The organism is Kribbella sp. NPDC055110 (assembly GCF_053607525.1).
On sequence record NZ_JBSGTS010000030.1, the window covers coordinates 1 to 55,294 of the forward strand.

The following is a 55,294-nucleotide window of genomic DNA, read 5'->3' on the forward strand; positions in this document are numbered from 1 at the left end:
CGCCCTCATCGCCCTGGCCATGCTCACCCTCGGCGGCTACCGCCCACCCCTCCCCGGCCGAAACTGACCCACGGATCAGTCAGAAGAGCCGGATAACCGCTCTCTTGCGAGATCCGTGGGGGCATTGCCTGTCTGCGTCTCAGCGGGTGGATCGTGGCGGGTGCGAGGCGACGGCGGAGACCGTAGGAACTGATGTCTGGAGACAGGCACTGGTGGGCGGAGACAGGAAATTACGGGTTCCAGCATTCCACGGCCTGTCTCAAGTCCCCGGATGCAGTCACCATCGCCCATTCCGCGGACTGGAGAGCCGGGGAGATGTGGCTGGGTGGTGGGGTTGGCTAGTGGAGTTCGTGGTGGCCTTTGCCTTTGAGTTTTTTGCCGTGGCGTTTGGCTGAGGACTGGCCGCCGACGCCGCCGAACAGGGCCAGGCCCTTGATCACGACGACGGGTGCGTTCGGGTCCGGGTCGTCGCTGCCGCGGGCGCCGAAGCCGCCGAAGATGCCGACGCCCTCGTTGCGCACGGTCACGCCTTCCGGGACGGTGATGTCGATGCCGCCGAACACCGCGAACGCCCAGATCGTCACCTCGCGGCCCTCGAAGACCGCGTTGGTCATGTCGAGGTCGTGCCCGCCGAACACCGCGAACGCGTTGGTACGGCGCTTCACCCGCCAGCGCCCCTTCCGCTCGCCGCCGCCGAAGATCGCGACCATCGTGTCGAAGCTGTGCTCCGGGTCGGCCGGCTCCTCGATCGGCACCAGGCTGGTCGACGCGGCCGCGGCCGACTGTGCCACGGGCGTCGGCTGACCCGGTACGACGAGGTCGCGGGTGATCGGTTCGAGCTCGCCGAGGGTCTTCGCCTCCAGGGTCTGCTCGAGGCGCTCGGCGTGCTCCTCCTGCGTCAACCGGCCCGACATCAGGGCGTCCCGCAGTACGTCGACCACCTGGTCACGATCGATGTCGGACGCCCGCAGATGCGCGTGCGGATGCGGGCGGTCGGGCAGGTTCTCCATAAGACGGAACGATATATCGTCGCAGGCTCGGTGAGGACCCCGATCAGTCCCGGAACCGACCCTTACTGCACCTCCTCTTTGAGCACCCACCAACCACTTTCGGGCCGCCTAAACGGTTGATGAGTGCTCAAAGATGCTGAGGTGCGCGGCGGATGCGGAGGGCGAGGAGGAGTGCGGCGAGGGTGATCGCGGCGAACGTGATCGCCGTACCGGGGTAGCCCCCGAGGCCTAGGCCGAGGCCGCCGACTGCGGCGCCGAGGAACGTGCCAAGGCTCATGCCGGCCGCGTTGACACTGAGCGCGGAACCCCGGAGATCACCGCTGCGACGGACCAGCGAGGTGGTGACACAAGCCGCGACCGTTGCGTGGCTGGCGCCCATCAGCGCGGTGAGGAGCAGCGTGAGCGGAAGCGTCGGCGAGAAGTAGATCGTGGAGACCGCAAGCAGGGCAACGGTGATGCCGCCGACGAGCAGCCGTTCGGGAGTGACCCACGAACGATCGGCCGCGAGGTACCGGCCGGAGAGCAGGTTGCCGAGGAAGAACGACGCGCCGCTGAGCGACCAGACCAGCGCGAACCAGCCCGGTGCGAGGTCGAACTTCTCGTCGTAAAACGCCGCGAGGTAAGCGAGGTAGCCCATGAAGGCGGCAGTCCGCAGCATCGCGACAGCCAGCAGCGGCAGCGCGCCGCGGATCCGAGCCAGCGCGCGGTACGTCGCCAGGTAGCTCATCCGCTCCCTGCTGGTGATCGGCGCTTTCCGCCCGCGCCCGCGCCAGAAGAAGGCCGCTGCCAGGGCGAGCGATATCGCCGACGCCGCCAGCAGGTTGCCCCGCCAGCCCCAGATCAGTCCCGGCCCGGCGAGCACCGGAGCCGCCAGCATCGCCATCGCCGACGTCGTCGCGGACACCAGCGTCGCCGCGCGTCCCGCCGCTGCCGGCGACCTGAACCGGTCTGCCGCCGCGGCCCCGATCGACGGCGCCAGGATCGACGTCGACGCCCCGATCAGCAGACAGAAGGCAGCCAGCGCAAGCACGTTGCCCACGGCCCCCAACGCCGCCGAGATTGCTAGCAGTGCTAGCCCGCCCGCAGCGACCAGCTCCCGCGGTGCCCGGTCCATCAGCGGCGCCAGCACCACACCAACCGCTAGCGCTGCTAGCCCCCCGAGCCCTCGCAGGCCACCGATCTCCGCGACGCTCCCGCCGGCGGCCTCGGAGATCGGCACCAGGTACATCCCGAACACCGTGAACGGGATCAGGCTCACGGTCGACGCCAGCAGGAACGGCCACAGCCGCCGGGCCATCCGAAGATCGCCCGGCACTGCGGCCGCGGGTGCGGTGAGGTTCTGCTGCGTGGTCATGTATCCGTCCTGTAGCGATAGAGGCTGCTCGGGCGGGAGCTGAACTGGGAAAAGGGAAACGGTTCCGCGGACAGCGCGGTAACGCCGGCGCCGAGGAATGCACGGGCCACGGCACTGCCGGTCTGGGCGTAGATAGCGAGTGGTTTCGATTGCTCACGGCAACGATCGAGGAGTACGTCGAAGCTTCCGTTGGACAATGTCATACCGGTGGCGACAACCGCGTCGGCGGCGTCGATCACCTCGGTCATGTTGCGGGACACGGGCAGACCGGAGGCGGTCTCGCGGAGGTTGAAGTCGCACGGGAGACAGATTCCGCCGCGGTCCGTGATCGCGTCGACGAGTGGGTTCACGACACCGATCAGGGCGACTTTGGTGCCGTCGGCAACATCGAGCAGTCCGGCGACCGCTGCGTCACGGGCACGGGCGCGAACGTCCGGCGTACCGGCGGGAAGGACGACTTCCTCGGCGTACGGCGAGGAAGGGTGCGGCTCGACCGCGGCCAGGTACGCGTCGAGTGCGGCGATCCGGACGGGCAGCGGGTCGTTGGAGGAGAGTACGTCGGCGAGCGTGCGGCCGGAGGTGTCGGCGCAGTACGCCGGGTCGAGCGCGCCCGCCTCGAAGGAGGAGGCGCCGAACACCTCTCCTACTCGCAACAGCACGTAATAGTTCCGGTACGTGACGTCGGCGCCGGGTAGGCGCGTCGTGTGGTGCAGCCAGAACGCACTGGTGATGTCGTGGTCCGCCGGCGACGGACCACGTTTTCCGGCGAGTACGTCTGCGGTCAGATCAGCCACGTTGACGGTCATGGAGATCGGTCAGCCTTTCTGGGTTGTACTGCAGGGCGGTTCGGGCGGAGCGGTGCCCGCTCGCAGGGACACATTAATGCGACGGAGTCGCAGATGGAAACTCTTCGCGCCGGGCCTGCGCGGATTCCCTCCGGTCCCACGACATCGCCGACCACGGCACCGCGAGCTCGTCCAGCGAGTCGATCTCCCGCGGTCGCATCGACGCCATCGGCCGCGCCTCGGCATGCCGGGCGAACGCGGACTCGACGTACCGCGTCCCGGTGTCCGCGGCCAGGAAAACGTGTTTCCGCCCGCGGTCGCAGTGGTGTTCCCACAACGCCGTCAGGTACGCCGCCCCGGCGGACAGCCCCGCGAAAACGCCGGACGTGCGGAGCAGATCCACCGCCGCCGACATCGCATAGTCGAACGAGACCCAGTGCAACCGGTCGTACAGCTCGTGCCGCACGTTCCGGAACTCGATCGAGCTGCCGATCCCCGCGATGATCATTTCCGGATCCTGCGTATGCCCGGCCCCGAACGTGATACTCCCAAACGGCTGCACGCCGACCAGATTCACGTCCCGGCCGCGCTCCCGCAGGTACGCCGCGATCGCCCCGGTCGAAGCGCCCGTACCGACGCCGCCGACCAGACACAGCGGACCAGCCGGCACCAGCTCCGCCACGAGATCCGCGACCGCGCGGTACCCGAGATAGTGGATGTCGTCGTGGTACTGCTGCATCCAGTGGTACGTCGGGTTGTCGCGGAGGATCTCGCCGATCCGGCGGACCCGGAGGTTCTGGTCGAGCTGCAGGTTGTTCGACGACGGCACCTGCTCGACGGTCGCGCCGAGGATCTCGAGCTGGATCCTCAGCGTCCGGTCGACCGTGGTCGAGCCGACGATGTGGCACCGCATCCCATACCGGTGGCAGGCGAGCGCGAGGGCGTGCGCGTAGATCCCGCTCGAGCTGTCGATCAGCGTGTCACCGGGCCGGACCTGCCCGGTCTCCAGGAGCCGGCGGACGGCGCCGAGCGCGGAGTACACCTTCATGGTCTCGAACCGCAGGCAGATCAGATCGTCGCCGGTGCCGGAACTGACCCGGATCGGGTCCGGGTCCTTGATGGCCTCCGCCAGGTGGTCGTGCAGTCGCGTCATCGGCGCGGTTCGCTCCTTGGGTCGGTTGTCAGCACAGGCGGAGTCACTACAGGCGGAGTCATTGCGGGCGGGGTCTTTGCGGGCGGAGATTCGGGGTCGCCGATCCGGGCGGCCGCGACCAGCCGCTTGGTCAGCTCGTGGTGCGGGGCGGTCGTGATCGTCGCGGGCGGGCCCTGTTCGACCACCCGGCCGGCGTCGAGGACCAGGACCCGGTCCGCGACGGCCGCGACCAGGCGCAGGTCGTGACCGATCCAGATCAGCGCCGTACCGCGGTCCTTGAGTTCGGCCAGGAGGTCGAGGACGAGCGCCGTACCGTGGTCGTCGAGGGCGGTGGTGATCTCGTCACAGATCAGTACGTCGGGATTCGCTAGCACTGCTCGCGCGAGCGCGGAGCGTTGCAGCTCGCCGCCGGACAAGCGGCTGGGTGGACGAGCGGCCGTGATCGCGGCGACGCCGAGACGCGCGAGCGTGGCGACGGCTTCGGCGTGGGCCTGATCTGATGCGAGTCCGCGGAGGCGCTGCGCCGTACGTGCGACCTGCTGGTCGACGGGACGGCGTTCGTCGAAGGAGCCGCGGACCTCCTGCCAGACGTACTGGACGCGGCGGTGCTGGTCGCGGGTGCGCTTACGGAGCACCGGGAGCGGTTTGTCGTCGAGCAGGATGGTGCCCGTGTAGCGCTCGTGCAGGCCGGCCAGGCAGCGGGCCAGCGTGGTCTTGCCGCTGCCGGAGCGGCCGACGACCCCGAGGCAGGTGCCTGCGCGGACAGCGAGGTCGGCCTCGTGCAGGACGACAGCGCGGCCGCGAGGACGCACCGAGGCTGACAGATTCATTGCCGTTAGCAACGGTTGTCCGGCGGCGGAGGTTCCCACGATCTTCAGGTCAGGCGCGGGCGGGAGTACGTCGGTGGCGATCGCCTGACCGGCATCGAGGACGACGACGCGGGACGCGAGCGCGCGGACCAGGTCGAGATCGTGACTGAGCAGCAAGATGCCGAGACCGGTGGCGGCGAGCTCCCGGAGCTCGTGGACGAGTTGCAGCCGGGTGATCGAGTCGAGGCCGGTGCTCGGCTCGTCGAGTACGAGGACCTTCGGGCGGCAGGTGAGCGCCTGCGCGAGCACCACTCGTTGCCGCTGGCCACCGGAGAACTGATGCGGAAAACGTTTGAGGGTTGCGCGATCCCCGGGTAGTTGGGCTGCGCGGACCGCCTCGCGGGAATCTCCGTTGTGCAGCTTCGCCAGCTCCTGCAGCGTCGTGCCGATGCGCCTGGCCGGATTCAGCGCGCTGCCGGGATGCTGCGGCATGTAGGCGACGATGCGGCCGCGGACAGTCGGCGCGGCCGCCGTCACACCGTTGCCGTCGACAACCAGTTGGCCGGCGACCTCGACGTGTCCGGCGAGCTGTACGCCGTCACCGTGTTCTCCTAGCAGTGCTAGCGCCGACGTCGTCTTCCCCGACCCGGACGCGCCGACCAGAGCAGTCACCTCCCCCGCGACAACCTCGAAAGATACGTTGTCGACGAGCACCGCGTCCCGAGCGGTCGCAGACAGCCCAGCCACCCGCACGACCACCTCCGCTGCACCCGGCGCAGGCGGCTGAGCCGTCGTCGGCCCACCCGCTGCCGGGTCGTCGTCGCGCCTCATCTTGCGCTCGTCGCGAGGCGGCGGGAGTGGTGTACAAGGCGGTCGGCCAGGAGGTTGAAGCCCAGGGTGAATGACACGAGGAGGAGTGCGGGAGCTAGCACCGACCACGGTTGGAGGAGGAGGCCTTCGCGGTTGCGGGACACGCTGACTGCCCAGTCCGGCGCGGTCGGGCTCAGGCCGAGTCCGAGGAAGTTGACGGAGGCGACGAGGAACACCGCGAGCGTGATCCGGGTGCCGAGATCCGCTGCGACCGGGCCGAGGACCGAGCGTCCGACGTACCCGAGCTGGATCGTGAACCACGACTCCCGCTGCATCCGGAGCGCCTCGACGACCGGTCCACTCGCCGCGTCCAGGGCGGCCGCTCGCACGAGTCGTGCGACGGTCGGGACGTTCACCATCGCGACGGCGACCGTGATTGCCGCCGCGGATGCGCGCCAGCCGACGGCGACCACGCTGATCACGAGGAGGGACGGGAGCGGCAGCAGTACGTCGAGCGGTCGCATCATGCCTTCGTCCAGCCATCGATGCCGGGTCGACGCGCCCGTCAGCCCGATCAGTCCGCCCACCAGATACGCGATCACCACCGCCCCGATCGCCATCCCGAGCGCCGTCCGCCCACCTACCAGCAAGAGCCCCAGAACATCCCGGCCCAACCCATCCGTCCCCAACACGCCTTCGGACGAGTAGGGCAGGCCCGGCCGAGCGTCGTACGGCAGGAACGGGCCGACCACGGCGACGACGAGCGGCACCGCAACCAGCGCCACGGCTGCCACCCCACCTACCCGCGAGCCACCCGCCGCGGGGTCGCCGCCTTCGCGCGGGTTCATCGGAGGACTTCCGATCGCGGAACCAGCCGGTTGCAGACGAGGTCGGCCCCGAGGTTGATGAGGAGGGCGGCGACGGCCAGGACAAGCGTGAGGCCTTGAACCGTGGGGATGTCGCGGGTCTCCACGCCGTCCACGAGCGCGGTCGCGAAGCCGGGAATGGCGAAGATGGCTTCAACGACCAGGACACCACCCAGAAGCGTGTCGCCAGTACGGGCCAATTCCTGTACTCCGGGAACCGCCGCGTTCGGGAGGACGTGGCGGAGCAGGAGTTGCCGTCGTGGGACGCCGAGCCGACGGGCCTGCGTCACGTACTCGGCGTTCAGCGCAGCAACCGTCCCGGCCCGAACTTGACGCGACAGCAGGCAGACGGTCCGGCCGAAGAGTACAGCGATCGGGAGGATCAACAGGGTCGGTGAGGAAACGAGGTTTCCGCCCAGCCACGTCGCGGGCAACCAGCCGAGTTTCAGCGAGAACACCGCAACCAGGACCACCGCGATCACGAAGTCCGGGATCGCGGACAGCGCCAGCGTGATCGACGTGATCGTACGGTCGACGCGCCCGTTCTCACGGGTCCCCATCACGATGCCGAGGGCAACGGCCAGCGGTACGACGATCGCTAGCGTCGCTAGCGTGAGTACGAGCGTCGCGCCGATCGAGTGCCGCACGATGTCGACGACGGGTCCCCCGCTGATCAACGACGTACCCAGATCGCCTGTCAACACGTTGCCCAACCAGTGCACGAACCGTTCGACAGGAGGCTGGTCGAGGCCGAGCTCACTCCGAAGCGCAGCGACCTGCGACGGCGTCAACGTCTCTGTGAACCGCAGGTCTGCCGCGTCCCCGGGCAGCAACGACGTCAGGACGAATACGAGCACCGAGAGCACAGCCAGTTGGACGATCGCGAGCCCCGCCCGTTGGGCGGCGTACGACCGCATTCAGGCCAGCCACACCTTGTCGAACCGGCCCTGGTCCAACGTGTTCGGCGGCACCGCCTGTACTCCCTGCACCTTCGACGAAACCGCGATCAGGTAGTCCGGCAGCCCCCACGCGAGGATCCCGCCCTCGTCCCGAACGGTCCTCTGCAGTACGCCGTACTTCGCGGACCGCTCCTCCTCGGACGTCACCGCCCGCGCCGCCGCGAACGCGGTATCGAACGCCGGCCGCCGCCAGTGCGTCACGTTGAACGGCGAATGCGACAGCAACCGATCGGTGACGTATTGCGGAATCGGCATCGCCCCCGACCGATGGTTGCCGATAGCCCCTTTCGTCAACAGGTCCTTCGCGTAGGTCTGCGGGCTCGCGGTCGTCACCTTCAACCGAACCCCGGCCTCGGCGACCTGCTCTGCGAACAGCGTCGCCGCCTCGACGAAACCGGCCGACGCGTCCGCGGTGAAGATCTCCACCTCCTTGCCGGCCAGCCCGGCCTTCTTCAGCAGGCTCCGCGCCTGGTCGACGTCACGCTCCCGGGCCGGCAGATCGGCCGGATAGTACTGATACCCCTTGCCGAACAGGTCGTTCCCCACCTCACCCCGCCCGGCGAGTACGACGTCCACCAGCCGCTGCCGGTCCGCCACCAGCTTGAACGCGAGCCGTACGTCGGGATTGTCGAACGGCGGCCGGTCGACCTTCATCACGAACGCCTGCATCGTGCTGGCCTTCGCCGCCACGATCCGCACCGTCTTTCCGGCCTCCGCGGTCCGCGCGAACGTCGCGGTCATGTCGTTGGCGTACTCCGCCTGACCACCTTGTACGGCGTTCGCGCGCGCCTCGGAATCGGCCGACAGAACGTGCAATTCCTCGATCCGCGCGGGCCCGTCCCAGTAGTCGTCGTACCGCGAAGCGACCATCGAACGGCCGGCCTCGAACGACACGTACCGGAACGCGCCGGTGCCGACGGGTTTGGCCGGATCCTTGAACCCGTTCCGCACGATCTGCGTGCCGATTCCGGCGAGCAGCGCGGGGAATTCCGCGTTCGGCTGGGTCAGCACCAGCTCGACCGTCGCGGGGCCGATCGCCTTGCTGTGCTTGAGATCCAGCGTCGCGAGCGACGACTGCGCGACCCGCTCCGGTACGGCGGGATCCACGATCCGGGCGATGCTGTACAGCACATCCTCGGCGACCAGTTTCGCGCCGTCGTGGAAGGTCGCGTCGCGCAGGCTGAACCGCCAGGTGGTCGCCGTACCGTCGTGTTCCCATTTCGACGCGAGCCGCGGAACGGGCTTCAGATCCGGGCCGAGCTCCACCAGTTTCTCGTAGATCGCCTTGTGCCGCGCGATGTCCACGAACAGGCTCTGCACGTGCGGGTCGAGCACCTCCTTCGCCCCGCCGCCGGCGTACACGGCACGCAACCGCCCGCCCTGCGTGGGTTGCGCGGCTCCCCCGCCGTCCGCCCCACATCCGGTGATCGCCGCCAGCCCGGCAACCCCTGCCAGCCCCAAGAACCCACGCCTACCCAACGCCTCGGACACGCGCCACATCCTCACCTTAGTGAAAACGGTTGTCAAATCCAGCGCGCATCCGAACCCGACGCGATCATTCTTTCCGCAGCGCTCCCCTGCCCGCCCGCCGTAACGGCGTGTCACGGCCACACCGCACCCCCGCCACCGCACCTGGCCCGTCGAGGCTTCCTTCATCGCAGGGCACACACGCGGGGATATCCGACCGCGTTGTGCCTTCTCGGTTGGTATACGAAGGGATAACCCACAACACCAGGGGATATCCGCTGGATGTGCGGGTGTTGGGTTGCCGCCTGGATGATCAGGTTGGTGGCGGGGAGGGCGGGTGCCCGCCGGGATGGTGCGGCGAGTTACTGGGGAGGTGGACGACCGCCGGGGTGGTGCGGCGGGCGGGTGGGGGAACTACTCGTCGCAGTCCGGGGTGGCGCAGGTGGTGGGGAGGTTGGCGGCGATGCGGTTGAGGAGGGTGGTGAGCTGGGCCTGCTCGTCCGCGGTCAGGTGGTCGAAGAAGTAGCTGCGGACAGCGGCGACGTGGTCGGGGGCGGCGGAATCGATCGCTTTCCGGCCGAGTGCGGTGAGGCGAACCATCGAGCCGCGGGCGTCGGAAGTGCATTCCTCGCGGGTGACCAGGCCGCGCTTCTCCATCCGGCTGACCTGGTGCGACAGGCGGCTGCGTTCCCAGCCGACCGAGCGGCCGAGGTCACGGGTGCGGAGCAGGCCGTCCTCGGCCTCGGAGAGCGGGTGCAGCAGGGCGTAGTCGGCGCCGGACAGACCCGAGTTCGTGATCATCCGCGCCTCGAGCGCCCGCATCAGTTCGCGATGCGTGTCGCGGTACGACTGCCAGAGCGCCGCCTCCTGCGCCCCGAGCCACTCCGGTTCCTTCATCCACCCATTGTACGGACGAACGTTGACATGTCACCGAGTCACGTCAAGGGGTGCGCGACAGGGCAACCGCGAGGCCGACGGTGCCGGCCATCACCGCGAGTTCTAGCACTGCTAGCTGCCGGAACGCGGCAGGGTCGCCGGTCGCCAGCCGCGGGATCGTGGTCCGCCGATGCAGCCACCCGACGAACACCAGAGTCGCGACCGCAAGCGTTTTCCCGAGTACGAGTACGCCGTACCCGGTAGTCACCCATTGCGTGATCAGCCCCCAGCCGCCCTGGCGGCCGTCGAGGTGGATCTCGGCGGTGAGGAGTCCGGTGATGCCCATCGTCACGGCGCACACGAACGCGAGCGTGCTGAACAGTTCGACGGCCTCGCGGGAGCGGGTGTAGCGCAGTACTGCACCCAGCCCGCCGATCCACGCGGTCGCGGCGACGACGTGCACAACAAGTGATGAGGTGGCGAGAACGGACCACAGGCTGGTCCGGTCGATCGCGCCGTGGCCGGTCAGCAAGGGGCCGGTGAGGGCGGCGATCGTGAGTACGGCGGCCAGGCGGGCGGTGCGCAATGTCCTGGTGCCGCTGAGGATCACGGCGAGTACGGCGGTCAGCACGACGGCGACTGCCAGCGCGCGGACCTGGCTCAGTTGGCCGGCCGGTTCGGCGTGCTCGGCGAGATGGGACAACGGGATGCCGAGGATCACGGTGGCGGTCGCGATCAGGCCGCCGATGCTCGCGACCGCCCAGATCCCGGCGGCCAGCGCGGCATCCTGACAGGCGCGGATCGCCTTGTTTCCGAGCATTCCGTCCTTCGCCGGCAGGAACAGTGCGACCGCCACCACGGCTCCAGCGGTTGCCACCGCGGCCGCGTCCGCGACAAACCGCAGTACCGGAACTGCCCAGGAAACAGCCATTCCGGCACCGAGCAGGCCGTCCGCCGCCCGCTTCGGCGCACCGCCGGCGGCGAGCAGCGCGACCACCATCACAACGATGCCGGTAGCAACTATCCCCAGAACACGTCTCATGAGGCGCGTGTCATGAGGCCGGACGGCGCCGGACGATCACCACGGCCAACGCCACGACCACGAGCATCACCAGGCACATCGCGACGATCGTCACCATGTTGGAGTTGCCCCCGGACTGAGCCGGAGCGTCCGCCGGTTGGGTGGCGGGGTGGCCCGCGTGGGTGACGGTGAAGGAGCCGCTGACCGTGATCGGGTGGCCGTCGGCCGAGACCACGCGGGCCTCGACGGTGTACTTGCCGGCCTCGATCATCGCGCCGACCGGCTGGGTGACCGTGTTGTCGACCACCTGGACGTCACCGTTCGCGACGTTCGTACCGCTCGGCGCCTTCACCTGCACCTGCGTCCCGTTGGACCCGACCGGCTCGTTGAAGGTCAGGACGACCTTGGTCGGCGGCGCGGCCATCGACGAACCGTCGGTCGGCGTCATCGACTCGAGCTTGGCGTGCGCCGCCGCCACGCCGGCGGAAACCACCAGCGTGAACAGCGACGCGACCAGGACAGCGATCAATCGGCGCACGGCTACTGCTTCTCCACATGAACAGCCACAGCGCCACGCGGCCGCAGCCCGAACGCCAGCCCGAGCAACCCGACCAGCAAACCGCCGCCGCCGAGCCACCGCGCCAACGTGTCAGAGGAATCCGCGGACGCTGCAACAGGCGTGACCGCCGCCGCCAGCTTCAATGTCGGCGCCGGGCGTTCGGCCTCAGCGCCGTCCTTCGCGGCGTCGGCCCACTTCACCACCGCACCGTCGCTGTACGTCTGATCCGTCGGGAAACTCAACGCATCCACGCCTTCGGGCAGCTTCCCGACCGACAGCGAGAACTCGTCGAAGTCGTTCGGCGGGATCCCGGCCGCGGTCGCGGTCCAGGTGATCGTGGTGATCGCCTTGGTCAGCGTGACGTCATCGACATTCACCGCGGCCGGAAGCTGCTCTTCCTTCTTCTCCACCTTCCATCCGTCCTTCACCTGCGCCCCCACGTGCGCGAACGGATGGTCCTTGGGCAACGAGACGACGAGCTTCGTGGTGCTGGTGTTGTCCGACTCGGTCGGCACCCGGAACACCAGCTTGGCGTACCCGCCGGGCTTGGCGTCCGGCGACGACACCGTCACGTGCGCCGACGCCGAGCTCGCGGCGCCGATCGCGACGAGCGCGGAGGCCGCGACGATCGCGCCGGCGCGCAGGACGAATCTCTTGGGCATGAGAGAACCTTTCAAGGCATACGAGTAGTCCGGCACGATCGGCCGGCTCAGAAAGTTGCAGTTACTCGTACGCCGGGAGGCCCGCGCCCGGAGACGTTTGTGCCGAGCCGGGATCCGGTCGGGGTCCACGACGTGAAGAGTCCAAGCGCTGCGGGGACGAGCAGCAGCGGACGCAGTACCGGCAACTTCGGGAGCAGTCGCGCGAACACCCGCCGTACCCGATAGACCCAGCGGTGCGCCTGGCCGATCGCGAGGACGCCCGCCAGCAACGCACCGAGGTGGGTCGCCGTCATCATCAGGCTGCTCGCGATCGACATCCCGTGATGCCCGTGATGCATGGTCATCGAGTCCAACGCGACATGCACGAACAGCTGCACCCCGGCCAGCACGAGCGCGGTCAGCAGCCGCTCCCCCGCCAGGTACTCACCCAACAGCCAGCAGACCCCGGCCAACGCAGCCAGCGGAGGTACGACGCCTACCGGCACACCGCCGCCCCCGACGAGCGCGTGACCGACCACCGCCACCGCGACGCTCAGCGCCGCGACCGCGGACGTCGTACGGCTCTCGGTCACGCAAAGAGTGTCCCGCAGTCATGCAACCATTTGTGCACCCCACCACGTTTCACTCGGCATGACTGGGGAGGGCCGCGGGTGAGACCCGAGACGGAGCAGGACTACGTCGAGTTCGTGACCCATCATGCCAACTCTCTGTGCCGGACCGCCTACCTTCTGTGCGGGGACTGGCGGCGGGCCGAGGACGCGACTCAGGAGGCTCTGATCCGGCTGTACCGGGTCTGGGGTCGGATCCAGCGCAAAGGCGCCGTCGGTGCGTACGCGCGGAAGGTCGTCGTCTCCACCACCCTCGACGCGCTCCGCCGGAAGTCCAGTGGAGAGGTCGTCGGCGGCGACGAGTACTTCGCCAACGAGGCCGAGGCCGACGTGTTGGGCGTGATCGAGAACCGGATGGTGATCACCAAGGCCCTCGCCGAGCTACCGCCCCGCCAGCGCGCGTGCGTCGTACTGCGGTACTTCGACGAGCTGTCCGTCGAAGAGACCGCGATCGCCCTCGACTGCCGCCCCGGAACCGTGAAGAGCCAGACACTGCGCGCTCTGGAAAAGCTGCGCACCCATCCGTCCCTGGCCGAACTCTCCGACCTGGTGGGGATCAGATGACGGGCGAACTGAAGACCTTGATGGACGCGGCCACCGAGCGCGGTACGTCGTTCGCGCCCGACGCGACCGAACTGGTCGCGGCCGGCCGGCACCGGATCCGGCGCCGTCGCGCCCTGCTGACCGCCGCCACGGCCGTCGGCACCGCGACCGCCGTCGTCGCCGTACTGCTGGTGGGCCGGATCGCGGACCCCCGCACGGACCCGCAGCCGGCGACCGTCGCCCAGCCCGCCGCGATCACCGATCTGTGCGCGAAATCCGACGATTTCTTCCACACCGTGAACGACGACGCCTGGCGACGGCAGGTGGTCGCCGGCTGGACCTACAAGGTCGTCGAGGTGACCGATGCCGACGGCGCGATGACGGTCCGCCGGTCGCCGGACGGGTCGCAGTACGCGTACTGCGTGGCGGGGGTGCCGATCCAGGAGCAACCGCTGGGTGGGTTCGGCTCGGTGCTGCTGAACGTCGGCATCGTCAGGCGCGAGTACCAGATCCAGCGCTACTGGAGCATGGGGTGCGGCAACGAACCGGTGGAGAGGAACTACGTGCAGACCAGCTGCAGTGGTGTGCGGTACAGCTACGCGGGCCGGGTGCCGGAGGGAGTCACCCGGATCGCGTTCACCGGCCTCCTGCAGCGCGCCGACGCCACAATCAAGGGGGGCTACTGGGTACACCGCGTCTATACCGACGACATCCGGAAAGGAAACTCCGACCCGATCTACATCACCATGTACGACGCCACCGGCAAGCAGGTCTTCCAGGAGCGGTACTGACGTCCTGCGATGATGTCCGGATGGACGTAGCTGTGCTGGAGATCGGGGGAAGCCACGTCACGGCGGCCGTGGTGGCGCCCGGCACGTGGGACGTGACCGAGGTGGACCGGGCGAAGCTCGAGTCGCAGCAGGCCGCCGAGGTGGTGGTCGAGCAGCTCGCGGAGACGGCCCGGAAGTTGCCGCTGGCAAACGGTCTGGCGGTCGCCCTGCCCGGTCCGTTCGACTTCGCCACCGGGGTCGCGTGGTACCGCGGGCAGGGCAAGTTCGACCAGCTGTACGGGTTCAATCTCGGCGCCGCACTGAGCGGCGAACTCGGCATCGACCGGTTGCTGTTCATGAACGACGCGGAGGCGTTCGCGGTCGGCGAGTGGACCGCGGGCGAGGTCCGCGGCGTCGAACGCTGCGTCGGCGTCACGATCGGCACCGGCATCGGTACGGCGTTCCTCACCGACGGCCGCGTGGTCCGAGACGGCGGCACCGTCCCGCCGGGCGGTGAGCTCTACAGGACGTCGTACGCCGGGAAGCCGCTGGAGGACTCGATCTCCGCACGCGCGATCCTCCGCCGGTACGCCGAGAGCACCGGAACGGAAGCCCCCGGCGTCAAGGAGATCGCCGACCGGGCCCGCACCGGCGACACCGCCGCCCGCGAGGTGCTGACAGCCTGCTTCACCGACCTGGCCGCCGCCCTCCACCCGTGGCTGGACCGCTTCGGCGTAACGCAGACGGTCCTCGGCGGCTCGATCTCCGGAGCCTTCGACCTGGTCGAATCAGTCCTCGACTTCCGCGCCTCCGCGACGCAGGACACCGAGCGATCGGCACTCGTAGGCGCCGCCGCTCACTACCTCAGATCCTGAGGCGGACGTCAGCCACTCACCAACTGCGGCCGAAGGCCACCTCTAGCCGCCGGCTGAGCGTGAGTCGCGCCGGCGAGCGGCAGTTGATGAGTGGTGGGCGTCCGCATGTTGTCGGTGGACGCCGCTAGGTTGACGCCATGCCACCCCGGAAACCCGCCACGATCGCCGCGCCCCGACTGCGCGCCGAGCTCGAGTCCAGCCTGCCCGAGGAGATCGAGGACGAGGAGCGGTTGCTCGATCTGGGTCTGGAGGACGTGGACCTGAGTGATCTGGAGGCCGAGCACGTCGAGATCAGCGGCTGCCGGTTCACCCGGAGCAAACTGGCCGGGTCCGACTTGGAGAAGCTGATCCTGGTCGACACCGAGCTCGCGCAGTGCGACCTTGCGAACTCCCGCTGGTCCGACGCGGCCCTGACCCGGGTCGCGATCACGGGCTCCCGGATGATCGGGTTCGCCGGACCGGGCGCGAGCCTCCAGCACGTGACCGTCCAGGACACCGTGCTCGACTTCGCGTCGTTCCGGTTCGCGAAGTTCTTCAAGGTCGAGCTCACCGACTGCCGGCTGCAGAGCGCCGACTTCGTCTCCGCCGACCTGACCGGCGCGGTGTTCCGGCGCTGCGACCTGTCCGGCGTGGAGTTCTCCCAGGTCAAGGCGGCCAAAGCGGTGTTCGTCGACTGCACGTGGGACGGCGCCAAGGGCCTCGCGTCCCTGTCCGGCGCGACCGTGGCGGCGTCCTCCCCGATCGACACGCTGGCGTTCACCAGCGCGGTCACCGTCGCGGCGGGCATCACACTGGCCCATCCGGACGACCTCCAGGCGTGATCCGGCCCACGTAGGAGTCCGCCGTACGCCGGATAAGGTGGGCCCGTGACTGACTCGACGATCATCTACACCCACACCGACGAGGCTCCGGCGCTCGCCACGTACTCGTTCCTCCCTGTCGTCCAGGCGTACGCCGGCCAGGCCGGTGTCGGCGTGGAGACCCGGGACATCTCACTGGCCGGCCGGATCCTGGCCCTCTTCCCGGAGTACCTGAAGGACGACCAGCGGGTCGCGGACGCGCTCGCGGAGCTCGGTGAGCTGACGCACCACGCCGAGGCGAACATCATCAAGCTGCCGAACGTCTCGGCCTCGGTGCCGCAGCTGAAGGCCGCGATCGCCGAGCTGCAGTCCCAGGGCTACGCGCTGCCGGAGTACCCGGACGAGCCGACGACCGACGAGGAGCAGGAGATCCAGACTCGCTACGACAAGGTCAAGGGCTCCGCGGTGAACCCGGTGCTGCGCGAGGGCAACTCGGACCGCCGCGCGCCGGCCTCGGTGAAGAACTACGCCAAGACCCACCCGCACCGGATGGGCGCCTGGACCGCCGACTCGAAGACCAACGTCGCCACCATGGGCGCGAACGACTTCCGCTCCACCGAGAAGTCGGCCGTGATCGCGGCCGACGGCTCGCTGCGGATCGAGCTGGCCGCCGCGGACGGCACCACGACGGTGCTGCGCGAGTCGGTCCCGGTGCTCGCCGGTGAGATCGTCGACGCCTCGGTCCTGCACGTCGCCGCGCTGCGCGAGTTCCTGACCGCGCAGATCGCCCGGGCGAAGGCCGACGACGTACTGTTCTCGGTCCACCTCAAGGCCACGATGATGAAGGTCTCCGACCCGATCGTCTTCGGCCACGTCGTCCGGGCGTTCTTCCCGAAGACCTTCGCGCAGTACGGCGAGACGCTGGCGAAGGCCGGTCTGTCCCCGAACAACGGTCTGGGCGGGATCCTCAACGGCCTGTCCGCGCTGCCGGACGGCGACGCGATCAAGGCCTCGTTCGACGCCGAGCTGGCCGACGGCCCGGCGCTCGCGATGGTCGACTCGGACAAGGGCATCACGAACCTGCACGTCCCGTCGGACGTGATCGTGGACGCGTCGATGCCGGCCATGATCCGTACGTCGGGCCACATGTGGGGTCCGGACGGCGCCGAGCACGACACGCTCGCCGTACTGCCGGACAGCAGCTACTCGGGCATCTACCAGGTCGTCCTCGACGACTGCCGCGCGCACGGCGCGTTCGACCCGGCCACCATGGGCTCGGTGCCGAACGTCGGCCTGATGGCGCAGAAGGCCGAGGAGTACGGCTCGCACGACAAGACCTTCGAGGTCGCCACCGCCGGCACCGTCCGGCTGGTCGACGCAGGAGGCAACGTCGTCCTCGAGCAGGCCGTCGAGCCCGGTGACATCTTCCGCGCCTGCCAGACCAAGGACGCCCCGGTCCGCGACTGGGTCAAGCTGGCCGTCACCCGGGCCCGCGCGACCGGCGACCCGGCGGTGTTCTGGCTGGACGAGACCCGCGCGCACGACGCGCAGATCATCGCGAAGATCAACGAGTACCTGCCGGAGCACGACACCGAGGGCCTGGACCTCAAGATCCTGGCGCCGGTGGACGCGATCAAGCTGTCGCTGGAGCGGATCCGCCGCGGCGAGAACACGATCTCGGTGACCGGCAACGTGCTGCGCGACTACCTGACCGACCTGTTCCCGATCCTCGAGCTGGGCACCAGCGCGAAGATGCTGTCGGTCGTGCCGTTGATGGCCGGTGGCGGCCTCTTCGAGACCGGCGCGGGCGGCTCGGCGCCGAAGCATGTGCAGCAGCTGGTCAAGGAGAACTACCTGCGCTGGGACAGCCTGGGCGAGTTCTTCGCGCTGGCCGCGAGCTTCGAGCACCTGGCCCAGGCGACCGGCAACGCGCGGGCGCAGATCCTGGCCGACACCCTCGACCGGGCGACCGCCACCTTCCTGAACGAGGACAAGTCCCCGACCCGTCGCGTCGGCGGGATCGACAACCGCGGCAGCCACTTCTACCTGTCCCTGTACTGGGCGCAGGAGCTGGCCGCCCAGACCGACGACGCGGACCTGGCCAAGGCGTTCGGCCCGCTCGCCGAGACCCTCGCCGCGAACGAGCAGACCATCGTCGACGAGCTGATCGCGGTCCAGGGCAACCCGGCCGACCTCGGCGGCTACTACCAGCCCGACCCGGCCATGGCAGCAGCCATTATGCGACCCTCCAAGACCTGGAACGAAACCCTCGCCGCACTCTGAACCAAACCGAAGGGCGCCCGGTGACCACCAGGCGCCCTTCGGCGTTGTCAGGACGTGAACGGGACGCGGGTCCAGCTCAGTACGGCGGGGTTGCGCGAGTCGATCGTCACGCGCAGGTAGTCGTTGTCGGCGGTCGATCCGTCGACGGTGATCCGGGACAGGTTCTCCACCGGCGCGGTCAGACCGTAGAACTTCGTCCACGCCGAGTTCGCACCGAGCGGCTTGTCGCTGTTGTAGACGTGGCTGTCGCCGTTGAACAGGTACACGGGGCCGCGGAAGTTCGCCGCCTCGCGGGCGATCTCCTGCACGATCGGCTGGAACGCGTAGTAGTCCGCGAACGACGGGTTCGTCACGGTCGGGTCGAACATGTCGGCCTGCGTCAGCAGTACGACGGCCCGGTTGTGCTCGTCGCGGGCCTGGGCGAACGTGTCGCGGATGCTCTGCATCACGGCCGCCGTCCGGTTCAGCACCTCGGCGGTCTGCTCCGGCGTCGGCGCGGTCTTACCGGTCCACGGCGCCATACTGTTGTTGCTGCCAACGATGTGCAGGGCGGCGAACGCGACGTCGCCGCGGGTGAAGCGGACGTCCTCCGGGATGCCCTGTGCGACCTGGCTCTCGACCTTCGCCGGGTGTTGTCCCAGCGTTCGGCCGGCCTTCGGGAAGAACACCTGCCGGACCTTCGCCAGCCGCTCCAACGGGTTGTACCCGCCGTTGTTCACCCGGTGGCAGTCGGTCCACTCGTTGTCGCCGACGGTGTAGACGAGCGGGTCCGCGAAGCGGTCGAACTGGGTCTTCACCTGCGCGAAGTACTCGTCACTGCAGACCGACGAGCCGTCCTTGATATCGCCGAGATGGGTCACCAGTTGGACCGGTTCGTCCGCGTTGATCTGGTCGACCACCTTCGGGAACCGGGCGATCTGCGCGGCACCGTAGGGGATGTCGCCGATCACCGCGAAGGTGTAGGGCTCCGGTCCCCGGTCGGCGGCAGCGGTCGGAATCCCGACCGCGAGCCCGATCAGGGCCAGACACGCGGAGATCACAGGCGCACGACGTACTCTCACAACTTCCTCCAGATCCGAGGGGATACGGGCCAACTTTTCGGCCCGGTGGTGAACGCCCGGGCACTCCCGGATGAACTTCGCCGACTGAGAGTCCGCTGATAGCGGCGGCCGGAAATGCGTGGCACGGCATCGTGGGAGCTTCCTACACTGACCGTCATGACAGTTTCCCGTTCCGTGCTTGCTGCGCAGGCGACGGATTTTCCGCGATGGTTCCAGGATGTGATTGCCAAGGCCGAGCTCGCTGACAACGGGCCGGTGCGGGGGACCATGGTGGTACGACCGTACGGGTACGGGATCTGGGAACTGTTGCAGGAGGCAATGAACCGGCGGATCAAGGCGACCGGGGCGCAGAACGCGTACTTTCCGCTGCTGATTCCGGAGAGCTACCTGCAGCGCGAGGCCGAGCACGTCGAGGGTTTCAGCCCGGAGCTCGCGGTCGTGACGCATGCCGGCGGCAAGCAGCTCGAGGAGCCCGCGGTCATCCGGCCGACGTCGGAAACCGTTGTCGGTGAGTATCTGGCGAAGTGGGTCCAGAGCTACCGCGACCTCCCGCTGCTACTGAACCAATGGGCGAATGTCGTCCGCTGGGAGCTCCGTCCGCGATTGTTCCTGCGCACCACCGAATTCCTCTGGCAGGAAGGGCACACCGCGCACGTCTCCGCCGAGGACGCACGCGCCTTCGCGACGAAGATCCTGTACGACGTCTATCGCGAGGTCATGGTCGACGTCCTGGCAATCCCGGTCGTGGTCGGCCGCAAGACGCGGCGGGAACGGTTCGCGGGCGCGGTGAACACGATGACGCTCGAAGCGATGACGGGTGACGGCAAGGCCCTGCAGATGGGTACGTCGCACGAGCTCGGGCAGAACTTCGCGCGCGCGTTCGACATCGGGTACCTGTCGAGCGAAGGGCGCCGCGAGCTCGCGTGGACGACGTCCTGGGGCAGCAGCACCCGAATGGTCGGCGGACTGATCATGGTGCACGGCGACGACGCGGGCCTCCGGGTCCCGCCCGCGGTCGCTCCGGTGCAGGTCGTCGTACTTGCGGTGAAGGATGAGGCGATCGCAGCGGCTCGTGGTATCGCCGACGAGCTGACGGCGGCCGGTCTGCGCGTCACCGTCGACGACCGCGCCGACCAGCCGTTCGGGCGCCGCGCGGTCAACTGGGAGCTGAAGGGCGTCCCGATCCGCGTCGAGGTCGGCCCCCGCGACCTCGCCGCCGGCAACGCAACCGTCGTACGGCGATTGCGCGACTCGGCCAAGACCGCCGTCAACCTGACCGCACTGACCGCACACGTCGTAGCCGGGATCGAGGCGGACCAGGCGCACCTCCTGTCCGAGGCGACCGCTCGCCAGACCGCCCGCATCACCGATGTATCCACCGTCGACGAGGCGATCGACGCCGCCGCGTCCGGTTGGGCGCGCATCCCGTACGACGCGGTCGGCGAGGGGGGCGAGGACCGCCTGGCGGAATCCGGCATCACGGTCCGCTGCCTGCAACGCCCGGACGGCTCACTACCCGTCGAGGACAACGAACCGGATCTGGTGGCCTACGTGGCTCGCTCGTACTAGCGGGCCAGGTACCTGCGGACGTCGTCGGCGACCTGGGAGCGGTTGCGGAAGCCGTATTTGCGGAGGATCGCGCTGAGGTGGGTCTTGACGGTGTTGAGGCTGACGCCGAGCTCGGCCGCCAGCTGGTCGTTGTCGAGACCGTCGGTCAGCAGCACGGCGACGCCCTGCTGCGCCTTCGTCAGGCTGGTGAACCGGCGCTCAGGGCCCTCATCGGTCTCCATCAGCATCTCGATCAGCTCGGACTGGATGTGCTCGGCGGCGTCGACGATCCGCTCCAGATGCGTGTGTACGGCGGTGCTCACGTCCGGCTCGTCCAGCGCCTCGGCCGCGATCTCCCGGATCGACGCGACCCGGTGCGTCAGGTACTCCATCACGTGGTCGGACGTCAGCAGATTCGGGCCGACGTCACCCGCAGGCAGCCGGCGCAGCGCCTCCCGGTCCTCGCCCTCCCGGGTCAGGACCCGCTCCACCACCTCGCACAACCACTCGAACGCCCGTACCGCGTTGTCGTCGTACGACCTGGGCTCGTAGCTCTGCATCGAGAGCATCCCGAACAGCTGATCGGGCCCGTCCTTCGCGGGCCGGAAGATCGGCACCGTGACCGCGTCGCCGGACCGCCGCCGCAGGTCACCCACCGGTACGCCGGCGTGCAGGGTGGCACCGTTGTCGTAGGCGAACCGGTACGTGTGCCGATGCTTGATCAGCCAGGCCGTCTGCCCGTTCGGCCCGAAGATGTGGGTGTCCGGGTTCACGTACTCGCCGTCGTCGTACCCGTAGGGGTACCGCACCCGGCTGCTGCCCTGCAGGAACCCGACGAAGAAGGCGTCCACGCGCGCGATCTTCCCGGCCACCACCCGGACGTAGTCGTACAGACCGTAATGGTCGGACCGGAACAACGCTTCGATCTTGTGGTACGCCTCGCGCAGGATGATCGCTGTCTCCGCGTCAACCCGCAGCGGGGCGCCTTTGTCTGCGTCCACGACGCCGGCTCCCCACAAACCTTGCGGAATCGATCACTCGACTATGCGCCGGACGCCGCCGGTGATCAAGTGTGTTGAGCACAGCACAGTAGTCGCGGGTGGTGCCTGCGGGTTCCCGAGTCGCCCTCCCAAGCCTCGGCCGAACCCCTGCACCACCCACGACCACGAGCAGGACACCAGTGACTGTTGAGCCCCCGCGTCGATCGGTCCCGCCGCCCCCGGCGTGACCCCGACCCCCCGACGGATGGTTCGGTGCCCTTCCTCCCCCTGTTGCCTATACCGTGCCACCGATCGCCCAGCGTGACCATCGCCCGGCGCATGATGTTGCCGGGCCCCCGGTCTCATTCCGGGGGTGAGGATCTGAAGTCGATTACAGCCAGCTGGTGTCGAGCGGCTTGCCCTCGGCGTACCCGGCTGCCGTCTGCAGGCCGACGACGGCGCGCTCGTGGTACTCGGTCAGGTTGGCCGCGCCGACGTACGTGCAGGAACTGCGGATGCCCGAGACGATCGAGTCCAGCAAGTCCTCGACGCTGGGGTTCTCCGGGTCGAGGTACATCCGGGCGGTCGAGATGCCCTCCTCGAAGATGCTCTTCCGGGCCCGCTGGAACGGCGAGTCCTCTGCGGTCCGGGACCGGACGGCGCGGGCCGACGCCATCCCGAAGCTCTCCTTGTAGATCCGGCCCTCGCTGTCCCGGTGCGGGTCGCCGGGCGACTCGTACGTACCGGCGAACCAGGACCCGATCATCACGCTCGACGCCCCCGCGGCCAGCGCGAGCGCGACATCACGCGGATGCCGTACGCCGCCGTCCGCCCACACGTGCTTGCCGAGCTCGCGCGCCCTCGTCGCGCACTCCAGCACGGCGGAGAACTGCGGACGCCCGACGGCGGTCTGCATCCGGGTCGTGCACATCGCGCCCGGGCCGACACCGACCTTCACGATGTCCGCGCCGGCGTTCACCAGGTCCGTGACACCTTCCGCGGTGACGACGTTCCCGGCCACGATCGGCACCTTCGGGCCGAGCGCACGCACTCGTTCGACCACCTCTAGCATCCGCTCCTGGTGACCGTGCGCGGTGTCGATGACGAGAACGTCGACACCGACATCCAGCAACGCCTTCGCCTTCTGCTCGGCGTCGCCGTTGATCCCGATCGCGGCGGCAACGCGGAGCTTGCCGCCGGCGTCGAGTGCCGGCTCGTACAGCGTGGCGCGGAGGGCGCGCTCGCGGGTCAGGATGCCGACGATCCGGCCGTCCGTGTCGACGACCGGCGCGAGCCGATGCCGGCCGTCGTGCAGCTGGTCGAACGCCGTCTCGGGGTCGATGCCGTACGGAACCGTCAGCAGTTCACGCGACATGATCGCGTCCAGCTGGGCGAACCGGTCGACACCGGAGCAGTCGGCCTCCGTCACCACGCCGACCGGCCGGCCCTGGTCGACGACGATCACCGCACCGTGGTTGCGCTTCGGCAGCAGGTTCAGCGCCTCGCCCACAGTCCCGGTCGGCGGCAGCGTCAGGGCGGTGTCGTGGACCGGATCCCGTTCCTTGATCCAGCCAACCACGTCGGCGACCACGTCGACCGGGATGTCCTGCGGAATCACCGCGAGGCCGCCACACCGCGCGATCGTCTCGGCCATCCGCCGCCCCGACACCGCGGTCATGTTCGCCGCCACCACCGGAATCGACGCCCCGGCCCCGTCCGCGGTCCTCAGGTCCACATCCAGCCGCGACGCCACCCGAGACCGGTTGGGCACCAGAAACACGTCGCTGAAGGTCAGGTCCCCCGCCGGTTCCCGATCATGATGAAACCGCATGCCAGACCCCTTCCGCCCGAGTACAAACCCAGCCAGCCTGTCACGCAGGCGAAGACCGAACAAGCTCCATCACAGCCCGTGGTCAGACAATCCGTATCCGCTGCTCAGGCCGCGCCAACAGGCCGCCGTACAGCCTCAGGGCACCGCGAACGCCATCGTCAACAGCACGTTCTCGACTGCTCAGTCGTCAGCGGTCGAGGACACGCCCAGAGTCTGCTGGAGAGTCTCTACGGCGAACACCGAACTGGGCTGCCGCCAACGAACGAGATGTTGCCAAGGGCACCTGACCGGCGAAGGCGTGCGCGATGGCGCGATTGGCCTCGAGTTCGGCCTGGCGCTGGGCCTGGTTCTGTTTCAGGCTGGGCATACGATCACCGAACGCATTGAGACCCGGCTGACGGTCGTGGAGGTTCCGATTGAGCCGAGCGCACGTGTGCTCGTAGATGTTGCCGGAACCCTGCCGAGGCTTCACGGCCAGCAGCTCCCGCCGGGGCAGACCGCCGGCCTCAGGCGGCATCTCGCGAAACACCAGCCGATAGTCCGCCTTCTCCTGCGGATCAGACTGCAGATAAGCAGTGACGCAGTCCCGCAGATCCCCCTTCCCAGACTCATACCCCAACGCATGCCGCCCGTCCGTCCCCCCCTCGGCCAGACGCTTCATCTCGGCAAGCACCTGTTGCCGAAGGTAGACCTTGCGTGGATCGGCGCGCGCGTCGGCTGCGAGCCGTCTCAGGTCCTCGGCGAACTTGTCACAGACAATGACCTCGTACTGCGGCGCGCCACTCACGGGATCTCGTCGTCCGCGCGGCGCAACTCCTCAAGATCTTTCACGGCCTCCGGCCCCATCATCGCAGCGATTTCGTCGAGGGTCATGGCGCGGCTAGTCGGAAGCGGCTCGCTGGCGTAGACGCGGCGGGTCGGATCGTCGATCGTGCCGGGAGGGGGTTCGTCGTCGCCACGCAGTTGGCGGTACTGCGAGGTCGACATGATCACGGCCTCCGGCTCACCGGCGTCACCCCACACCACCGGCGCGAACGACCCGTACCGAATCGCAGCCACCATCCCCACGAGCTCCGCACCCACGACCTCCGCCGCGACCACGCCAGGACGACGCTCGAACTTCGACTCACCCCCAAGGTCCTCGAACTGGTCATACGTGAGCAGCACAGCCTCCGGCACCCCACCATCCCCGAAGCTGAACGCCACCCCCCGCCCCCGCCGGAACCGCCCCAGCACCCCCACAAGATCCCGCCGTACGTCCTCCACCGCCCGAATCCCCGAACCCTCAGTAGCCATACCCCCGACCCTACGACGCCGCCGCCTACGCAAACCCACTTATCCACACCCGCCGGCCACGCTGGCAGGAAGCCACGGCTCTGTGGATAACCCGACCAACGAACACCCTCCGTATGCGACGCTTACATCACCAGCATCCAGAACGGAGCCCCCATGCCGCGCCACCCGGCCTTCGGACCCGCCCTCGCAGCCCTCTGCGTCCTCCTAGCCTTGACCGCCTGCCAAGGCTCCCCCGAAGCCGGCCACCCCAACACAACCCAGCCCGCCTCATCGCCCACCCCGTCTCCCACTCCCAGCGATTCACCCGAGACGCAAGCGGTAGCGGCCGCGTCGGCGGCGTACCGGGGTTTCGTCGCGGCTACGGACACCTCCTACAGGAGCGGCGGCGTCAACGTAACAGCATTGAAGAGGTACGCCAGCGGGGTCATGCTGGCGGCCGAACTCAACCAGGCGGAGATCTTCCGCGGTAAGAAATGGCACTCTGTCGGCACGCAGCAGGTCATTTGGATCAAGCCACTGACGATCGGCAAGCCAGACGCCCACGGTCAGATCACGAACCTGATTCTCACAGCGTGTGTTGACTCCACCACGGCCGTCGCTGTCGATGCCAAGGGTAAGAGCGTCAAGCTTCCCGGCACACCCAACCAAACCATCGACGAGATGCGCATGCGCCGAACCCAGGGCGCCTGGAGGGCCGACTTCGCGCAGAGCCGGAAGGCTGCAACATGCTGATCGTCAAGCTCGCTACCCTGGCGGCCGCTCTATCCATCGTCGGTCTGTCCGCGGCGGTGGCTGACCCGACCCCTCAACGACCTGGCTGCGTCATCAGTCGGGTCAACGGACAGTGTGTCTACTCCGTCGGCGACGGTGGGGATCCGCCTAAAGAGACCGTGAAGACGACGCCTGGGGTCAAGAAGCCCGGTGGGTCTGCCTGCGTTTTCCAAGGACAGGTCGTGCCGTGCCGGACCGCCGATGGGTTCTTTGATGCAGCATCAGGGTGCTATCTGTACCCATTGGTCGCGCCGAGGTCGCTGGATATCGCGACCGGGGTCAGCGACTATCCGCCAGGCACAAAGTTCTACGGCTGCTGGAAGATTCTCGGCATCGTCGACGGCAAGCCCTTCGGCGAGATCATCATGGAGTCGGTCAATCGGCCGCCGGGCGAGACTCGGACGATCGATCCGCGGGTTGCGGCTCGGCAAGTCGTGAAGACGATGACCTTTGTTGCGCCGCAGTTGCGAGTCTCGCCGTACGTGCAGAGTGCGGATCATGTTGGCATCGTCAACGTGCCGATCTGGATGTGGGTCACCGATCCTGGGCCGACAACAACCGGGCCGCAGACCAAGACCGCGGCGCTCGGCGGTGTCTCCATTACCGCGACCGGCACCGTCGACCGCATCGAGTGGTCGATGGGTGCCGGCGACGCTGTCACCTGTAAAGGCGCCGGCACTGCGTTCACCCGCGAGATGGCAGCCGGCAAGTCCCTCAAGGACATGCCCTCGTCACCAACCTGCGGCTTCAAGTACAGCAAGTCCTCCCGCTGTGAGAAGTCCGGCACCTACAACGTCACGGCGACGGCGTACTGGACCGTCCACTGGACCGGCGGCGGCATGCAAGGCGACATCCCGCTCGACTTCAGCCGCTCGATCCCCCTCCAGATAGCCGACCTACGCCCCGTCCTCGTCGACCCGGACGGCGGCTCAACACCTCCGTCAACCGCGCCTCGAACCTGCACCACCTGAGTCCGGTGAGTTGGGGAGGGTTTCTTCCCGGATCGGGAGGGATATCCTCCCCAACCCGGCGCGGGGCAGCAGCAACGGGGCGAGGTGGCTCGCGGCGCGGGCATACGAAACCGGCTCCCCCTGGCGAGGGGGAGCCGGTTCGTTGGGTTTAGCGGTGGAGATCGAAGCGGTCGAGTTCCATGACCTTGTGCCAGGCGGTGACGAACTCGTCGACGAACTTCTGCTGGGCGTCGTCGCTCGCGTAGACCTCGGCGAGGGCGCGGAGTTCGGAGTTCGAGCCGAAGACGAGGTCGGCGCGGGTGCCGGTCCACTTGACCTCACCGTCGACGGTGGCCTCGAACGTTTCCTGGCTCTCGTCGGCGGCGTGCCACTCGGTGCCGAGGTCGAGCAGGTTCACGAAGAAGTCGTTCGTGAGCGTGCCAGGGTTGTCGGTGAGTACGCCGTACTTCGAACCGTCGTAGTTCGTACCGAGGACGCGGAGACCACCGACCAGGACTGTCAGCTCCGGAGCGCTCAGCTTGAGCAGGTTCGCGCGGTCGAGCAGCAGGTACTCGGCGGGGAGCCGGTTGCCCTTGCCGTAGTAGTTGCGGAACCCGTCCGCGACCGGCTCGAGCGCGGCGAACGAGTCCGCGTCGGTCTGCTCCGCGGAAGCGTCGACCCGACCAGGCGTGAACGGTACGACGACGTCGTACCCGGCGTTCTTCGCCGCGATCTCCACACCGACACCGCCGGCGAGGACGATCACGTCGGCCAGCGAGACCGGCTTCGCGAACGACTGCTGGATGCCCTCGAGCGTCCGCAGTACCTGCGCCAACTCGTCGGGGTTGTTGACCTCCCAGCCGCTCTGCGGCTGCAGGCGGATGCGGGCACCGTTGGCGCCGCCGCGCTTGTCACTGCCACGGAACGTCGACGCCGACGCCCACGCGGTCGACACCAGCTGCGACACCGACAGACCGGATGCAGCGATCGCGGCCTTCAGAGCGGTCACGTCGTCCTCGGTGACGAGCTCATGCGAGACGGCGGGCAGCGGGTCCTGCCAGATCAGCACCTCGCTCGGGACCTCGGAGCCGAGGTACCGGACGATCGGACCCATGTCGCGGTGGGTCAGCTTGTACCAGGCGCGCGCGAACGCGTCCGCGAACGCGTCCGGGTCCTCCTTGAACCGTCGCGCGATCGGCTCGTAGATCGGGTCGAACCGCAGCGACAGGTCGGTGGTCAGCATCGTCGGCAGCTTCTTCGGGCCGTCGTACGCGTCCGGGATGATCGCCTCGGCGTCCTTCGCGACCCACTGGTTGGCGCCGGCCGGGCTCTGCGACAGCTCCCACTCGTAGCCGAACAGGATGTCGAAGAAGTCGGTCGACCACTGCGTCGGCTTCGTGGTCCAGGTGACCTCGAGGCCGCTGGTGATCGCGTCCTTGCCCTTGCCGGTGTTGTACGTGCTCTTCCAGCCCAGGCCCTGCTGCTCGATCGACGCGGCCTCCGGCTCGGCGCCGACGTTCTCCGCCGGGCCGGCACCGTGGGTCTTGCCGAACGTGTGACCACCGGCGATCAGCGCGACGGTCTCCTCGTCGTTCATCGCCATCCGGCCGAACGTCTCGCGGATGTCGCGCGCCGCGGCGACCGGGTCCGGGTTGCCGTTCGGGCCTTCCGGGTTCACGTAGATGAGGCCCATCTGGACCGCACCGAGCGGGCGCTCGAGGTCGCGGTCACCGGAGTACCGCTTGTCGTCGAGCCAGGTGGTCTCCGGACCCCAGTACACATCGGTCTCCGGCTCCCACACGTCCTCGCGACCGCCGGCGTACCCGAAGGTCTTGAAGCCCATCGTCTCCAGCGCGACGTTGCCGGTGAGGATCAGCAGGTCGGCCCAGGAGATCTTCTGGCCGTACTTCTTCTTCACCGGCCACAGCAGCCGGCGGGCCTTGTCCAGGTTGCCGTTGTCCGGCCAGCTGTTCAGCGGCGCGAACCGCTGCTGCCCGGCTCCCGCGCCGCCGCGGCCGTCGTGAATCCGGTACGTGCCGGCGCTGTGCCAGGCCATCCGGATCATCAGCGGGCCGTAGTTCCCGAAGTCGGCCGGCCACCAGTCCTGCGAGGTGGTCAGTACGTCGGCGATGTCCGCCTTCACGGCGGCCAGGTCCAGGGTCTTGAACTCCGCGGCGTAGTCGAACTCCTCGCCGAGCGGGTTCGCGACGGCCGGGTTCTTGGCCAGGATCTTCAGGTTCAGCTGGTTCGGCCACCATTCGCGGTTGGCGTTCCCGCTGGTCGGGTGCACGCCCTGACCGTGGTTCACCGGGCAGCCACCGGTCTCGGCCTCGCCGCGGCTCTCCGCGGAGGCCTCGCCGGGCAGGGGCTCATGGTTCTCGGACATCAGATTCCTTCCAGACTGGACGTTTTCAAAGACTGGGTTTCTAAGGAAGTCAGGTACGTCGTGCGCAGTCGGCGCACAGGCCCCAATAGATGACCTCGGCCTCGTCGATGACGAACCCGTGGTCCTCGGACGCGGTCAGGCAGGGCGCATGCCCGACCGCACAGTCGACATCGGCGATGTCGCCGCACGACCGGCAGACGGCGTGGTGATGGTTGTCACCGACGCGCGATTCGTACCGCGCCACCGACCCCAACGGCTGGATCCGCCGTACCAGGCCCGCCGCCGTCAGGGTGTGCAGCGAGTCGTAGACAGCCTGGTGCGAGGCCTGGGGCAATTCGTTGCGCACGGCACCGATAATCGAGTCGGTATCCGCATGCGGATGCCCGTACACCGCGGTGAGCACCGCCAGCCGCGGCCGAGTCACCCGCAGCGAAGCCCCACGCAACAGCCCCTGAAGCTCCTCCACCGTCGGCACGCCCCAGAGTCTGTCCTGTTTTCTGGAACGAGTCAAGATTAGTCTCAATATGAAACAACCCCGTCCGGCAGGCGCCCACGGCCTACTTGTTGCCTCAGGCACCTACCGGACGGGGAGGGGTCAGGCGGCTGCCGGGGCTGACGCTCGAGCCGCGGCAGGGTTGGTGCCGACGCGGCGCGCACTGCGGAAGACGCTGATGCCGACAGCGAGCGTCCAGAGGCTCCAGAGTGCGCCCATGCTGGCCGTCGTACCCCAGCCCTGGACTGCATAGAAGTTCGACGGGTCGTCGTTGGAATAGATCGCCGGGACGAACGCCAGGTTGATCGCGGCCAGCACGAACGCGGACCGGCCGACCCACTTGGGCAGCAGCCGGAGCCGGACGACGACAATGCCGAGCGCGATCAGCAGCAGCGCCATCAGCAGCCGGGAGATGAGTCCCTGCATCAGGTACTGCGCTCCTGCGAACGGACCCTCCCGGGTGGTGTCGATGTCATGGTCGACGACGATCGCGGCGCCCGCCTCCATGGACTGCGGGACGAACACCATCGCCACCCAGAGCAGCCCGGCCGCCTGGATCACGCCGGCGATCCAGTCCGACGCGACGTCGACCTGGTGGATCAGTTGGCGCAGACCGGTGAAGAACAGGATGTAGAAGATGCAGCCGACAACCCCGATCAGGCTGCGCGTCAGGATGTTCCAGTCCGGCGGGGCGCCGGAGTAGAGGAAGTACAGCGGTACCTGCACCACGATCAGCGCTCCGGCGACGATCCCGAACAGACCGGCGTACCGACGAACCGATGTCTCGGACATGAGGTGACCCTTCTCTGGCGAGTTGACGAGACGTCTCGTCTCATGACGAGACGGTAGGTCTCGCCTCAAGACCCTGTCAAGACACAACGTCTCGTCTCGTGTAAACTCGGTTCATGGCGAACCCCGACCCCGACCGTCGCAGCGAGCGCGCCCGCCGGGCGATCCTGGACGCGGCCCTGGAGCTGTGCAGCGAGCAGACGTACGCCCGCCTGACCATGGAAGGCATCGCCAAACGCGCCGGCGTCGGCAAGCAGACCATCTACCGCTGGTGGCCGTCGAAGGCCGCGATCCTGCTGGAAGCCATCGAAGAGAGCGGCCGCCACACCCTGGTCTTCCCTGACACCGGCGACCTGGAAGCCGACCTCCGCACGCAGATGACCCAGGTCGCCGCGGCCTTCTCCAACCCGCGGTTCGCCGCCTACAGCAAAGGCCTGATTGCCGCCGCCCAAAGCGACCCCGACATCGCCGAGGCAGTAGTCACCGCGATCATCCGGCCCCGGGTCGACCTCTGCGTCACCCGCCTGAAACACGCCCAGCAATCCGGCCAGATCCGCCCGGACGTGGAGCTCGAGGACCTGGTGGAGCTCCTCTACGCACCCCTCTACTACCGCCTGCTCCTCCACACCCGCCCGGTCTCGCCCGCCCAGGTCGACACGATCCTCCACCTCGCACTAGCCGGCGCCCGCGCGAACTGACGCACGCACCGCGGGTCGGAGATTTCACAACCGTTTCTACCCGCCGGCCTCTTCAGAGGAGCTGACTCCTTCGCCGCCTGGATCGAGCCGCGGCAGCGGACCGCTCAGACGGGCAGCTCGAACTGCCTCGTCTCAGGATCAAACATTGCAGCCCGATTGGCCGCATCTTGGACGCTCCGCCGAGCGGCCAGAAGGAAGAACATGTTCGACACGAAGTTGAGCGCGGCTCGCCCTTCTGGGTAGTCGGTTGGCGCGACGTAGTGCCCCACTCCGGCAGCCTCGAAAGCTGCCGCAAACGCTGGCGAGCCAGTCAGGCAACCAAGGCTGATCACCGTCTTGCCCTCCAGCCGCGCTACCTCTTGTAGCTCCACTGCGCTGAGAGGAGCCTCGTCGGCCACATGGATCCCAGCGTCTCCTCCATGACAGGACAAGACGATCGTGTCATCGGTGCGGATGCTGCCGGCAAGCAGCATCAACAACTCCTTGCGCGACCCGACCCAATGCACCGTCACTCGGTAGTTGAAGCCCTCCAGGAGTGTTCGGATCGCCATTGCCTCGAGCACGTCGCCGACCGAAACGACTGTCACGTCTTCCTTCGCCAGAAAAGGGACCTCATGGTCCGGCATCTACTGGCCCTCTCAGTTGGCAACTTCGAATGCTTCGCGGATATCGTCCGGGATGGGACATCGGCGCGCCTGTCCAGCGGAGGCTAGGAACTCAGCTTCGCCGACTGGACGTCCGCACGTGCTTGTTTTTCTGGTAGTCGGCGACCCACTTCTTCGAGCTCAGCCAAGTCCCGTTATCCGACTTCTGAGCCCGTAGCCGACCGCGCTCTGCCGCTGCGCGGAGTGCGGTGACAGTAACACCAGCCTTTTCGTCAACCAGGCTCGCCAACGGCACGAGACGGGCTGGGCCTGCGACCGCCGGAACGACGAACTTGTAGAGGTTGTTGGTGACTGCGCGGGCTATGAGCTCGCCCATCGGGCCGCAGTCGCCCTTGTCAGCTTTACGCATCGCGTCGAGGTACTTCGTGCGTTCGTTCTTGAACACAATCGCCGGCGGGTAGCCGAGTCGTACCAGGAGCAGGTTGAGAAGCAGTCGGCCAGTGCGGCCGTTCCCGTCGAGGAAGGGATGGATCTTCTCGAAGTCGTTATGCACCTTCGCGAGGCGTTCGGGGAACGCAATGTCGCTGGACTCCCGGAGCATGTTCACGTCCTTGACCCAGTAGGTCATCAGGTGGTCGACCTCCGGGAACGAAGGTGGCGTCATCCCGTCGGGGAACGGTTGGATGTTGTGCTGCCGCCAGTTGCCGGGCGCCTCGGCAGGGGTCGCATGCTGGTGGGGCGCCACGTTCCAGACCGGGGTCATCGCCTCGTAGTGAATCGTGCGGACTTCCTGTGTGCTGAGCAGATCACCGGTAGTCCAGTCGCCGGGTTCCAGTGCCTGGCCGTATACCCACTTGGCCGCGGCGCCGTAGCCCACGACCTCCATGTACTCCTTGAGTTCCTTAGACCCGACCGCACGGCCCTCGTCAAGCAGTTTGCGCACCTCGTTGAGGACGAGTGTGTTGCCCTCAAGAGCCGTGGAGTGATGTGCCTCCTGATGCCACAGCTCGTCCCAGATTTCCTCCGCCTCCGCAGGGCTTGGGAGGCCTCCCAGCCGGGTACGGAGGTCGTCGATCGCTTCCTCGAGCCGGTCGTAGATCGTCTGCCGTGACGGCCGTCCGCGTGCCACGAGTAACGCTGCCTTCCGGTCGAGCTGCAGTGGAAGTTGTCGTACCTGCCCGCAGATAAGTCAAACACAACAACTTCGTCGAGCCTACAGGAAGTTGTTGAGCTTGACGGTGAAGAAATAGAACACAACAACTACCTGACTGCCCAACCCAACCCCGCAGGCGAGCCGACTGCCCAACCCGACCCACGGAGCCGAGCGAAGCGAAGGCGCAGGGGGGTGCGGGTGGCGGAGCCCCCGCAACGCGGCGAGCGAAGCGAAGTCGCACAAATGACGAAGGCGAGGCGGTCAGCGCAGGAACTGCGCGACACACCTCGCCCATCGGCTTCGTGGAGCTGAGGGGATTCGAACCCCTGGCCTCTTCGTTGCGAACGAAGCGCGCTACCAACTGCGCCACAGCCCCAAAGCTGGTCGTCTGGTTTCCCTGGCGACCGCGAAACTCTAACACGGACAGGCCCGCAGACTAAAACCGGTTATCAGTCGCCGACGGCCCGCTTCACCTCGACTTCTTCGACCGGCTGGGGGGCCGGAGTTTCGGCGGCTGCGGGCTTCTCGGACGGGTCCGTCGTACGGGCGCTGGAGAAGACTGCGTCGTCGGTGAGGGAGATGGTCCGGACCGTGCGGTCGGGCGCCTTTTCCTTCATGACGTACGTCGGAAGCGTGACCGGCACCGGGTCCCACAGGCCTTCGGTGGCGGGGGTTTCCTTCTTCGCTGCGGCAGGCGTCGGAGCAGGTGCGGCGGGGAGCTTGACCTCGATGGTCATCTCCTCGTCGGGTGACGGCGCCGGCTTGCCGGCCGGGCCCCGGTCGTGGCGGGCTTGGGCGCGGGCTCGACGTTCGGCCGCGGTCTGCGTCCGCGTGCGGGCTTGCCGACGCAGCTGTACTCGGGTGAGGACGACGAAGCCGGCGATCAGCGTGCCCGGGATCGCGACTGTCCACCACGGCAGCATCGCCAGACCGGCGAGCGCTACGACGGACAGCAATGAAAGGGTCAGGATCGACAGCACCCGCCGACGGCGCATGGCGGCCACCCGGCGGGCTCGGTTGGGGACGTACCGCTTGGGTGGCGACGAATCGGCGGACGAATCGGCGGACGAGGCGTCGGCGGCGGTGGATGCGGCCGGGCGTACGACGTATTTGGCTCGCGACGAGTCACGGGACAGAACGCGCGCTTCGGCGGACGACGGCACCATCGGGCGGCGCCGCGCTTCGTCGCCTCGCTTCAGCCACATCGGGACGAGGTAGGCGGCCCACGCGGCGACGATCGCCACATAGATCAGCCCTGTCGTCCCCATGCGACGACGCTAAGGTGCGGATAGGGCCAGATGAGGTACGTGGGACGGTGTGTCGCAAGAAGACTCGTGTGACTGATGTGAATAGCACGCAGGGTAGTCATTTCAATCGCGCTACGAGACCGGGCCCGACCTCTTCGACATTGAGGGCGAAGATGCGGTGATCGCGCCAGTCGCCGTCGATGTGCAGGAACCGTGGGCGCTCGCCTTCGAACCGGAAGCCGAGCTTCTCGACGACTCGCAGACTTGCCTTGTTCTCCGGGCGGATCGCGACTTCGATCCTGTGCAGGCCAAGGGTGAACCAGCAGTGGTCGGCGGCCATCGCGACTGCGGTCGGCACGATGCCGCGACCGGCGTACTGCTCGTCGACCCAGTAGCCGAGGTTCGCCCAGCGCGCCGATCCGTAGGTGATCCCGGACACGGTGAGCTGTCCGACCAGGGGCCATTTCGATCGCGCGCCGGCGCCCGCCGCGCCGCCGTACGTGATGACGAACGGCAGCATCCGTCCGAACCGCGCCTGCCGGTTCCAGTCGCGGGCCATCGCGCGGAACGTCCGCGCTCCGTCCTCCGCACCAGGCGGCTGGGTCGCGTCCCAAGGTCGTAGCCAGCTGACGTTCCGCTGGCGCGCGGCGGCCCACTCGCTGCCGTCGCCGGCCCGCAGCGGCCGCAACCCGACCTGCCCGTGCTTCAGCTCCACAGGCCATTGCACGACCGCCATCAGTCGACGTCCGTTCGCACGTGGTCCCCACCGTGCACTTGCTCGACCGCATGTCGCAAGAGCGGCTCCAGTACGGCGAGACCGTCCTTCACACCGCCTCGCGAACCAGGCAGGTTGACGATGACCGTCGTACCCGCGACGCCGGCCAGGCCGCGTGACAGCGCAGCCGTCGGTACGCCGTTCGCAACGCCGTACGCCCGGATGGCTTCAGCGATCCCCGGCACGACCTTCGACAGCACGGCCGCCGTCTGCTCAGGTGTCTCGTCAGTCGGCGAGATCCCCGTACCACCTGTCGTCAGCACGACGTCGTACGACGCCTCGACCGCTGCACGTAGCGCCTCCCCTACAGGCGCACCGTCCGGGACCACCTGAGGTCCTGAGACGTCAAAGCCCCATTCAGTCAGCCGCGACGCGATCAGCGGACCTGTGGTGTCGGTGTACACCCCGGCGGCCGCCCGGTTGGAGACGCTGACGACGAGAGCCCTCACGTCCGCTCCCAGTGCCCGGTCTTGCCGCCCTCTTTCAGCTCCACCCGTACATCGGTCAGCACTGCGGCCGGATCCAGCGCCTTCACCATGTCGATGACTGCCAGCCCGGCGACGGCTACCGCGGTCAACGCCTCCATCTCGACACCGGTCCGGTCGGTGGTCTTCACCTGGGCCTGGATCAGTACGGCGTCGTCGGCAACCTCCAGATCGACCTTGGCCCCGGTGATCGCGATCGGATGGCACAACGGAACCAGATCCGGCGTCCGCTTCGCGCCCATGATCCCCGCGATCCGGGCGACGCCGAGCGCATCCCCCTTCGGTACGCCGTCACCGCGCAACGCCGTCACCACCTCGGCCGAGACCAGAACCTTGCCGCTGGCAACGGCCCGCCGGACCGTGGTGTCCTTCGCGGATACGTCCACCATCCGCGCAGCCCCGGTCTCGTCGACGTGCGTCAGCCCACCGGGTCCCGGCGTACCGGCGCCGGTGGTCGTCGCGCCCGGGTCCTGCGTCATCCAGTCTCCTCATCCAGAAGCATCAGCTCTACCTGATCGCCGGCCCGGACCGAGGTGACGTCCTCTGGCACCACGATCAGTGCGTTCGCCCGGCTCAACCCGCCGAGCAGGTGCGAGCCGTGCCCGCCGACTGTACTGGCCATCCAGCCCTCGTCGCCGGACGTGGCCGCAGCGCGGACGAACTGCCGCCGTCCCGCGGGCGAGCTGAACCCGTCCAGCGTGACGCCCGGCACCAGGGCGCGCCGGTACGGCATCTGCCCCATCATCTTGCGCAGCGCGGGCCGGACGAAGACCTCGAACGAGATGTACGCCGAGACCGGGTTGCCGGGCAGCGTGAAGATCGGCACCTCGTCCTCACCGATGACGCCGAACCCCTGCGGCTTGCCCGGCTGCATCGCGACCTGCGGGAAGTCCACTGTGCCGAGTTTGGAGAGCTCCTCCTTCACGATGTCGTACGCGCCCATGCTGACGCCGCCGGTGGTGATGACCAGGTCGGCCCGCACCAACTGGTCGGACAGCGTGTCCATGATCCGCTTGGGGTCGTCGTCGACGATGCCGACGCGGTACACCACCGCCCCGGCGTCCCGCGCGCACGCCGCCAGCGTGTAGCTGTTCGAGTCGTAGATCTGCCCGTCTCCCAGCCGGCTCCCCGGCTCCCGCAGCTCGGCCCCGGTCGAGATCACCACGACCCGTGGTCGCGGCCGCGCCTTCACCCTGGCCCGCCCGACCGCGGCGAGTACGGCGATCTGCCGCGGACCGAGGACCGTTTCGCTGTCGAGGACCTGCGCCCCGGCCGTCACGTCCTCCCCCGCGAGCCGCACCGATCCACCGAGGGGCGGCTGCTGCGTGATCCGCACGGTGACCGTCCCGCCGTCGGTCCACTCGACCGGCACCACACTGTCCGCCCCACGCGGCATCGGTGCACCGGTCATGATCCGCACGCAGGTCCCGGGGGTCACCACGATCGGCTCGCTGCGCCCGGCCCGGAACTCCCCGACCACCGGCAGGCTGATCGGGTTCTCGTCCGAGGCCCCGGCCAGGTCGCCCGCCTGGACGGCGTACCCGTCCATGGCGGAGTTGTCGAACCCCGGCAGGCTCACCCCCGAGACGATGTCCTCGCAGAGCACCAGCCCGACCGCGTCCATCAACGGCTGGTCGAACGCCGGTAGGGCCGCCACCCGTCCGAGTACGACCTCTAGATGCTCATCCACACTCCGTCTCACGAGCTCGACCCTAATCCACCCATCCGTGGTTTCAGCGCCAAGTTCCGGGAGGGTGCGTGAAGAAGTCCGGTTGAGTTCTAGGTGGGGTCCGATTCGGGGTGGTTGCCCCAGACCATCCGGACGTCCGGGGCGTGTTCCTCGTTGGCCGAGCCGTCGGTACGGCGTACCTCGCGGAAGTCGTGCCGCCGGTAGAAGGCCTGCGCGCGGGTGTTGGTCTGGAAGGTCCACAACGCCAGACCGCCGGGGCGGAGGTCCTTGGCGAGGTCGACGAGGGAGGAGCCGATGCCCTGACCGGCCGCGTCCGGAGCGACGTACAGCTGGTCGAGGTCGTCGCCGTCGAGGGTGAGGACCGCGACGATCCGGCCGTCGTCGAGGGCGACCCAGGTCTGCGCGTCCGGCAGCAGTACGTCGGCGAACCACTTGGCAACCTGCTCCGCCGTGTGGATCGCGGGCGGCAGCTGGGAGTCCTCGGTGTGCCGTGAGCGCCACCAGACCGCAGCGGCCTCGTCCGTGTCGAACGGCTCCAGCGGCCGGACGAGCAGATCGCCCACGCTCAACGCAGCTCGGTCCCGTCCGGTATCACCCGGCGCTCACCGTCCGGCGCCGTCACCTCGACGTCCCCGACGACGACCACGTCCTTGCCGAAGGCAACATCGCCGCGAACCGCCAGCCGGTCGGCCCGGACCAGGGACGGCGACCCGGCCGGGAACCGGGCGTCGAAGTCGGCGAGGATCTTGAAGTACTCCGGGTCCAGGTCGACGTACGGCTCGTCGCCCTCGTGCGTCGTGGTCAGGTCGCCGCTCTCGTCGAGCTCGTACACGTCCGAGCGCAGCACCAGCAGGTCGTTCGTCGTCTTCACCGGCTTGAACCGGCTGCGGTCCACGATCACCGCCTGCGACCCGTCGAAGGTCTCGATCGCGGTCCCCATCCCGGTCTCCAGCTGGATCACCTTCGGCGACGACGGGTCGGCCGGGTCGACGGTCTTGCGGTTCACCAGGATCGGCAGCCCGAGGATCCCGTCGTGCCCGTCCATCAGCTCGGCGAGCCGGTCCAGGTCGATCCACAGGTTGTTGGTGTTGAACATCCGGTGCCGCGTGACGTCCTGGAAGTACTGCGTGTCCTCGTCGGCCACCTGGGCGCTGTCCCGCAGGATCAGCCGCCCGTCGGACTTCCGCACCGCGACGTGCCCGCCCTTGCGGTCGGACCGCGTCCGCCGGCAGACCTCCATCCCGAACGGTACGTCGTGCTCGGCCATCCAGGCAGCGATCCGCGGGTCCGGGGTGGCGCCGAGGTTGTCCGCGTTCGAGATGAACGCGTGCCGGAAACCGTGCTCGCGCAGCGCGTCGAGGGTGCCCGAGGCAACCAACGCGGTGAACAGGTCGCCGTGCCCGGGCGGGCACCAGGCGAGCTCCGGGTCCGGCTCCCACTCGGCCGGCGTCAGGTCGTCGGCGAGCAGCTTCGGCTCCATGTTCTGCAGGAAGTCGAGCGGCAGGCCGTCCACCGCGAGCCCGTCGTACTCGCTGAGGATCTGCAGCGACTCGGTCTTGGTGCGGAACGAGTTCATCAGCACCAGCGGCAGCGGTACGTCGTACGCGCGCCGGGTGCTCAGGATCTGGCGGGCGATGATGTCCAGGAAGCTCAGCCCGTCCTTGACCGGCAGCGCGGACTTCGGGCCGGTGACGCCCATCGACGTACCGAGGCCGCCGTTGAGTTTGATCACCACCGTCTCGGCCAGCGCGGCCCGCATCGCCTCGGGGTCGGTGTCGAGGTGGTCCAGGTGTGGCAGGTCGCCCACCGGCTCGATGTCGTCCTCGCGGATCTTCCCTTGCTGCCCTGACTCGAGCAGCCGGTAGTAGTGCGTGAAGACGCGTATTGCAACGTCGGCAGCACCTGCCGCGCGCATCTTCTCTTGCGCTTGTCTGAGACCCACCTCACCCATGCACCAACCCTAGGGGACGGCAGGTAATCCCAGTGTTGCGCGCGTCACGCTCTTACGATCGATGCGTGTTCCAGACGAAGGCCGTGGCGCGGCAGCACTTCCTGGAGGCGCGCGGGCTGCGGCCGCACGCGGACGGACTGCTGGCGAGCGCCCAACAGGTGCTGCCCGAGGTGTACCGCGTCGCTCTCTACGTGTCGATGGGCCTTGAGCCGCAGACCGGTGCACTGATCGACTGGCTGCTCGCGACACACCGAGAGGTGCTGTTACCGATCCTGTACGCCGACAACGACCTGGGCTGGGGTGTCGCACCCGGCGCAGCCGACCTGGTGCCTGGCCGGCTCGGCCTGTCCGAGCCGCCGACCGACCTGGGCTCCGACGCGATCGCTACCGCCGATCTGGTCATCTGCCCGGCCCTGGCGGTCACGCACGACGGCGTACGCCTCGGCCGCGGCGGCGGCTCGTATGACCGTGCGCTCGCCCGCGTCCGCCCCGGTACGCCGGTCTGGGCCGCCGTGTACGACACGGAGATCGTCGACGCACTGCCTTGCGACGCCCACGACAAGCTGGTGGACGCCGCGCTGACGCCAAGTCGCTTGATCCCGCTGCGAGGATCGGGGGATGACTGAGACCGCTGGTGGAGTGGGCTGATGCTGCAGACGTATGTCGACACCGGCGTTGTCGCCGGCCTGATCAGCCTGCTGAGCCGTGGTGACGAGACACGGGTCGAGGTGCTCGGCAGAACGGCGTACGACGGGCCGGAGCTGCAGCGGGACAGCCTGTTCCGGATCGCGTCGTTCACGAAGCCGATCGTCGCGGCCGCGACCATGATCCTGGTCGACGAGCTGCGGCTGTCCCTTGACACTCCAGTCGCGGATGTACTGCCGGAGCTGGCGCACCCCGTCGTACTGCGGGAGCCCGACGGGCCCATCGACGACACAGTCCCTGCGGACCGGGCGATCACGACACGCGACCTCCTCACGTTTCGGCTCGGGCTGGGTGAGTCGGACAACCCAGCGCTGCGGCAGCGTGAGGAAGAGCTGCAGGTACGAACGTTCGGACCACCTGTTCCGCGGACCCCGCTCGAACCGGATGAGTGGATCAGACGGCTCGGGACGCTGCCGCTGCAGTACCAGCCGGGTGAGCGCTGGCTGTACTCGACGGGCTCGCATGTGCTCGGCGTACTCATCGCACGCGTCTCCGGCCAGCCGTTGGAGGAGTTCCTGCGCGAGCGGATCTTCGAGCCGCTGGGGATGCGCGACACCGGGTTCACCGCGGTGGATCCGGCTCGGCTGACCACGGCGTACGTCGGCGACGATCTGCTGGATGCTGCGGCGGAGAGCCAATGGCTGACGCCACCGTCGTTCCCGGACGCGAGCGGTGGACTCATCTCGACCGTCGACGACTTCCACGCGTTCACGCGCATGCTGCTCGCCGGCGGCGACGGTCTGCTGTCGCCGGCTGCGGTCGCCGAGATGACGACCGATCAGCTCACGCCGGAGCAGCGGGCCGCCGCCGTCGGGTTCCTCGGACCGGACACCGGATGGGGCTACGGGGTGTCCGTCGGCGGTGGCCGGTACGGCTGGGCGGGTGGCCTGGGCACGCTGTGGTCGACCACGCCGGCCGACGGGACCATCTCGATCCTGATGACCCAGCGGGCGCTCTGGACCTGGCCGGACGAACTGTTCGCCGAGTCCGTGGCGCCCGCCTGGTGACTTCTACCGGTCCGGCTTGGTGAACGTCAGGGAGTGTTTGCGGGTCGCCTCCACAGCACCCTTGGTGTAGGCCCACTGGAGGGTTTCGCCCTTGACCCACAGCTCGGTCTGATCGGTGTAGTTCGACGAGAACGCGTGTCCGGACACACCGGTCAGGTTGACCCAGCGGGACTTGTCGAAGTCCGACAGGTCGACCACCATCCGCATCGACGGGGTCGCCGTCACGTCGTACCCCTCCGCGGCATCCCAGGCGGTGGCGTCGACGATCGACGTACCGCCGCCCAGCTCGTAGGGACCGCGGTTGAAGATCTTCTCGACCGGTCCGATCCCGGACTTACCCAGTGTCTGGTTGGTCAACGTCAGCTTGTGCAGCCGGCCCCACTGCCAGTTGGCCGGCTCCCGCGCCATCTTCTGGGTGATCTCGGTCCGCGCGTTGACCAGGGCCTCGCGGAGGATGTCGTCCCGGCTCTCCCGTTGCGGCGTACCGATGTCGTCCCACCAGCCGCTGTTCTGCTGGCCGATCAGCGTGTGGATCACCTCGAACCAGCGTGAGCCGCCATCCGGCCAGGTGCCTTCCGGGAGCTGGTCGTGGAAGGTCAGCGCGAGCAGGTTGCGCCAGACCACGTTGAAGTACGCCGCAGCTGCCGAGTCCGGTGGCTGGGTGAAGTCCCAGTTCCGCAGGACGTCCTGACCCTGCTTGTCGAACGCGTCGTTGATGCTGATCCGCAGCAGGTACGGCACCAGCATCTCGGCGGCCTTGCTCTTGGTGTCCAGTTGGATCGAAGCCATCGCGTTCGCGTCCAGCTTCCCGGCCGCCTTGATCCGGTCGAGGATCTGCTGCGAGCGGTAGCCGTAGTCCCAGGAGTTCGTCAGGTAGTACGTGTACATGTTCGGCACGACCGCCTGGTTGGCCGTGACGATGATGCCGTCCGGTGGGTCGAACTCGGTCGGCAACGCGTCGAAGGGGACGTACCCCTTCCAGTAGTACTTCGGATCCCAGCCGGGGACCGGCCAGTCGCCGCGGCCGGTGGCACGGATCGGGATCAGTCCGGGCGCCTGGTAGCCGATGTGGCCGTCGGTGTCGGCGTACACCAGGTTCTGCGAGGGCACCTGGAACTGCTGCGCGGCGGCACGGAACTGGGTCCAGTTCTGTGCGGTGTTGATCGCGAACAGCGCGTCCGCGGTCCGGCCCGGGGTCAGCGCGGTCCACTGCAGCGCAACGCCGTACGCCGTCGGGTACTTCGCCTGCGCCGCAGCGGACTCACCCACCTTGCGCTGGTCCTCGTCGACGTCCGAGATGAGCGGACCGTGCCGGGTCTCGCGGACGGTGATCTTCACCGGCTCGTCCTGGCCGGCCACCTTGAACGTCTCCTCGCGGGTGGCCATCGCGCGCCACTTGTTGTTGTAGAGGACGTTGTTGCCCTCGATCCGCTCCAGGTACAGGTCCTGGACGTCCGGGTCGAGGTTGGTGAAGCCCCAGGAGATCGCGTTGTTGTGGCCGATCACCACACCGGGCAGGCCGGAGAAGCTGAAGCCGGAGACGTCGAACGGGCACGCCTTGCCGACGTTGTTGCAGTGCAGGCCGACCTGCGACCAGATACCCGGCATGCTCGCGCCGAGATGCGGGTCGTTGGCCAGCAGCGGCTTGCCGGTCGTGGTGTGGTCACCGGAGACCACCCAGGAGTTCGACCCGACACCATCGCCCTGACCGAGCAGCTCCGGCAGGCCCTTGGCGACCTTCTGCACCGAGTCCAGGGACTTGAGCAGGTCCTGGGTGAGCATGCTCCGCCGGAGCTCCGCGCTGACCGGCGTGGTGGTGAACTTGCCGTCCTTGCCGATCGAGCCGGCGGACAGGATCGGCTGGTTCCGGTCGTACGGGTACTGCGGGTAGAGGCTCTCGACGTTGCGCGCCGGCATCGCGGCCAGCAGCTTCGTCCGGTCGACCTCCTCGTCCAGGTTGCCGCCCAGGTCCCACGCCATCGCCTTCAGCCAGGACAACGAGTCGGCCGCGGTCCACGGCTCCGGCGTGTAGTTCTTCGGCCCGCCGGGCTGGAGGGACAGGACGCCGTACTCCAGGCTGAGGCCGGAGCCGCTGTGCGTGGAGAGGTACGCGTTGACGCCGCGGGCGTAGTCGTCGAGGTACTGCCGGGTGGTCGGGCTGAGCAGCGGCAGCTCCTTCTCCGCCACCCGCCGCCAGCCGAGCGTCCGGACGAACTTGTCGGTCTCGAGCGCGGTCTTGCCGAACAGCTCGGTCAACCGGCCGGACGTGACGTGCCGGCGGAAGTCCATCTCGAAGAACCGGTCCTGCGCGTGCACGTAGCCCTGCGCCGCGAACAGGTCGGCCGGGGTGTCGGCGTAGATCTGCGGGATGCCGTTGGCGTCCCGGACCACGCTGACCTCGGCGTCCAGGCCGTTCAGGTCGATTGTTCCGTCGTACGTCGGGAACGAGTGGCGGACGACGAAGACGACGGTACCGGCGATCACCAGGAGGACCGTGGCGAGGGCGATTCCGCTGATGACGACGACTCGAAGCAGGCGTGGCACGGACCAACCGTAGAGAATCCCCCCGTCCACCCCAAATGGGGTCCCTCACAACTTTGCGTTGCTCTGCGTCAGCTGGACAGGGACGCAGAGTTGAGGTAGGCAGGGGCGGGTTTGGAATACTTCGGCCCGCTGGCGCATTATTAGCAGTCGGGTAGTAGGAGTGCCAGCGGCTTGAAGGGAACCGACCGTGCCGACGTACCAGTACCAGTGCACCGACTGTGGCGAAGCGCTAGAGGTGCGCCAGAGCTTTACGGACGACGCTCTGACCGTGTGCCCGAACTGCCAGGGGAACCTGCGCAAGGTCTTCAACGCCGTGGGCGTCGTGTTCAAGGGTTCCGGTTTCTACCGGAACGACAGCCGGTCGTCCGGCAAGAGCTCGGTGCCGGCCAAGTCCGAGTCGTCTTCTGGCTCGTCCTCGTCGGGCTCCGCGTCCTCCGGCTCGTCCTCCAACGGCTCCTCCGGGTCGTCGTCGTCCTCGGATTCGTCGTCCTCGGGTTCGTCCTCGAGCAGCTCGTCCAAGGGCACCAGCGCGGCCTGACCGCGCACCCTGTGGATAACTGAAGGGCGGCTGCCGGCGAAACTCGTATCTTCTCCGGCATGAAAATCCCTTCCCTGCTTCGTGACCTGATTCGCGCCGCCCGGTGGCACCGTCGGCTCCTGGCCGGCGTCGCCGCCGCGGCCGCCGTGTACTTCGGACTACTCGCCCTCTCCCCCGCGCCGCCCCCGACGGTCGCGGTCCTCGCCGCCGCACGCGATCTCGCGGGCGGCGTCGCGCCGACGCGCGACGATCTACGGACCGTCAACCTGCCGCCCGGGTCCGTGCCCGCCGGTGCGCTCAGACCTGGCAGTGAACTGACGACCCGCGTGCTCAGCGGACCGGTCAGAGCCGGCGAACCACTCACCGACGCCAGGTTCCTGGCACCACCCGCCGTGCCTTCCGGCTCGCTCGCCTACCCGTTCCGCGTCGACGACGCCGACATCACCGCGCTCCTCCGGGTCGGCGACCGCATCAACCTGTACGCCGCCGACAGCACGACCGGCGGCACCGCGAGTCAGCTCGCCCGCGCCGTGCCCGTAGTCGCCCTGCCGGCGCCTCGATCGGCCACGTCCGGCGCGCTGATCGTGGTCGCGACCACACCGGAAGTCGCGACCCGACTGGCCCAGGCCAGTTCGAACTCTCGGATCACCGTGGCCCTGACGCCGGACACGAGCTGATCACTCCTCGGGATTGTGTCGGCACGATGCGTCGTGGACCGGCGCGGTCGCTCGCCCTGACGGAAGTGCGGCCCTACGTTGTCCGGGTACAACCACCCGCTTCGTGGAGGCACCACATGCTCAAGGGCTTCAAGGAATTCATCATGCGCGGCAACGTCGTCGACCTCGCGGTCGCCGTCGTCATCGGCGGAGCGTTCGGAAGGATCGTCGACGGGATCGTCAAAGGGCTGATCAACCCGCTGATCGCGGCGATCTTCGGCAAGACAGACCTCACCGGTGTCGGGAACTTCACGATCAACGACGCGAAGTTCTCGATCGGCCTGGTCCTCGACTCCGCACTGGGCTTCCTGTTCGTCGCCGCGGCCGTGTACTTCTTCATCGTGATGCCGCTGAACAAACTGGCCGAGCGCCGCAAGCGGGGCCAGGAGCCCGAGCCGGACCCGCTGACCGCCGACCAGGAACTGCTGACCGAGATCCGGGACCTGCTGCGCACCCGCCAGTCATAACTGCCGGCAGGTGGGCGTAAACCTCAGCCTCTGAGCTCGCCGGCGCCCGCCTGCTCACCGGCATAACGCATCCAGCGGTACGGGACCGGCTGGCCGTCGTTCCACTCCTCCATCAAGGCGGCGGGGACGTCGACGAAGCCACTGCGGTGGTAGGCCCGGATGGCCGGAGCGTTCTCCGGACGGACCCGCACGAACACCTCCGAGTACCCGGCATCCAGCGCCGGCCCGAGCAGTGCCCGCACGAGTTCACCACCGACCCCACGACCACGGACCTTCGGGTCCACGATGATCCGGGCGAGTTCGACCTCGTCCTCCTCGTCGTCGAGCCAGACCTCGCCGTAGCCGACCGGCCGATCGCCGTCGAACAGCAGATAGGAGTGGATGTCCGAGTCGACCGTCCGCCAACTCGTCCGCAGTTCCTCCGGGAACGGGTAGACCACCCGCCCGGACAGCAATGCCACTTCCTTCGCGTTCGCGGCCCAGTCCGCGACCTGCACGCCGTACCCGTCGTCGAAGCCCCGAAGCTCCACGCTCATCCCCCTAGTTGACGAACTCCACCATCGTTCGCACCAGCTGATCCAGGTACGGCGGGCCGTTGTTCGTACTGAAGGCGGGCGTCGGCGGTTCGGGACACCCGGCCAGCTCACAACTCCCCCGGATCGATCGCAGCAAGGCGTCGACCGTCTTCCGCTGATGCGACGGATTCTCCGGTACCGAAGGCAGGACCGCCACCCGAATTCGTGTCAGCGACACCACGTCTGCATCCGATACGCCCCGCAGGATGCCGCCCGCGAGCAGTTCGTCCGCGGCCGCCGGCGGGCACCCGCGACTCACCATCGCGGCGTGAGCGCGCCCGTTCGCGGCGGCGTCGTCGCCGGTCGCGGGCCACGCCAGAAGGAGGCGGTCGACCAGCTCCGGAAACCTCAACGCCAGCAGGACCGCGACCGTACATCCATTGGAGGCCCCAACGATTCTTACCGGTCCGGAACGTTTCGCCAGCTGTTCACCGAGCACCGCGACCTCGACGTCCCACGCACTGGCTCGCCGCGGCCGGTCAGGCGCCAGCAACTCGATGCCTTCGGGCGCGAGCGCCGCGGACAGGCCGTCGGTGACACCCGTCGTACCCCAGAACGCGTCCGCGTCCATTGCATCCCACAGGCCGCCGTGGACGAGGAAGACCGATGCGGTCATCCGTGGTGCGGGGGGACCTCGTTCAGGATGCGATCGTCGTCGTCGCTGCCGAGGTCGTTGTCACCCCAGGTCCGCGGGTCGTCGTCGCGGGTCTGCTCCGGCAACAGCGGCTCGTCGTCTTCGTACGGGCTCGTCATACCTCCAGACTACCGACTCGGCGGGGTTCTCCCAGGGTCTGTACCAGTAGATCGGCCGCCGCACGGAGGAGCGGGGGCGACCAGCGCGTGCGCGTTACAGCTGTGCGACGGTTGGGGTTCGATCCGGCGGCATGACCGGATAGACGCAGCCCCGTGATGTTCCGGCACGCGCGGTGTGACCCCGTTCCACCATCATGGTGGACCTTGCCAACCCGGAAGGACCGAGTCGTGAGTGCACAACGGACACGGGGCCTGATCGGTGCGACGCTTGTCGTGGCTGTCCTCGGAGTTGCCGCCGCCTGCGGCACCGAGGACGCCTCGTCCCCGCCCGCCGCCCAGCCCACCCAGACCCCGACCACCCCGTCGCCCACCCCGTCAGCGACCCCCAGCGGTACGCCGAGCATGGACTGCCCCGAGACCATCACGGCCGTCCGCGCCGCCACCGACAAGGCGGTGTGGGGCCAGGGAGCGGCCACCTCGAAGTTCAACCCCGTCAGCGTGACGATCTGCCAGTACGACGCGCAGGCGACCGGGCCGAACTACGCGACGATCACCACCAAGCGCACGGGCAAGCAGGCGACCGACCTGTTCGCCCTGGTCAACGCGGCGAAACCCGTCGCGAAGAAGCCGAGCATGTGCACCAAGGAGCTCGGGCCCACGTACGTGCTGCGGTTCACCGACAACGACCGCGGCGTCCTTTCGTTCACCGCTGAAGCCTTCGGCTGCCACCGTCTGGTGGCGACCTCGCTGGAAGGCCAGGGCAAGCCCGGTGCGCTGCCCGCGCCGCGCCAGGTGACCGCCGAGCTGACGAAGTCGCTCGGCCTGCGCTGACCCTGCGCCGGACGCGCACCCCGAAGCCGTCCGAAGTGGGGTCAATCCGCGCCTGCCTTGCGGGTCCCTTTCGAGGTCGACCCGCGAGGCAGGTTGCGGCGGTCGCCGCGGGTGCCGCACCCTCGCCCTGAGGGAGGGCGCATGCGAACGATCCGGCTGCTGTGCGCACTCGCCCTCGCCAGCACCGCCTGCACCGCCTGCACCGCCTGCTCGACTCCGGCAGCGGACAACACCTCTTGCACGCCGGGCTTCACCTGCACGACCCTGCATGTCCCGCTCGACCGGCAACGCCCGGACGGCCCGTCACTCGACCTGGCCGTCATCGCCGCCGACAACGTCGACGCGTCCCGCGGTGTCCTCCTGCTGCTCACCGGCGGCCCGGGTCAGCCCGGTGTACCGCTTCTCCCGGGCCTGCGTCGCAACGTGCACCCGGATGTGCTGCGCGAGTACCGGCTCGTCATGTTCGACCAGCGCGGCACAGGTCCTGACGGCATCAATTGCCCTTCCCTGCAAGAGACTGTGGGCGGTTCGGACTTTCTGACGCCGCCTGCCACGGCTGTGGACGAGTGCGCCGCGCACATCGGGTCCGGCGTCGGGTACTACGGAACGCCTGACACCGTCGACGACATCGAGCAGCTGCGCCAGTACCTCAAGGTCGACCGGCTCACGCTCGACGGGACGTCGTACGGCAGCTTCACTGCAGTGCAGTACGGGCTGAAGTACCCCGACAAGGTGCAGGCGCTCGTGCTGGACTCCGTCGTACCGCACAAGGGATTCGACCCGATGGGTGTGGACCTGATGGGCGCGAGCGCCGGCGTACTCGAGGCCGCCTGCGGACAGGATCCCGCGTGCACGACGGATCCGGTCGCGGACCTGGCGTGGCTGGTGCAGCACGGCGTCAGCGGCACGGACCTGATGGAGACGCTGTCGGTCACGAGCCTCAACTCGGTCAACCCGTCCCTCAGCGGAATCCCGGCCATCCTGCACTCCGCACGCGGCGGAGACGACCGCGGGCTGAAGGAGCTGTTCCAGCGGACCACCAGCAAAGGCCTGACCTACGACACCCCTCTCCGCAGGCCTCCACATGGCGACGCTCTGCTCGGACCTCCGCCTGCACGGGAGCAACGACCTGTTCTGCCCGCTCGACTGGGCCAGGTGGGAGGACGCGCACGCACGCGACGCCGAGCTGGTCGTCGTACCGGGAAGCGGTCACAGCGTGCAGCGCGACCGCCGTGGGCAGCAGACGGTCCGGGAGTTCCTGCTTCACTAGAGATCGAACTGTGCGCGAATGGTTGCAGCACGTGGGCGGCTGGATGCGTCTAATAGGTGTGAGGAGTTGTACGCCCAGCCAGGGAGTGGCGAGTGGAGTTCGAGGAGTACGTGTCCGCCCGTGGACAGGAACTGGTGCGGCTCGGGTTCACGGTCTCCGGCGATTACCAGCGTGCGGAGGACCTGGCGCAGATCGCGCTGATGCAGGCCTTCCGCTCCTGGCGGAAGGTGCGCAACGCGGACGATCCGCATCACTACGTCCGCCGGATCCTGGTGAACGAGTACTTGTCGATGACCCGTCGGCGCTCGTTCACGGAAGCGCCGACGGCCGACCTCGACCCGCAACGCACCGTGCCCGACCACGCCACGCATGTCGCCAACTCCGACGACCTGTGGCGTGCACTGGCGACGCTGTCCGCCCGGGAACGGGTCGTTCTGGTCCTGCGCTACTACCAGGACCTGGACGACCAGACGATCGCCGACGTGCTCGGCATCAAACCGTCCTCCGTGCGTGCGACCGCGAGCCGGGCGCTCGCCTCGCTCCGCCGGCGGCCGGCCTATTCAGGGGCCGGCGACTCCAACCGTGTTGATGAGAGGTTGTCGTGAGCAACACCGATCTCGAGGATGACCTGCGAGGTACCTTCGAACGCGCTGCGGCCTCGGTCCCGGAGGCCGTGGACCTGACCGAGCGCGCCACCACGGGCGCCCGTCGCGTGCAGCGGCGTACCTGGATCGTCTCCGGCGCTGCCGCCGTCGCGGTGGCCGCGATCGCCGTCGCCGCATTCGGGCTGGCCGGGTCGCGGAACCATCCGACGCAGCCGCCGGTCGCCACCGGGCAGGCATCGGCCTCGGCGTCGGTGACGCCACAGGTGGTCTCGACCCAGACCGTGGCCGGCACGTGGCGGCCGATGCAGATGGTCGGCGCGAAGACGCTCAAGGCCCCACGGCCGGATGACCCGGTGCTGGTGTTCAAGCCGGACGGCACGTGGACGGGCTCGGACGGCTGCAACGGGCTGCAGGGGACGTACAGCATCGGTCAGCGTGGCGCGTTCAGCGCGACGTCCGGTCCGCAGCACCTGATCGGCTGCGAGAACGTGCCGCACACCGGCGTACTGCACGCCGCGAAGCGGATCGCGATCAGCGGCGACACGCTGCAGTTCTTCGGCGCCGACGGGCGTCAACTTGCGAGTTACGCTCGCGCACGGTAGTCGAATCTGTTCGCGGACGGTGACCAGGTCTTGACGGAACGGAGTCCTTGAACGGACTATCTAGTGGTTTGGTCCACCGATCTGGGGAGCTTCGTGCGACTCTCTGTCACCGTCCCGCTGGTCACACTCGGCTCCATCTCACTCTTCGCAGTCGCTCTCACCGCACCCTCCTCGGGCGCGGCGACGGCTGCCACGGCGTGCTCGCACGCGCAGCCGAGTATGAGCTCGACCGAGGCGACGCGGCTGACGCAGCCGACGTCCGCGTCCGACGCGCGACCGCTCGGTGAGTCACTCGGCGACGGCATCTCCGCCGCGGTCAGTTCCCTCGAACCACTCGACGCGACCGGCCGTCCAACCTCCGGTCTGCCGTACGGCCTGAGCCAGGGCGTCATTGGCGTGGTCGGCTCGGCCACGACCGGCTACAAGGTGGTTGTGGACTCCGCGAAGCTGGACGCGAAGAAGTACCAGTCCGCGATGGCCCGCAACCTGCCCGCGGCCGGCAAGCCGTTGGTGAAGGTGGAGCGCAGCTGTCGCTCGGCCCAGTCGATCGCCGACGCCTGGAACGCAGTCGGCGACCGCTCCTGGTCCTCAGACGCGTCGCGTACGACGTACTCCGCGGACCTCGACCCGGTGAGTGAGAACGTCGTCGTCGAGTACGACCAGGCGACCACCTCCCCCGCGTCGTTGGCCGGGCTCCGCGAGCTGTCCGGCGTACAGCTGGTTGCTGGTTCGCTTGCACGCACGTCTCGGCTGAGCGACACCCCGAAGGGCGGCCACTGGGGCGGTGCGCGGATCACCTCCGCGCTCAAGAACTGCTCCGCCGGCTTCTCTGTCGTACGGCGCTCCAACGGCCAGCGAGGCTCCGTCACCGCGGGCCACTGTGGCGGGCCCGGCACGGTGTGGAAGTCGGGCGCCAACTACTACGGCACCACGACGGTGCGCACGAACTACCCGGACTACGACCAGTCCCTGGTCACCGGCAGCGCGTACGGCGCCAAGATCTGGACCGACGGGCCTGGCGACACCGCCAACACGCGCACCGTCACCGGCGGTGGCGACCCCGGCGTCGGCACCGTGATCTGCCAGTCCGGCAGCTTCAGTACATCGCTCTGCAACCTCACGGTTCGCTCGACGTCGGCAAGGTACTGCGACACCGACGGCTGCACGACGTACGTCATCCGCGCCACCCGCGGCGGTCTGGTCGCCATCGTCGGCGGCGACTCCGGCGGCCCCGTCTACTCCCGCCGCGGCACCAGCTCCGCCACCGTCCGCGGCATCGCCTTCGCCGGCGCCGGCTGCGCCGCCTCCCGCTGCACCACCCTCTACGCCGAACGCTACAAGTCCATCACCGGCCACCTCGGCGTCACCGCCCTGACCGGCTGACCCACCCCCCAACTCCGCTAAGCTGTCCCCGCGTGCGCCCCCGTAGCTCAGGGGATAGAGCGTCGGTTTCCTAAACCGTGCGTCGCAGGTTCGAATCCTGCCGGGGGCACAATGTGATGTCTTGAGACATCAAGGTGTTGAGCCACAACACTGCCGCGGGCACCCACAAAGCTGCACGTCATCCCTGAAGGAGCGGGCGCTCGGTACCGAGGATCTCGGACTACGACCGCGACACCCTCAGATCACCGACCCGTCCTGGGCCACTTCGACCTCTGACATCAGCGCGGGTTCTGTCGGCTCCGGTAGGCTGCGACGCTGGCGCGGTGCGCGCATGTTCGGGTGCAGTACTGCTTCGAGCCGTTGCGCGAGAGGTCAACGAAAGTGGACCGGCAGGTCGGCCCGGCACATACGCCGAGACGTGTCGGGCCGAGCGTGGCGACCACGGAGGCCAGGGCGCTGAGCGTGGTCGCGGCCAGGTGCGCCGAGCAGCTGTCGGTGTCGGAGGTGACCTCGGTCCACCAGCGGTCGTGATCGTGGCGCAGCACGGGAGTGGAGCGGTTGCGGCGAAGACCGTCGTTGATCAGGGCCGCAGCTCCGACCGCGTCGGTGCTCGCTCGTTCGAGAACGCCACGGACCGTCTCGCGCAACGCGCGGACCTCCGCCAGGTCGACGTGGGTGAGACGCCGCCGCGGACCGGTCCCCCGGTCCGTGGCCGAACTCGGAGGCTCGCCCGAGCCGGCCGGGGAATGGTCGTCGATGAAGGCCCGCAGCTGCTCCACCGTCTCGAGCGCGTCCTCTCCCTTGATCGGCTTCAAGGTGTTGGCAAGATCGACGGCCGTCTCGACCGCCGATGAGCTGTAACACGCATCCAGCATTTGACGTGTCTCCTATTTCCTCCGTAACGTGACACCCACGGTAGCAGTCACGTGTCACAACCGACCTGAGTGGAGACGACGATGCCGCAAGAAATCTCGTCCGCAGGGGTCCTGAGCGAAAAATCCACCTACGTCCCGGACGGGCGCCGGCTGGGACTAGTCCTGGGGACGCTGGTGTTACCGCAGTACGTAGCCCTGGGAGCGCCGTCGGTCGCGTTGCCGACGATCGGCCGCGCGCTCGGGGTGCCATTTGGGGCCACCGCATGGATCCTTGCCGCATGGTCGCTGACCTCGGCGCTGGCGATGCCGGTCGCGGGTCGGCTGATGGCCCGGTGGAGCCCCTTGCGGGTGCTCGTCGCCGGCGTCGTGACGCTCGCCGCGGGCTCCGCGCTCGCGACGGTCGGCCCATCGCTGCCGGTCGTGATCGTCGGTCGACTTATCGGTGGAGCCGGGGCGGGTGCGACCGTGATCGCCGTCTTCGCCGTGGCCGCAGCCCTTCCCGGGCGGGAACGGCTACGTGCGTTGGGAATGATCGCTGCCGCCGGCGGGACGGCGTCTGCGTGCGGGACGCTGTTGGGCGGGGCGGTCACCGCGTGCCTGGGGTGGCGTGCCGTGCTCGCGGTCCCGGCCCTTGCATTGCCCCTCCTGCTGGCGGTGTTGGCGGGTGGACGCGTGATCACGCGGATCGGTCGCGGTGAGCGGGACGGCTCGGCCGGGCGGTTCGACGTCGTCGGCGCGGCTGTGCTGTCGGTACTCGCAGGCTCGTTGATCACGTTGTTGCAGGCGCATTCGGTCGGCCTGCCCGCTCCGATGACGCTCGTCGTGGCTGCTGCCGGGACGCTCGCGGCCGTGGGACTATGGCGGCGCTTGCGGCGCTCCCCCGACGGGTTCGTGCCTCGTCGGGTGATCGCGGCCCGCGGGTTCCTGGTGGCCGGGCTCGTCGGCGGGGCGGTCTTCGCCGGGTACTACGGGGTGCTGTTCGTCGCCCCGTCCCTGATCGAGCGGGCCACGGGCGGCGGCGCCCTCGAGGCGGGCGCGCTGCTGGTTCCGGCCGCCGCCTGCTCAGTGCTGGCAGGGCGGCTGGTCGGCGCCTTGACCGACCGATTCACCGCTTGGAATGTGTTGGCCGGGCTTGCGGCATTCACCGTCGTCGGCGTGCTCGTGGTCGGGGAGTTCGGCGGGCCGATCTCGGTTGTCGTCGGCGCGGCGCTGACCGTGTGTGGGTTCGCCGGCGCCCAGGCCGTACTCGTGGGCCTCGCACCGGAACTGGTCGCCAAACGCGACGGCGACACCGCACAGGGCCTGCTCAACTTCATGAGCGTCCTGGGTGGCGGGATTGGTCCGGCTGCTGTCGCGGGCCTGTCCGGCATCGTGTCGGTACCGGTGGCCCTCGCCGTGCTGGCGGCCCTTCCCCTGACCGCACTCGCCCTCAGCCTCAACACGACGAGGGCGGCAAGAAGGGGGCGCATCAGCCGACCTTGAAGTACTGCTGAGATCTCGCCTGCCGCCGACACGGCCAAGGTCATCTCAGTCGCAACGGCGCCACCGACACCGGGGGCCTCGGCGCACGCTCAGCAACTCAGCGCGGGAACACCGGGTAACAAAGACGTGTAGCTCCGAGTCAGCTGTAGTCAAGATCGGTCGAACTGAAGTCGGCTGGTCGAGCCTGGAGAGACGAATATAGGTGGGGCGCGTCGGTTTCCTAACCGTGCGTCGCAGGTTCGAATCCTGCCGGGGGCACTCATCTGGTTGTCGGGCAGAATTGTGGTGTGAAGAAGTCCGAGGCTGAGCCTGTTGTTGCGCGGAATCGGAAGGCTGCTCACGAGTATCACTTGGGTGAGGCGTGGGAGGCGGGGATTGTGTTGCAGGGGCCGGAGGTGAAGGCGCTTCGGGCTGGGCGGGCTTCGTTGGTCGGGGGGTTCGCGATGGTCGAGGAGCGGGAGATCTGGTTGCACGGTGTGCATATCCCGCAGTACTCGCAGTCCCGCTGGTTCGAAGGCGGCTCGCGGCGTAAGCGGAAGTTGTTGCTCCATCGGGCGCAGATCGACAAGATCGAGCGCAAGGTCAACGAGGGTGGTCTGACGATCGTCCCGGTGCGCCTTTATTTCAAGGACGGTCGGGCGAAGGTGGAGATCGTCCTGGCGCGGGGCAAGAAGACCTGGGACAAGCGGCAGACGCTCGCCGAGCGCGAGGCGACCCGGGAGGTCGAGCGTGCGGTCAGCCGCCGTTTGAAGGGTCGGCGGGACTAGGCCTTGAGGTAGAGGTCGACCTCGGGCAGTACGTCGGACAGCGGGCGGTGCATGTCCAGCAGGAGGTAATTGTCCGTGGGGCGCTGGACGCGGTCCAACCACCCGCTGAACAGCGTCTCTCCGTTATCCGGCCGGTCGCCGAGGTCCACCGGCGGAATGGCCACGCCACGACGCTGGCTGCGCAGCCGCGGCCGTCCGGCGAGTCGCTCGTCGACGACGTCGAGATCATGGACCTGACACTCGACGTACCGGTAGGTCGCATGGTGTGCCCTGGCGATTTTCATGCCCTCGTTGAGGATCCGCGGCCAGAAACACGGACTATCGACGACCACGGACCGCCCCTGGCCGAGCACGCTGCGGGTCATCGCGTACAGGACTTCGTACGCCGCCTTCGAGCATCCGGAGATGTCGACGCCGCCATCGAGAACCGCGGTCAGAATCACGTCGTAGTCGACGGCGACCGCACCGTATTCCTCGACGACATGTGCGGCGACGGTGGACTTCCCGGACCCTGGAACACCCGACATCTGCAGCAGGAACGCCACTTTCCAAGCCTCCAAACCAGTCTGGCGAGCCACCTTAGCCTTAGTGGCGGTGGGATAGACTGGGAAGATTCCGGAGCGATGACATACCAGGCGGCGTGTCGGGAACCCGCGGGCCCTATGAGGCGATAGCGATGTCGATCCGGCCAACTCCCTTCCTGGCCGACGTGGGCCGCCGCTCGGTCGTGAACGACGATCTCTCGCACCTGTTCGCGGAGGTCGTGTCCGCGCGCGCCGCCGAGCGCGTGGCGCGCGGTCCACGGCGTCAGGGCGAGAATGCCCGCAGCGACGCCGGACGTCTGGCGATGTCGCTGCGCGCCTACGCGAAGGCCCTGGAGAAGTACCGGCTGCCCGTACCGCCGGTGATCCGCGACGAGCTTCGCCTGCGCAGCGGGCTGCGGTCCTGACCGACCCTGCGCCCCCGGGATCAGGAAGACTGGGCGCGTCATCGAGTCGAAGGGGTCAGGCGTGCAGGTTGTCGTCGGAGCTGGGGCCGTGGGGAGCGTGGTCGCCCGGCTGTTGGTGGCACGGGGTGAGCAGGTCCGAGTGATCACGAGGTCCGGGAGCGGGCCGGACGGGGCGGAGCGGATCGCTGCGGACGCCAAGAACGGGTTGACGGAGTACGTCGCGGGTGCGACGGCGATCTACTCGTGCGCAGGCCCGGCGTACAACAAATGGACTAGCGAGTGGCCGCGGCTCGGTGCGGCGTTGGT

Annotated in this window: 59 protein-coding genes and 2 tRNA genes (1 of these 61 cut by a window edge); 24 read left to right on the forward strand and 37 right to left on the reverse strand. The window is 68.3% G+C overall.

Going from position 1 to position 55,294, the window contains the following annotated elements:
* Positions 1 to 338 precede the first annotated feature (338 nt).
* The 13 genes from ACWF0M_RS32670 to ACWF0M_RS32730 form a co-directional block, all read right to left on the reverse strand.
* Complete coding sequence (locus ACWF0M_RS32670) at positions 339 to 1,010, reverse strand: DUF1707 SHOCT-like domain-containing protein (RefSeq protein ID WP_452239593.1); 672 nt, start codon at positions 1,008 to 1,010, stop codon at positions 339 to 341.
* Between the two features lie 127 nt (positions 1,011 to 1,137).
* Complete coding sequence (locus ACWF0M_RS32675) at positions 1,138 to 2,364, reverse strand: MFS transporter (RefSeq protein ID WP_452239594.1); 1,227 nt, start codon at positions 2,362 to 2,364, stop codon at positions 1,138 to 1,140.
* Positions 2,361 to 3,170: a Rossmann-like domain-containing protein gene (locus ACWF0M_RS32680; RefSeq protein ID WP_452239595.1), complete on the reverse strand. Its 810-nt coding sequence runs from the start codon at positions 3,168 to 3,170 to the stop codon at positions 2,361 to 2,363. Before ACWF0M_RS32680 ends, ACWF0M_RS32675 begins: the two co-directional genes overlap by 4 nt.
* 73 nt (positions 3,171 to 3,243) lie before the next feature.
* Positions 3,244 to 4,302, reverse strand: a complete 1,059-nt coding sequence (locus ACWF0M_RS32685; protein ID WP_452239596.1) for a pyridoxal-phosphate dependent enzyme — start codon at positions 4,300 to 4,302, stop codon at positions 3,244 to 3,246.
* Entirely contained in the window at positions 4,299 to 5,942 is a 1,644-nt protein-coding gene (locus ACWF0M_RS32690) for an ABC transporter ATP-binding protein (RefSeq protein WP_452239597.1), read from the reverse strand. The genes ACWF0M_RS32685 and ACWF0M_RS32690 overlap by 4 nt, the downstream gene beginning before the upstream one ends.
* Positions 5,939 to 6,769: an ABC transporter permease gene (locus ACWF0M_RS32695; protein ID WP_452239598.1), complete on the reverse strand. Its 831-nt coding sequence runs from the start codon at positions 6,767 to 6,769 to the stop codon at positions 5,939 to 5,941. Before ACWF0M_RS32695 ends, ACWF0M_RS32690 begins: the two co-directional genes overlap by 4 nt.
* Positions 6,766 to 7,704: an ABC transporter permease gene (locus ACWF0M_RS32700; protein WP_452239599.1), complete on the reverse strand. Its 939-nt coding sequence runs from the start codon at positions 7,702 to 7,704 to the stop codon at positions 6,766 to 6,768. The genes ACWF0M_RS32695 and ACWF0M_RS32700 overlap by 4 nt, the downstream gene beginning before the upstream one ends.
* Positions 7,705 to 9,237, reverse strand: coding sequence for an ABC transporter substrate-binding protein (locus ACWF0M_RS32705; protein ID WP_452239600.1), 1,533 nt, complete (start codon positions 9,235 to 9,237; stop codon positions 7,705 to 7,707).
* 390 nt (positions 9,238 to 9,627) lie between these two features.
* Positions 9,628 to 10,110 (reverse strand): MarR family winged helix-turn-helix transcriptional regulator, encoded by a 483-nt coding sequence (locus ACWF0M_RS32710; protein ID WP_452239601.1) that lies wholly within the window; start codon positions 10,108 to 10,110, stop codon positions 9,628 to 9,630.
* 43 nt (positions 10,111 to 10,153) lie between these two features.
* Positions 10,154 to 11,131: a copper resistance D family protein gene (locus tag ACWF0M_RS32715; RefSeq protein WP_452239602.1), complete on the reverse strand. Its 978-nt coding sequence runs from the start codon at positions 11,129 to 11,131 to the stop codon at positions 10,154 to 10,156.
* 10 nt (positions 11,132 to 11,141) lie between these two features.
* Positions 11,142 to 11,648, reverse strand: coding sequence for a copper resistance CopC family protein (locus ACWF0M_RS32720; RefSeq protein WP_452239603.1), 507 nt, complete (start codon positions 11,646 to 11,648; stop codon positions 11,142 to 11,144).
* 2 nt (positions 11,649 to 11,650) lie between these two features.
* Positions 11,651 to 12,331, reverse strand: coding sequence for a YcnI family copper-binding membrane protein (locus tag ACWF0M_RS32725; protein WP_452239604.1), 681 nt, complete (start codon positions 12,329 to 12,331; stop codon positions 11,651 to 11,653).
* 47 nt (positions 12,332 to 12,378) lie between these two features.
* Complete coding sequence (locus ACWF0M_RS32730) at positions 12,379 to 12,903, reverse strand: hypothetical protein (protein WP_452239605.1); 525 nt, start codon at positions 12,901 to 12,903, stop codon at positions 12,379 to 12,381.
* Between the two features lie 78 nt (positions 12,904 to 12,981).
* Here ACWF0M_RS32730 and ACWF0M_RS32735 point away from each other — a divergent pair, with 78 nt between their 5' ends.
* The 5 genes from ACWF0M_RS32735 to ACWF0M_RS32755 all read left to right on the forward strand — a co-directional run bounded on the left by ACWF0M_RS32735 (position 12,982) and on the right by ACWF0M_RS32755 (position 18,210).
* Complete coding sequence (locus ACWF0M_RS32735) at positions 12,982 to 13,503, forward strand: SigE family RNA polymerase sigma factor (RefSeq protein ID WP_452239606.1); 522 nt, start codon at positions 12,982 to 12,984, stop codon at positions 13,501 to 13,503.
* Complete coding sequence (locus tag ACWF0M_RS32740; RefSeq protein ID WP_452239607.1) at positions 13,500 to 14,273, forward strand: hypothetical protein; 774 nt, start codon at positions 13,500 to 13,502, stop codon at positions 14,271 to 14,273. The genes ACWF0M_RS32735 and ACWF0M_RS32740 overlap by 4 nt, the downstream gene beginning before the upstream one ends.
* Positions 14,274 to 14,293: 20 nt before the next feature.
* The gene (locus tag ACWF0M_RS32745; protein WP_452239608.1) at positions 14,294 to 15,127 is read left to right on the forward strand and encodes an ROK family protein; all 834 of its coding nucleotides are present in this window, start codon (positions 14,294 to 14,296) and stop codon (positions 15,125 to 15,127) included.
* A 137-nt stretch (positions 15,128 to 15,264) separates the two neighbouring features.
* A complete protein-coding gene (locus tag ACWF0M_RS32750) occupies positions 15,265 to 15,948 on the forward strand; it encodes a pentapeptide repeat-containing protein (RefSeq protein ID WP_452239609.1) in 684 nt (227 codons plus the stop codon).
* Between the two features lie 45 nt (positions 15,949 to 15,993).
* Positions 15,994 to 18,210 (forward strand): NADP-dependent isocitrate dehydrogenase, encoded by a 2,217-nt coding sequence (locus tag ACWF0M_RS32755; protein ID WP_452239610.1) that lies wholly within the window; start codon positions 15,994 to 15,996, stop codon positions 18,208 to 18,210.
* A gap of 47 nt (positions 18,211 to 18,257) precedes the next feature.
* On the opposite strand, the gene ACWF0M_RS32760 is transcribed toward ACWF0M_RS32755, so the two are convergent.
* Positions 18,258 to 19,271, reverse strand: coding sequence for a metallophosphoesterase (locus ACWF0M_RS32760; protein ID WP_452239611.1), 1,014 nt, complete (start codon positions 19,269 to 19,271; stop codon positions 18,258 to 18,260).
* A gap of 156 nt (positions 19,272 to 19,427) precedes the next feature.
* Here ACWF0M_RS32760 and proS point away from each other — a divergent pair, with 156 nt between their 5' ends.
* Positions 19,428 to 20,840: a proline--tRNA ligase gene (proS, locus tag ACWF0M_RS32765; protein WP_452239612.1), complete on the forward strand. Its 1,413-nt coding sequence runs from the start codon at positions 19,428 to 19,430 to the stop codon at positions 20,838 to 20,840.
* Here the strand turns inward: proS and ACWF0M_RS32770 are convergent.
* The 4 genes from ACWF0M_RS32770 to ACWF0M_RS32785 all read right to left on the reverse strand — a co-directional run bounded on the left by ACWF0M_RS32770 (position 20,837) and on the right by ACWF0M_RS32785 (position 24,926).
* Positions 20,837 to 21,820: a helix-turn-helix transcriptional regulator gene (locus ACWF0M_RS32770; protein WP_452239613.1), complete on the reverse strand. Its 984-nt coding sequence runs from the start codon at positions 21,818 to 21,820 to the stop codon at positions 20,837 to 20,839. The genes proS and ACWF0M_RS32770 overlap by 4 nt on opposite strands.
* A gap of 370 nt (positions 21,821 to 22,190) precedes the next feature.
* Positions 22,191 to 23,630: a GuaB1 family IMP dehydrogenase-related protein gene (locus ACWF0M_RS32775; RefSeq protein WP_452239614.1), complete on the reverse strand. Its 1,440-nt coding sequence runs from the start codon at positions 23,628 to 23,630 to the stop codon at positions 22,191 to 22,193.
* Positions 23,631 to 23,817: 187 nt separating this feature from the next.
* Positions 23,818 to 24,417 carry a hypothetical protein gene (locus ACWF0M_RS32780; RefSeq protein ID WP_452239615.1) on the reverse strand — a complete coding sequence of 200 codons (600 nt, stop codon included), beginning with the start codon at positions 24,415 to 24,417 and terminating at the stop codon, positions 23,818 to 23,820.
* Positions 24,414 to 24,926 (reverse strand): hypothetical protein, encoded by a 513-nt coding sequence (locus tag ACWF0M_RS32785; RefSeq protein ID WP_452239616.1) that lies wholly within the window; start codon positions 24,924 to 24,926, stop codon positions 24,414 to 24,416. Before ACWF0M_RS32785 ends, ACWF0M_RS32780 begins: the two co-directional genes overlap by 4 nt.
* A 402-nt stretch (positions 24,927 to 25,328) precedes the next feature.
* Between ACWF0M_RS32785 and ACWF0M_RS32790 the strand changes: the two genes are divergently transcribed.
* Entirely contained in the window at positions 25,329 to 25,658 is a 330-nt protein-coding gene (locus ACWF0M_RS32790; protein ID WP_452239617.1) for a hypothetical protein, read from the forward strand.
* On the forward strand, positions 25,652 to 26,668 hold the full coding sequence (locus ACWF0M_RS32795) for a hypothetical protein (RefSeq protein WP_452239618.1): 1,017 nt from the start codon (positions 25,652 to 25,654) through the stop codon (positions 26,666 to 26,668). The genes ACWF0M_RS32790 and ACWF0M_RS32795 overlap by 7 nt, the downstream gene beginning before the upstream one ends.
* Positions 26,669 to 26,816: 148 nt before the next feature.
* Here ACWF0M_RS32795 and katG read toward each other — a convergent pair whose 3' ends face one another.
* From katG to ACWF0M_RS32810, 3 genes are all read right to left on the reverse strand, one after another.
* Entirely contained in the window at positions 26,817 to 29,033 is a 2,217-nt protein-coding gene (gene katG, locus ACWF0M_RS32800; protein WP_452239619.1) for a catalase/peroxidase HPI, read from the reverse strand.
* Between the two features lie 49 nt (positions 29,034 to 29,082).
* The gene (locus ACWF0M_RS32805; RefSeq protein ID WP_452239620.1) at positions 29,083 to 29,508 is read right to left on the reverse strand and encodes a Fur family transcriptional regulator; all 426 of its coding nucleotides are present in this window, start codon (positions 29,506 to 29,508) and stop codon (positions 29,083 to 29,085) included.
* 120 nt (positions 29,509 to 29,628) lie between these two features.
* Positions 29,629 to 30,318 (reverse strand): hypothetical protein, encoded by a 690-nt coding sequence (locus tag ACWF0M_RS32810; RefSeq protein ID WP_452239621.1) that lies wholly within the window; start codon positions 30,316 to 30,318, stop codon positions 29,629 to 29,631.
* A 113-nt stretch (positions 30,319 to 30,431) separates the two neighbouring features.
* Between ACWF0M_RS32810 and ACWF0M_RS32815 the strand changes: the two genes are divergently transcribed.
* Positions 30,432 to 31,013 (forward strand): TetR/AcrR family transcriptional regulator, encoded by a 582-nt coding sequence (locus tag ACWF0M_RS32815; RefSeq protein ID WP_452239622.1) that lies wholly within the window; start codon positions 30,432 to 30,434, stop codon positions 31,011 to 31,013.
* 104 nt (positions 31,014 to 31,117) lie between these two features.
* Here ACWF0M_RS32815 and ACWF0M_RS32820 read toward each other — a convergent pair whose 3' ends face one another.
* From ACWF0M_RS32820 to ACWF0M_RS32865, 10 genes are all read right to left on the reverse strand, one after another.
* Entirely contained in the window at positions 31,118 to 31,639 is a 522-nt protein-coding gene (locus tag ACWF0M_RS32820) for a hypothetical protein (RefSeq protein WP_452239623.1), read from the reverse strand.
* 91 nt (positions 31,640 to 31,730) lie between these two features.
* The gene (locus ACWF0M_RS32825; protein WP_452239624.1) at positions 31,731 to 32,747 is read right to left on the reverse strand and encodes a Fic family protein; all 1,017 of its coding nucleotides are present in this window, start codon (positions 32,745 to 32,747) and stop codon (positions 31,731 to 31,733) included.
* Between the two features lie 327 nt (positions 32,748 to 33,074).
* Positions 33,075 to 33,147, reverse strand: a tRNA-Ala gene (locus tag ACWF0M_RS32830).
* A gap of 73 nt (positions 33,148 to 33,220) precedes the next feature.
* The gene (sepX, locus tag ACWF0M_RS32835) at positions 33,221 to 34,039 is read right to left on the reverse strand and encodes a divisome protein SepX/GlpR (protein WP_452239625.1); all 819 of its coding nucleotides are present in this window, start codon (positions 34,037 to 34,039) and stop codon (positions 33,221 to 33,223) included.
* A 97-nt stretch (positions 34,040 to 34,136) separates the two neighbouring features.
* Positions 34,137 to 34,754, reverse strand: a complete 618-nt coding sequence (locus tag ACWF0M_RS32840) for a GNAT family N-acetyltransferase (protein WP_452239626.1) — start codon at positions 34,752 to 34,754, stop codon at positions 34,137 to 34,139.
* Positions 34,754 to 35,242, reverse strand: coding sequence for a MogA/MoaB family molybdenum cofactor biosynthesis protein (locus ACWF0M_RS32845; RefSeq protein WP_452239627.1), 489 nt, complete (start codon positions 35,240 to 35,242; stop codon positions 34,754 to 34,756). The genes ACWF0M_RS32840 and ACWF0M_RS32845 overlap by 1 nt, the downstream gene beginning before the upstream one ends.
* Entirely contained in the window at positions 35,239 to 35,757 is a 519-nt protein-coding gene (gene moaC / locus ACWF0M_RS32850; protein WP_452239628.1) for a cyclic pyranopterin monophosphate synthase MoaC, read from the reverse strand. The genes ACWF0M_RS32845 and moaC overlap by 4 nt, the downstream gene beginning before the upstream one ends.
* The gene (glp, locus tag ACWF0M_RS32855; RefSeq protein ID WP_452239629.1) at positions 35,754 to 36,980 is read right to left on the reverse strand and encodes a molybdotransferase-like divisome protein Glp; all 1,227 of its coding nucleotides are present in this window, start codon (positions 36,978 to 36,980) and stop codon (positions 35,754 to 35,756) included. Before glp ends, moaC begins: the two co-directional genes overlap by 4 nt.
* A gap of 77 nt (positions 36,981 to 37,057) precedes the next feature.
* On the reverse strand, positions 37,058 to 37,531 hold the full coding sequence (locus tag ACWF0M_RS32860; protein ID WP_452239630.1) for an N-acetyltransferase family protein: 474 nt from the start codon (positions 37,529 to 37,531) through the stop codon (positions 37,058 to 37,060).
* Positions 37,532 to 37,533: 2 nt separating this feature from the next.
* Entirely contained in the window at positions 37,534 to 38,919 is a 1,386-nt protein-coding gene (locus ACWF0M_RS32865; RefSeq protein ID WP_452239631.1) for a UTP--glucose-1-phosphate uridylyltransferase, read from the reverse strand.
* A gap of 65 nt (positions 38,920 to 38,984) precedes the next feature.
* Here ACWF0M_RS32865 and ACWF0M_RS32870 point away from each other — a divergent pair, with 65 nt between their 5' ends.
* Entirely contained in the window at positions 38,985 to 39,545 is a 561-nt protein-coding gene (locus ACWF0M_RS32870) for a 5-formyltetrahydrofolate cyclo-ligase (RefSeq protein WP_452239632.1), read from the forward strand.
* A gap of 21 nt (positions 39,546 to 39,566) precedes the next feature.
* Positions 39,567 to 40,631, forward strand: a complete 1,065-nt coding sequence (locus tag ACWF0M_RS32875) for a serine hydrolase domain-containing protein (RefSeq protein WP_452239633.1) — start codon at positions 39,567 to 39,569, stop codon at positions 40,629 to 40,631.
* A 3-nt stretch (positions 40,632 to 40,634) separates the two neighbouring features.
* Here the strand turns inward: ACWF0M_RS32875 and ACWF0M_RS32880 are convergent, their stop codons facing one another.
* Positions 40,635 to 43,175 carry a penicillin acylase family protein gene (locus tag ACWF0M_RS32880; RefSeq protein ID WP_452239634.1) on the reverse strand — a complete coding sequence of 847 codons (2,541 nt, stop codon included), beginning with the start codon at positions 43,173 to 43,175 and terminating at the stop codon, positions 40,635 to 40,637.
* Positions 43,176 to 43,362: 187 nt separating this feature from the next.
* On the opposite strand from ACWF0M_RS32880, the gene ACWF0M_RS32885 reads away from it, so the two are divergent.
* The 3 genes from ACWF0M_RS32885 (at position 43,363) to mscL (ending at position 44,896) form a co-directional block, all read left to right on the forward strand.
* The gene (locus ACWF0M_RS32885) at positions 43,363 to 43,713 is read left to right on the forward strand and encodes an FmdB family zinc ribbon protein (RefSeq protein ID WP_452239635.1); all 351 of its coding nucleotides are present in this window, start codon (positions 43,363 to 43,365) and stop codon (positions 43,711 to 43,713) included.
* A gap of 59 nt (positions 43,714 to 43,772) precedes the next feature.
* The gene (locus ACWF0M_RS32890; RefSeq protein ID WP_452239636.1) at positions 43,773 to 44,390 is read left to right on the forward strand and encodes an SAF domain-containing protein; all 618 of its coding nucleotides are present in this window, start codon (positions 43,773 to 43,775) and stop codon (positions 44,388 to 44,390) included.
* 116 nt (positions 44,391 to 44,506) lie between these two features.
* A complete protein-coding gene (gene mscL, locus ACWF0M_RS32895) occupies positions 44,507 to 44,896 on the forward strand; it encodes a large conductance mechanosensitive channel protein MscL (protein ID WP_452239637.1) in 390 nt (129 codons plus the stop codon).
* Positions 44,897 to 44,919: 23 nt separating this feature from the next.
* Here mscL and ACWF0M_RS32900 read toward each other — a convergent pair whose 3' ends face one another.
* From ACWF0M_RS32900 to ACWF0M_RS32910, 3 genes are read right to left on the reverse strand one after another with little or no spacing between them, the layout of a single operon-like run.
* Positions 44,920 to 45,432, reverse strand: a complete 513-nt coding sequence (locus ACWF0M_RS32900) for a GNAT family N-acetyltransferase (RefSeq protein ID WP_452239638.1) — start codon at positions 45,430 to 45,432, stop codon at positions 44,920 to 44,922.
* 4 nt (positions 45,433 to 45,436) lie between these two features.
* Positions 45,437 to 46,087, reverse strand: a complete 651-nt coding sequence (locus ACWF0M_RS32905; RefSeq protein ID WP_452239639.1) for a hypothetical protein — start codon at positions 46,085 to 46,087, stop codon at positions 45,437 to 45,439.
* On the reverse strand, positions 46,084 to 46,224 hold the full coding sequence (locus tag ACWF0M_RS32910; protein ID WP_452239640.1) for a hypothetical protein: 141 nt from the start codon (positions 46,222 to 46,224) through the stop codon (positions 46,084 to 46,086). Before ACWF0M_RS32910 ends, ACWF0M_RS32905 begins: the two co-directional genes overlap by 4 nt.
* A gap of 228 nt (positions 46,225 to 46,452) precedes the next feature.
* On the opposite strand from ACWF0M_RS32910, the gene ACWF0M_RS32915 reads away from it, so the two are divergent.
* The 6 genes from ACWF0M_RS32915 (at position 46,453) to ACWF0M_RS32940 (ending at position 51,024) form a co-directional block, all read left to right on the forward strand.
* Positions 46,453 to 47,055, forward strand: coding sequence for a hypothetical protein (locus ACWF0M_RS32915; protein WP_452239641.1), 603 nt, complete (start codon positions 46,453 to 46,455; stop codon positions 47,053 to 47,055).
* A gap of 141 nt (positions 47,056 to 47,196) precedes the next feature.
* A complete protein-coding gene (locus ACWF0M_RS32920; RefSeq protein ID WP_452239642.1) occupies positions 47,197 to 48,378 on the forward strand; it encodes an alpha/beta fold hydrolase in 1,182 nt (393 codons plus the stop codon).
* A gap of 39 nt (positions 48,379 to 48,417) precedes the next feature.
* The gene (locus tag ACWF0M_RS32925; RefSeq protein WP_452239643.1) at positions 48,418 to 48,930 is read left to right on the forward strand and encodes a SigE family RNA polymerase sigma factor; all 513 of its coding nucleotides are present in this window, start codon (positions 48,418 to 48,420) and stop codon (positions 48,928 to 48,930) included.
* Positions 48,927 to 49,532: an META domain-containing protein gene (locus ACWF0M_RS32930; protein ID WP_452239644.1), complete on the forward strand. Its 606-nt coding sequence runs from the start codon at positions 48,927 to 48,929 to the stop codon at positions 49,530 to 49,532. The genes ACWF0M_RS32925 and ACWF0M_RS32930 overlap by 4 nt, the downstream gene beginning before the upstream one ends.
* A gap of 93 nt (positions 49,533 to 49,625) precedes the next feature.
* Positions 49,626 to 50,915 (forward strand): hypothetical protein, encoded by a 1,290-nt coding sequence (locus ACWF0M_RS32935; RefSeq protein ID WP_452239645.1) that lies wholly within the window; start codon positions 49,626 to 49,628, stop codon positions 50,913 to 50,915.
* 36 nt (positions 50,916 to 50,951) lie between these two features.
* Positions 50,952 to 51,024 (forward strand) — tRNA-Arg (locus ACWF0M_RS32940).
* 169 nt (positions 51,025 to 51,193) lie between these two features.
* Here the strand turns inward: ACWF0M_RS32940 and ACWF0M_RS32945 are convergent.
* Positions 51,194 to 51,790: a CGNR zinc finger domain-containing protein gene (locus ACWF0M_RS32945; protein ID WP_452239646.1), complete on the reverse strand. Its 597-nt coding sequence runs from the start codon at positions 51,788 to 51,790 to the stop codon at positions 51,194 to 51,196.
* Between the two features lie 81 nt (positions 51,791 to 51,871).
* Between ACWF0M_RS32945 and ACWF0M_RS32950 the strand changes: the two genes are divergently transcribed.
* The gene (locus tag ACWF0M_RS32950; protein ID WP_452239647.1) at positions 51,872 to 53,272 is read left to right on the forward strand and encodes an MFS transporter; all 1,401 of its coding nucleotides are present in this window, start codon (positions 51,872 to 51,874) and stop codon (positions 53,270 to 53,272) included.
* Between the two features lie 287 nt (positions 53,273 to 53,559).
* Positions 53,560 to 54,039 (forward strand): SsrA-binding protein SmpB, encoded by a 480-nt coding sequence (gene smpB / locus ACWF0M_RS32955; protein ID WP_452239648.1) that lies wholly within the window; start codon positions 53,560 to 53,562, stop codon positions 54,037 to 54,039.
* On the opposite strand, the gene ACWF0M_RS32960 is transcribed toward smpB, so the two are convergent.
* Positions 54,036 to 54,584 (reverse strand): AAA family ATPase, encoded by a 549-nt coding sequence (locus ACWF0M_RS32960; RefSeq protein ID WP_452239649.1) that lies wholly within the window; start codon positions 54,582 to 54,584, stop codon positions 54,036 to 54,038. The two genes, smpB and ACWF0M_RS32960, sit on opposite strands and share 4 nt — an antisense overlap.
* 131 nt (positions 54,585 to 54,715) lie before the next feature.
* On the opposite strand from ACWF0M_RS32960, the gene ACWF0M_RS32965 reads away from it, so the two are divergent.
* Both ACWF0M_RS32965 and ACWF0M_RS32970 read left to right on the forward strand, forming a co-directional pair.
* Positions 54,716 to 54,988, forward strand: a complete 273-nt coding sequence (locus ACWF0M_RS32965; RefSeq protein WP_452239650.1) for a hypothetical protein — start codon at positions 54,716 to 54,718, stop codon at positions 54,986 to 54,988.
* Between the two features lie 61 nt (positions 54,989 to 55,049).
* On the forward strand, positions 55,050 to 55,294 hold the 5' portion of the coding sequence (locus ACWF0M_RS32970; RefSeq protein WP_452239651.1) for an NAD-dependent epimerase/dehydratase family protein. It continues 664 nt past the right edge of the window; 245 of the gene's 909 nt are visible here — the first part of the coding sequence; its start codon is at positions 55,050 to 55,052; its stop codon lies beyond the right edge, outside the window.

What these genes read in the sequence shown, in the direction of transcription:
- ACWF0M_RS32670 (WP_452239593.1), bottom strand. Translation starts at nt 1,010, where the DNA reads ATGGAGAACCTGCCCGACCGCCCGCATCCGCACGCGCATCTGCGGGCG.
- ACWF0M_RS32675 (WP_452239594.1), bottom strand. Translation starts at nt 2,364, where the DNA reads ATGACCACGCAGCAGAACCTCACCGCACCCGCGGCCGCAGTGCCGGGC.
- ACWF0M_RS32680 (WP_452239595.1), bottom strand. Translation starts at nt 3,170, where the DNA reads ATGACCGTCAACGTGGCTGATCTGACCGCAGACGTACTCGCCGGAAAA.
- ACWF0M_RS32685 (WP_452239596.1), bottom strand. Translation starts at nt 4,302, where the DNA reads ATGACGCGACTGCACGACCACCTGGCGGAGGCCATCAAGGACCCGGAC.
- ACWF0M_RS32690 (WP_452239597.1), bottom strand. Translation starts at nt 5,942, where the DNA reads ATGAGGCGCGACGACGACCCGGCAGCGGGTGGGCCGACGACGGCTCAG.
- ACWF0M_RS32695 (WP_452239598.1), bottom strand. Translation starts at nt 6,769, where the DNA reads ATGAACCCGCGCGAAGGCGGCGACCCCGCGGCGGGTGGCTCGCGGGTA.
- ACWF0M_RS32700 (WP_452239599.1), bottom strand. Translation starts at nt 7,704, where the DNA reads ATGCGGTCGTACGCCGCCCAACGGGCGGGGCTCGCGATCGTCCAACTG.
- ACWF0M_RS32710 (WP_452239601.1), bottom strand. Translation starts at nt 10,110, where the DNA reads ATGAAGGAACCGGAGTGGCTCGGGGCGCAGGAGGCGGCGCTCTGGCAG.
- ACWF0M_RS32715 (WP_452239602.1), bottom strand. Translation starts at nt 11,131, where the DNA reads ATGAGACGTGTTCTGGGGATAGTTGCTACCGGCATCGTTGTGATGGTG.
- ACWF0M_RS32725 (WP_452239604.1), bottom strand. Translation starts at nt 12,331, where the DNA reads ATGCCCAAGAGATTCGTCCTGCGCGCCGGCGCGATCGTCGCGGCCTCC.
- ACWF0M_RS32740 (WP_452239607.1), top strand. Translation starts at nt 13,500, where the DNA reads ATGACGGGCGAACTGAAGACCTTGATGGACGCGGCCACCGAGCGCGGT.
- ACWF0M_RS32745 (WP_452239608.1), top strand. Translation starts at nt 14,294, where the DNA reads ATGGACGTAGCTGTGCTGGAGATCGGGGGAAGCCACGTCACGGCGGCC.
- ACWF0M_RS32750 (WP_452239609.1), top strand. Translation starts at nt 15,265, where the DNA reads ATGCCACCCCGGAAACCCGCCACGATCGCCGCGCCCCGACTGCGCGCC.
- proS (WP_452239612.1), top strand. Translation starts at nt 19,428, where the DNA reads ATGACAGTTTCCCGTTCCGTGCTTGCTGCGCAGGCGACGGATTTTCCG.
- ACWF0M_RS32775 (WP_452239614.1), bottom strand. Translation starts at nt 23,630, where the DNA reads ATGCGGTTTCATCATGATCGGGAACCGGCGGGGGACCTGACCTTCAGC.
- ACWF0M_RS32785 (WP_452239616.1), bottom strand. Translation starts at nt 24,926, where the DNA reads ATGGCTACTGAGGGTTCGGGGATTCGGGCGGTGGAGGACGTACGGCGG.
- ACWF0M_RS32795 (WP_452239618.1), top strand. Translation starts at nt 25,652, where the DNA reads ATGCTGATCGTCAAGCTCGCTACCCTGGCGGCCGCTCTATCCATCGTC.
- katG (WP_452239619.1), bottom strand. Translation starts at nt 29,033, where the DNA reads ATGTCCGAGAACCATGAGCCCCTGCCCGGCGAGGCCTCCGCGGAGAGC.
- ACWF0M_RS32810 (WP_452239621.1), bottom strand. Translation starts at nt 30,318, where the DNA reads ATGTCCGAGACATCGGTTCGTCGGTACGCCGGTCTGTTCGGGATCGTC.
- ACWF0M_RS32815 (WP_452239622.1), top strand. Translation starts at nt 30,432, where the DNA reads ATGGCGAACCCCGACCCCGACCGTCGCAGCGAGCGCGCCCGCCGGGCG.
- ACWF0M_RS32820 (WP_452239623.1), bottom strand. Translation starts at nt 31,639, where the DNA reads ATGCCGGACCATGAGGTCCCTTTTCTGGCGAAGGAAGACGTGACAGTC.
- sepX (WP_452239625.1), bottom strand. Translation starts at nt 34,039, where the DNA reads ATGGGGACGACAGGGCTGATCTATGTGGCGATCGTCGCCGCGTGGGCC.
- ACWF0M_RS32840 (WP_452239626.1), bottom strand. Translation starts at nt 34,754, where the DNA reads ATGGCGGTCGTGCAATGGCCTGTGGAGCTGAAGCACGGGCAGGTCGGG.
- moaC (WP_452239628.1), bottom strand. Translation starts at nt 35,757, where the DNA reads ATGACGCAGGACCCGGGCGCGACGACCACCGGCGCCGGTACGCCGGGA.
- ACWF0M_RS32865 (WP_452239631.1), bottom strand. Translation starts at nt 38,919, where the DNA reads ATGGGTGAGGTGGGTCTCAGACAAGCGCAAGAGAAGATGCGCGCGGCA.
- ACWF0M_RS32875 (WP_452239633.1), top strand. Translation starts at nt 39,567, where the DNA reads ATGCTGCAGACGTATGTCGACACCGGCGTTGTCGCCGGCCTGATCAGC.
- ACWF0M_RS32890 (WP_452239636.1), top strand. Translation starts at nt 43,773, where the DNA reads ATGAAAATCCCTTCCCTGCTTCGTGACCTGATTCGCGCCGCCCGGTGG.
- mscL (WP_452239637.1), top strand. Translation starts at nt 44,507, where the DNA reads ATGCTCAAGGGCTTCAAGGAATTCATCATGCGCGGCAACGTCGTCGAC.
- ACWF0M_RS32900 (WP_452239638.1), bottom strand. Translation starts at nt 45,432, where the DNA reads ATGAGCGTGGAGCTTCGGGGCTTCGACGACGGGTACGGCGTGCAGGTC.
- ACWF0M_RS32905 (WP_452239639.1), bottom strand. Translation starts at nt 46,087, where the DNA reads ATGACCGCATCGGTCTTCCTCGTCCACGGCGGCCTGTGGGATGCAATG.
- ACWF0M_RS32910 (WP_452239640.1), bottom strand. Translation starts at nt 46,224, where the DNA reads ATGACGAGCCCGTACGAAGACGACGAGCCGCTGTTGCCGGAGCAGACC.
- ACWF0M_RS32920 (WP_452239642.1), top strand. Translation starts at nt 47,197, where the DNA reads ATGCGAACGATCCGGCTGCTGTGCGCACTCGCCCTCGCCAGCACCGCC.
- ACWF0M_RS32945 (WP_452239646.1), bottom strand. Translation starts at nt 51,790, where the DNA reads ATGCTGGATGCGTGTTACAGCTCATCGGCGGTCGAGACGGCCGTCGAT.
- ACWF0M_RS32950 (WP_452239647.1), top strand. Translation starts at nt 51,872, where the DNA reads ATGCCGCAAGAAATCTCGTCCGCAGGGGTCCTGAGCGAAAAATCCACC.
- ACWF0M_RS32965 (WP_452239650.1), top strand. Translation starts at nt 54,716, where the DNA reads ATGTCGATCCGGCCAACTCCCTTCCTGGCCGACGTGGGCCGCCGCTCG.